42 protein-coding genes (1 of these 42 running past the window's edge) are annotated in these 44248 nt (G+C 44.6%); 15 read left to right on the top strand and 27 right to left on the bottom strand.

Annotation, left to right across the window (positions count from 1 at the left end):
- A partial coding sequence (locus D9734_RS18665; protein ID WP_130209641.1) for a flagellin occupies window positions 1–95 on the top strand: 95 nt, incomplete at its 5' end.
- A 470-nt stretch (window positions 96–565) separates the two neighbouring features.
- Entirely contained in the window at window positions 566–1231 is a 666-nt protein-coding gene (locus D9734_RS18660) for a hypothetical protein (protein WP_130209639.1), read from the top strand.
- Between the two features lie 36 nt (window positions 1232–1267).
- Here the strand turns inward: D9734_RS18660 and fliR are convergent, their stop codons facing one another.
- The 13 genes from fliR to fliF all read right to left on the bottom strand — a co-directional run bounded on the left by fliR (window position 1268) and on the right by fliF (window position 12216).
- On the bottom strand, window positions 1268–2047 hold the full coding sequence (gene fliR, locus D9734_RS18655; protein WP_130209637.1) for a flagellar biosynthetic protein FliR: 780 nt from the start codon (window positions 2045–2047) through the stop codon (window positions 1268–1270).
- Between the two features lie 2 nt (window positions 2048–2049).
- Window positions 2050–2319 carry a flagellar biosynthesis protein FliQ gene (fliQ, locus tag D9734_RS18650; protein ID WP_130209635.1) on the bottom strand — a complete coding sequence of 90 codons (270 nt, stop codon included), beginning with the start codon at window positions 2317–2319 and terminating at the stop codon, window positions 2050–2052.
- Between the two features lie 12 nt (window positions 2320–2331).
- Entirely contained in the window at window positions 2332–3045 is a 714-nt protein-coding gene (gene fliP / locus D9734_RS18645; RefSeq protein WP_130209659.1) for a flagellar type III secretion system pore protein FliP, read from the bottom strand.
- Between the two features lie 49 nt (window positions 3046–3094).
- The gene (gene fliO / locus D9734_RS18640) at window positions 3095–3514 is read right to left on the bottom strand and encodes a flagellar biosynthetic protein FliO (protein ID WP_130209633.1); all 420 of its coding nucleotides are present in this window, start codon (window positions 3512–3514) and stop codon (window positions 3095–3097) included.
- Complete coding sequence (gene fliN / locus D9734_RS18635) at window positions 3514–3900, bottom strand: flagellar motor switch protein FliN (RefSeq protein WP_130209631.1); 387 nt, start codon at window positions 3898–3900, stop codon at window positions 3514–3516. Before fliN ends, fliO begins: the two co-directional genes overlap by 1 nt.
- On the bottom strand, window positions 3887–4903 hold the full coding sequence (gene fliM / locus D9734_RS18630) for a flagellar motor switch protein FliM (RefSeq protein ID WP_130209629.1): 1017 nt from the start codon (window positions 4901–4903) through the stop codon (window positions 3887–3889). The genes fliN and fliM overlap by 14 nt, the downstream gene beginning before the upstream one ends.
- Before the next feature lie 5 nt (window positions 4904–4908).
- Window positions 4909–5445, bottom strand: a complete 537-nt coding sequence (fliL, locus tag D9734_RS18625; RefSeq protein ID WP_240725568.1) for a flagellar basal body-associated protein FliL — start codon at window positions 5443–5445, stop codon at window positions 4909–4911.
- 340 nt (window positions 5446–5785) lie between these two features.
- Window positions 5786–6994, bottom strand: a complete 1209-nt coding sequence (locus D9734_RS18620; RefSeq protein WP_165383295.1) for a flagellar hook-length control protein FliK — start codon at window positions 6992–6994, stop codon at window positions 5786–5788.
- Window positions 6995–7016: 22 nt separating this feature from the next.
- Window positions 7017–7460, bottom strand: coding sequence for a flagellar export protein FliJ (gene fliJ, locus D9734_RS18615; protein ID WP_130209625.1), 444 nt, complete (start codon window positions 7458–7460; stop codon window positions 7017–7019).
- A 2-nt stretch (window positions 7461–7462) separates the two neighbouring features.
- Entirely contained in the window at window positions 7463–8851 is a 1389-nt protein-coding gene (gene fliI, locus D9734_RS18610; protein ID WP_130209623.1) for a flagellar protein export ATPase FliI, read from the bottom strand.
- A complete protein-coding gene (locus D9734_RS18605; RefSeq protein WP_130209621.1) occupies window positions 8848–9564 on the bottom strand; it encodes a flagellar assembly protein FliH in 717 nt (238 codons plus the stop codon). The genes fliI and D9734_RS18605 overlap by 4 nt, the downstream gene beginning before the upstream one ends.
- A complete protein-coding gene (gene fliG / locus D9734_RS18600; protein ID WP_130209619.1) occupies window positions 9551–10537 on the bottom strand; it encodes a flagellar motor switch protein FliG in 987 nt (328 codons plus the stop codon). The genes D9734_RS18605 and fliG overlap by 14 nt, the downstream gene beginning before the upstream one ends.
- Entirely contained in the window at window positions 10534–12216 is a 1683-nt protein-coding gene (fliF, locus tag D9734_RS18595) for a flagellar basal-body MS-ring/collar protein FliF (protein WP_130209617.1), read from the bottom strand. The genes fliG and fliF overlap by 4 nt, the downstream gene beginning before the upstream one ends.
- Window positions 12217–12517: 301 nt before the next feature.
- On the opposite strand from fliF, the gene fliE reads away from it, so the two are divergent.
- From fliE to D9734_RS18555, 8 genes are all read left to right on the top strand, one after another.
- A complete protein-coding gene (gene fliE, locus D9734_RS18590) occupies window positions 12518–12853 on the top strand; it encodes a flagellar hook-basal body complex protein FliE (protein WP_130209615.1) in 336 nt (111 codons plus the stop codon).
- A gap of 186 nt (window positions 12854–13039) precedes the next feature.
- Window positions 13040–13879, top strand: a complete 840-nt coding sequence (locus D9734_RS18585) for a CheR family methyltransferase (protein ID WP_130209613.1) — start codon at window positions 13040–13042, stop codon at window positions 13877–13879.
- A 3-nt stretch (window positions 13880–13882) separates the two neighbouring features.
- On the top strand, window positions 13883–14920 hold the full coding sequence (locus D9734_RS18580) for a chemotaxis response regulator protein-glutamate methylesterase (RefSeq protein WP_130209611.1): 1038 nt from the start codon (window positions 13883–13885) through the stop codon (window positions 14918–14920).
- Window positions 14921–14958: 38 nt separating this feature from the next.
- Window positions 14959–15348, top strand: coding sequence for a chemotaxis response regulator CheY (cheY, locus tag D9734_RS18575; protein WP_130209609.1), 390 nt, complete (start codon window positions 14959–14961; stop codon window positions 15346–15348).
- 2 nt (window positions 15349–15350) lie between these two features.
- Window positions 15351–15992, top strand: coding sequence for a protein phosphatase CheZ (gene cheZ / locus D9734_RS18570; protein ID WP_130209607.1), 642 nt, complete (start codon window positions 15351–15353; stop codon window positions 15990–15992).
- Between the two features lie 73 nt (window positions 15993–16065).
- A complete protein-coding gene (gene flhB, locus D9734_RS18565; protein WP_130209605.1) occupies window positions 16066–17214 on the top strand; it encodes a flagellar biosynthesis protein FlhB in 1149 nt (382 codons plus the stop codon).
- Entirely contained in the window at window positions 17207–19303 is a 2097-nt protein-coding gene (gene flhA / locus D9734_RS18560) for a flagellar biosynthesis protein FlhA (RefSeq protein ID WP_130209603.1), read from the top strand. Before flhB ends, flhA begins: the two co-directional genes overlap by 8 nt.
- Window positions 19303–19719: a flagellar protein FlhE gene (locus D9734_RS18555; protein WP_130209601.1), complete on the top strand. Its 417-nt coding sequence runs from the start codon at window positions 19303–19305 to the stop codon at window positions 19717–19719. The genes flhA and D9734_RS18555 overlap by 1 nt, the downstream gene beginning before the upstream one ends.
- Window positions 19720–19781: 62 nt before the next feature.
- On the opposite strand, the gene D9734_RS18550 is transcribed toward D9734_RS18555, so the two are convergent.
- The 4 genes from D9734_RS18550 to D9734_RS18535 form a co-directional block, all read right to left on the bottom strand.
- Entirely contained in the window at window positions 19782–20318 is a 537-nt protein-coding gene (locus D9734_RS18550) for a winged helix-turn-helix domain-containing protein (protein ID WP_165382798.1), read from the bottom strand.
- Between the two features lie 486 nt (window positions 20319–20804).
- Complete coding sequence (locus D9734_RS18545) at window positions 20805–22145, bottom strand: hypothetical protein (protein ID WP_130209597.1); 1341 nt, start codon at window positions 22143–22145, stop codon at window positions 20805–20807.
- Window positions 22146–22804: 659 nt separating this feature from the next.
- A complete protein-coding gene (locus D9734_RS18540) occupies window positions 22805–22993 on the bottom strand; it encodes a hypothetical protein (RefSeq protein ID WP_130209595.1) in 189 nt (62 codons plus the stop codon).
- A 567-nt stretch (window positions 22994–23560) separates the two neighbouring features.
- Window positions 23561–24681 (bottom strand): IS3 family transposase gene (locus tag D9734_RS18535; RefSeq protein WP_130209593.1). Its coding sequence is split into 2 segments (ribosomal slippage): window positions 23561–24423 and window positions 24423–24681, totalling 1122 coding nucleotides; the frame shifts between segments, so codons are not numbered across the junction.
- Between the two features lie 136 nt (window positions 24682–24817).
- Between D9734_RS18535 and D9734_RS18530 the strand changes: the two genes are divergently transcribed.
- Together D9734_RS18530 and D9734_RS18525 are read left to right on the top strand one after the other, a co-directional pair.
- Window positions 24818–27004, top strand: a complete 2187-nt coding sequence (locus D9734_RS18530) for an inverse autotransporter beta domain-containing protein (RefSeq protein WP_130209591.1) — start codon at window positions 24818–24820, stop codon at window positions 27002–27004.
- A 78-nt stretch (window positions 27005–27082) separates the two neighbouring features.
- Window positions 27083–27796: a ZirU family protein gene (locus D9734_RS18525; protein WP_130209589.1), complete on the top strand. Its 714-nt coding sequence runs from the start codon at window positions 27083–27085 to the stop codon at window positions 27794–27796.
- A 382-nt stretch (window positions 27797–28178) separates the two neighbouring features.
- Here the strand turns inward: D9734_RS18525 and D9734_RS18520 are convergent, their stop codons facing one another.
- The 9 genes from D9734_RS18520 to D9734_RS18480 form a co-directional block, all read right to left on the bottom strand.
- Window positions 28179–29957, bottom strand: coding sequence for a hypothetical protein (locus tag D9734_RS18520; RefSeq protein WP_130209587.1), 1779 nt, complete (start codon window positions 29955–29957; stop codon window positions 28179–28181).
- A gap of 23 nt (window positions 29958–29980) precedes the next feature.
- A complete protein-coding gene (locus D9734_RS18515) occupies window positions 29981–32374 on the bottom strand; it encodes a hypothetical protein (RefSeq protein WP_130209585.1) in 2394 nt (797 codons plus the stop codon).
- A 305-nt stretch (window positions 32375–32679) separates the two neighbouring features.
- Window positions 32680–33282 (bottom strand): hypothetical protein, encoded by a 603-nt coding sequence (locus D9734_RS18510; protein ID WP_130209583.1) that lies wholly within the window; start codon window positions 33280–33282, stop codon window positions 32680–32682.
- A 310-nt stretch (window positions 33283–33592) separates the two neighbouring features.
- Window positions 33593–36196 (bottom strand): fimbria/pilus outer membrane usher protein, encoded by a 2604-nt coding sequence (locus D9734_RS18505; protein ID WP_130209581.1) that lies wholly within the window; start codon window positions 36194–36196, stop codon window positions 33593–33595.
- Between the two features lie 2 nt (window positions 36197–36198).
- Window positions 36199–36753: a hypothetical protein gene (locus tag D9734_RS18500; RefSeq protein ID WP_130209579.1), complete on the bottom strand. Its 555-nt coding sequence runs from the start codon at window positions 36751–36753 to the stop codon at window positions 36199–36201.
- Window positions 36754–36848: 95 nt separating this feature from the next.
- Window positions 36849–37577, bottom strand: coding sequence for a fimbria/pilus periplasmic chaperone (locus D9734_RS18495; protein ID WP_130209577.1), 729 nt, complete (start codon window positions 37575–37577; stop codon window positions 36849–36851).
- A gap of 12 nt (window positions 37578–37589) precedes the next feature.
- A complete protein-coding gene (locus tag D9734_RS18490; protein ID WP_130209575.1) occupies window positions 37590–38303 on the bottom strand; it encodes a molecular chaperone in 714 nt (237 codons plus the stop codon).
- A gap of 1 nt (window position 38304) precedes the next feature.
- Complete coding sequence (locus D9734_RS18485) at window positions 38305–39027, bottom strand: molecular chaperone (protein ID WP_130209573.1); 723 nt, start codon at window positions 39025–39027, stop codon at window positions 38305–38307.
- Window positions 39028–39045: 18 nt separating this feature from the next.
- Complete coding sequence (locus tag D9734_RS18480; protein ID WP_130209571.1) at window positions 39046–39663, bottom strand: fimbrial protein; 618 nt, start codon at window positions 39661–39663, stop codon at window positions 39046–39048.
- Window positions 39664–40761: 1098 nt separating this feature from the next.
- Between D9734_RS18480 and D9734_RS18475 the strand changes: the two genes are divergently transcribed.
- The 3 genes from D9734_RS18475 (at window position 40762) to D9734_RS18465 (ending at window position 43267) form a co-directional block, all read left to right on the top strand.
- Window positions 40762–41133, top strand: a complete 372-nt coding sequence (locus tag D9734_RS18475) for a winged helix-turn-helix domain-containing protein (protein WP_130209569.1) — start codon at window positions 40762–40764, stop codon at window positions 41131–41133.
- A gap of 827 nt (window positions 41134–41960) precedes the next feature.
- A complete protein-coding gene (locus D9734_RS18470; protein WP_130209567.1) occupies window positions 41961–42413 on the top strand; it encodes a hypothetical protein in 453 nt (150 codons plus the stop codon).
- A gap of 509 nt (window positions 42414–42922) precedes the next feature.
- The gene (locus D9734_RS18465) at window positions 42923–43267 is read left to right on the top strand and encodes a hypothetical protein (RefSeq protein WP_130209565.1); all 345 of its coding nucleotides are present in this window, start codon (window positions 42923–42925) and stop codon (window positions 43265–43267) included.
- A gap of 418 nt (window positions 43268–43685) precedes the next feature.
- Here D9734_RS18465 and D9734_RS18460 read toward each other — a convergent pair whose 3' ends face one another.
- Window positions 43686–44248, bottom strand: partial view of a conjugal transfer protein TraF gene (locus D9734_RS18460; RefSeq protein ID WP_205712822.1) — the final stretch only. Its footprint extends 649 nt past the window's final position; 563 of the gene's 1212 nt are visible here — the last part of the coding sequence; its start codon lies off the right edge, out of view; it ends in the stop codon at window positions 43686–43688.

The raw sequence follows: 44248 nt of genomic DNA, 5'->3' as shown, positions 1-44248 counted from the left end.
CTCTGAGCCGCGCTAACATCCTGCAGTCTGCCGGTACTTCTGTTCTGGCACAGGCCAACCAGGTTCCGCAGAACGTTCTGCAGCTTCTGCGTTAATGTGCACCCCCACGGCAGAATGATTCTGCCTCGTGCCCCCCCAACCAGCCCAGTTCTTCCTCCTGGGCTGGTTTTTTTATAATTAAACACCCACAATTTTCTTCGTCAGCGCGTAGTCGATTAATAACCAGGATTGTGATTTTTCTGATAAGAACACTGACTGCAAATAAATCAGGGGAAAATAATTATGCATGAACGCGTTGGGTGAAATATAAATCATAGTATAAACGAACGCTCAAACATTGCCGCACTCCTTTGACTCCTGACTAATAATCACCAGACCTTAGTATTAAACTATAATTATATTCCGCATCGAATTATCCTAATCAGGATTTACTTAATGTGGTGTATTATACTTACCACTAAGGATGTTAAATTTGTCAGATACCCCAAAAAGTAACCTTTTATTTTAAATGCTGACGAACAACGTCAACTAAGTAATCAGGAAAATACGCGAGGACCGCGCACTAATGGAAAGCTGTACTAATTCTACACCACCTGTATTTGTCATGGCCCTGTGTGAGTATTTCACATTTGGGATGAAGAATCTTTTCTCCAACAACCACATTAACCTGTCATTTATCCATCGAATTGAGCAGGTCACTATCGGCCTGGATGATACGCTGACCATTATGTTAGTGCTTGATATGTCAGGGACGGAATCGCTACGAATATTCAAAGAAGCCGTTGATTTTCTTATCCAGATTAACAGTCGTAAACGCGTTGGCGTGCTGGTCAGTCGTTATAACTCCTATCTGACACATTACATCTCGCGCAAGTTTGCAGGTAAGGTCACTTTTTTTAACTCCCATAACCTGCACTCCGGTCTTTTTCAGCGCAACTTCCAGACCTGGTTACGGGGTAAAACATTTCGCCCCATGCATACGATTAATCGCTACCGGGACGAACGTTATGGTTTTTCCCTGAAAGAATGGATTTGTCTGGTGCTTCCCCTTGCCGGAGAGTCAATAGCGGAAATGTCCCGATGCATGAAAATACCGGAACCGACGCTGTATCAGATCAGACGCGGCGCGCTAAAAAAATTAGGGCTGAGTTCCTACCGGCAATTCTGTGAACTGTATATCAGAGGGGAAATCCGCACGGAAAACGACAAAATTTTAAGGCAGAAATACTGACGCGTTTTTTGGGTTCACAACGGCTGCGAGGCAGGGCTATCTCATCGCGGCCATAATTTGCAGAAGATTGTCAAAAATGGTGGCCATCAGGTTTTCAAAAAGTGGGCCAAAGGAGTACATCATCAGCGATAGCGCCAGCAATCCAACGCTAAGTGAAATAGGGAAACCGATCACAAAAACAGAAAGTTGCGGCGTCAGACGGTTAATAATACCAAGTGTCAGGTTAATACAGAGCAGTAACGCCACAATAGGTAACGCCAGTATCAAACCGCTACTGAAAATAAGCCCCGCCAGTTTTACAAAAGCCAGATAAGCAGACGCATTGGGTAACGTAGCCACAACGGGCAAAATATCAAAGCTGCGGGCGATAATCTCCAGAAGGTAAAGATGTCCGTTGGCGATTAAAAAGATCAGCGTAGCCAGTAAATTCAGAAAGCGGGCGACCACAGGCATATTCTGTCCACCGGCCCGGTCATAGAAGGTGGCAAATGAAAGTCCCATCTGCAGGCCGATAAGTTCGCCAGCGTGGCGGACAGCCACAAAAATCAACTGAATGATCAACCCGGTGATAAGGCCAATAATGAGCTGCCCCGCTCCCGTCAGAAATCCCTCATACGAAACAATACGAATATTGCTGTCAGGCAATATGGGGGCTATCTGAAAGGCTATCAGTGCCGACAGTGCAATTTTGACCTTTTTGTTGATCGATTTGTCATTAAAGATCGGCGCTGACGTAAAAAGAGCCAGAATACGCAAAAACGGGAAGAAATACTGACCGATATGCAGGTAGAGATCAGCCAGAGACAGAGTGAGCATAACTAGCGAATCAGATAAGGCAGGCTGTTAAACAACCCGTGCATATAATCAAGCATAACGCTTAACATCCAGGGACCAAGAGCAATAATGACCACCACAATCAGAAGGATCTTGGGAATAAAAGACAATGTCATCTCGTTTATTTGCGTGGACGCCTGAAGAATGCTGATAACCAACCCGGCAACCAGAGACGCCAGCAATAACGGCGCGGCAATCATCAGACCGACTTTAATGGCCTGGAATCCCATCGCCATGACTTGTTCTTCTGTCATCTCTTTTCCTCGTCAGCTAAAAAAACTTTGAGCCAGTGAACCAATCAACAACTGCCAGCCGTCGACCAGAACAAACAGCATCAATTTAAAAGGTAATGAGATTGTCGCTGGCGGCACCATCATCATCCCCAGCGCCATCAAAACACTGGCGACCACAAGGTCGATAATCAAAAACGGTATAAAGATGGTAAAGCCAATCTGGAAACCTGTTTTCAGTTCACTGGTGACAAACGCCGGAACCAGCAGACTTAACGGTACATCTTCCGGTCCGGCGAAGTTTTGCTGATGAGCGATGCGGGTATACAACGCCAGATCATCCTGACGCGTTTGTTGCAACATAAATTCCCGCAGCGGCTGAATACCTTTATCGATGGCGACCTGAGCGGTGATTTTATCCTGACTTAAAGGCATCCATGCGTCGTCATAGATTTTATTAAACACGGGCGACATGACATAAAAAGTGAGGAACAGCGCCAGACCTAACAGCACCTGGTTTGGTGGTGTTGATGACGTTCCCAACGCGTTACGCAGCAATCCCAACACAATGATGATGCGTGTAAAACCGGTCATCATCAGCAAAATAGCGGGTAGAAAGGTCAGCGATGTCAGCAGGACCAGCGTCTGTACCGGTAAAGACCAGCCTTCCCCACCCGCCGGGCGAGTTAACAGAATGTCGCTATTGGCAGCGAATGCGCTATGTACAGGCAATCCGATGCCAAACACCATGACCAACAGGCCACAGATAATCGACATTACCCGCCATGATGGTTTTATTTTATTGTGACTTGCCATAACGCCCCCGCAGACTGTTTGCCAGCACTGTCTGAAAACAGTCAACCAGCGAGCTACGGGACTGCGGTTGATCAACAGCCGCAAAATTTTCTTCGACCGTTTTTTTGTCGATGGCGCTCAGACAGGAGATCTTTTCTGCCGTCACGCCAAGCAGTAACCATTGATTTCCCACTTCCACAAGAACCAGGCGTTCACGCGGCCCCAGAGACTGGCTGAATTTAATATTTAACAGCGCATTGCGGCCATTTTTTTTCCCTGAAATACCGCCAGAACGACGTAAATACCAGAGTAAAAGAAGTAACCCGAATATTATCAGGCAGAGGATACCGCCGGTATGCATCCATACCGACGACATGCTGGTTGTTGAAGCGGTGGGTAAAACTGTATGAGTACTATTGATCATTATCTGCTCAGGCGATAAATACGTTCAGATGGCGTAATAATATCGGTAATACGAATACCGAATTTATCCGACACCACAACCACTTCTCCCTGTGCAATAAGATAACCATTAATCAAAATATCCAGAGGTTCACCTGCCAGACCTTCCAGCGCAACCACAGACCCCTGGCTCAGTGCCAGAAGTTCCTTGATGGTCATACGGGTTCTGCCAAGTTCTACCGTCATTCTGACCGGAATATCCATAACCAGATTCAGGTCAGAGGCAATAGCTTTCGCCCCGTCCATCACGCCCGTCGTTCCTGCGGATTCGCGCTGTTCTTCCAGTGCGTCTGCCCAGGCCGTATCTGCGGGAGTAGAGGTAGTGCCCGCCTGTTCATTCTTGCTCATGCGAGCTCTCCTTAGAAAAAGGTGCTAATGCTGTATTAAAAAGTTCTTCTACCTGCAAGGCGTACTGATTGCTTGCACTGCCATATTTCCCGGACAGTACCCGTACGCCATCAACATAAGCTTCAGCGATTTCAGGTTTATCTAACGGCAAAACATCGTGTTGCTTCAGGCTCATAATTTGTGACAGTCGCATCTGGACGTCGGATAAATTCACCACCAGTTCCAGTTCCGTATTTCTGACCTGTGAAGCCAGCGTATTACGCCAGTTTTGATCTTCCTGCCAGGCGTTTTCCTGTGGTGGACTGGTAAGCAAAGAACGTATTGGCTCAATAACGTTGAAAGGGATGCAGATATCCATCTGGACGCACTCTGAACCCAGTTCGATATAAAACGGTGTAGTAATCACAATATCATTCGGTGACGACGTAATATTGGTGAATTTCACCTGCATTTCTGAGCGAATATATTCTGTTTTAAGACCATAAACCGTACTCCAGGCAAAGTCATAAGACTCCAGAGCAATTGACAATATACGCTGAATAATACGTTGTTCAGTGGGGGTAAACTCCCGCCCATCCGCTTTTGTTTTAAAACGTCCGTCACCGCCAAATAAATTTTCCACCAACATAAACACCATATTGGGAGAAAAGACGAACAGTGCCGTCCCGCGCAAAGGTGACAGATGAATCAAATTAAGATTGGTCATCACAGGCAAGTTACGCGCAAATTCATGATAAGGCTGTACCCGAATATTACCGGTAGTGACGTCCAGACTGCGGTGCAACACGTTGAACGCTCCGACACGAAACTGGCGGGCAAAACGTTCATTAATGAATTCCAGCGTGCTGAGTCGTTCATGAACAACGCGTCGTTGCGTCACCGGATCGTAAGGACGGATACCATCCTCAGGAGCCATGGCAGATAGAGTGTTTTCAGATGCGCCGTTACCATCGCCATTCAGAAGACTATCCACCTCATCCTGTGACAAAATATTGTCAGACATAGCGATTACCGTAAAATAAAGATGTTAAATAAAACATCGGTAACTTTAACCGTCTGTTTCCCGGATAGTGGACTTGCCAGTTCTTTTTCAACTTGATGAACCAGTTGCTGTTTACCTTCGCGTGTGCTCAACTCCTCCATCGTCTGCTGTGAAAATAGCATAACAAGGCGGCTACGAATTTCTGGCAGGAAACGTTTTAACAATTCCTGGGAGCGAGGATCTTTCAGACGCAGCGTCAATCCAACATACAGAACATGTTCTGTTCCATCGACACCAGGCTTCAGACTGACAGTAAACGTATCCAAAGGTGTATAAATAGGTATTTCAAACGTTTCCTCTATTTCTTCAATTTCCTGCTCTATTGTGCCTTTTTTAACATTGTTCTTTAAACTCTCCAGTTCTGTCCAGGTATAACCAAAACATGCGCTGGCAAAAACAAATGCCAGGACGGTCAGCGCTATGCGACCTTTGCTTTTTTTGCCACTCTGAGTGGTATCCAGATTCTTTTTTGACATCACAAAAATATACTCAGTAATTTGCACCCCGTTACACCCGGGACAGGTGCTGTATTCTATTACATAACCTGGTATTAATAATCCGGCAAAAAAATGTCGCTGCTGGCATTAAATTGATAGATAGATTTGACTTCAGACAACATTGTAAACGTTTGCCTGCATCCTTAATGAAAATGAATGTTGCAGAAATGATAAAAAAACACCACCTACGTGAGATTTATAACCAGTTGAATTTTAATATAATTAAAGATCAGGATCGATATCAACAGCCCGCAAAGAAGCAAGTTTAAACCCGGAAAAAATACCACCATAATAAAACAACAAAGCCCGGGAACCGGGCTTTCAGATAAATAACAAAATAAATTTATCAGACAAAAGTATTTATTCCGCCGGAACGACTGATCGTATGCAGAATTACGCCTGGTTCATCCGGTACGCTTTCCACACCATCATCGGATTGCATATCCTGTTCTGCTGTCTGATTTTGCGAACCGTTCTCCCACGAAGGTCTGGAGTCCGCAGCAACATTGGTTTGCCCAAGAGAGATCCCTGATTCTGCAAGGGAGTTTCGTAAATGAGGCATCGCCGTTTCAAGCGCAGCGCGAACCTGATGGTCGGCTGCGGCAAAATGAAGCTGCACCTGATCATTATTTATCCGCAGACTAATATGCAGACTACCAAGATCTTCCGGGTGCAATCTCAGCTCCGCATGATGAATCCCTTCACGAGTAAAGCAAGCCAACTGCTGACTCAAATTCTGCTGCCATTCCGTAGTCCCCACAGACGCTGTCAATACAGAGGGCTGCGCAGATGGGGATACCCCCACAGGCTCACGGATTTGAATGCTCATATCCCCAATGGTTGGGATATGAAAAGCATCCGCTGTATGACTTTCCTGATGTTGTACAGGCATCTGTTCCGTCGGTTGATTCGCCACCGCCGAATCCAGAGACGTTGCCAATTGTTCCGATGACTGAGGCAGTGTATGACCGGTATTGGTGGCCGACTCAAGATGCAAGGAATCGGGTTTTAATGGCAGCGATGAAGATGGATGAGCAACCGGTTTACCGACTTTCCCCGCAAACTCTGAATAGGCAACGGCTTTATTCAACGTTTGCGAATGGCTGGTATCGAAAGCATTATTTTGTACTTCATCCCCATTCTGTTCCGCTAAAAGTTCAGTTTCAGGCAAACTAACATCGGAACTCCCCTTTTCCGTTTGGGACGCCACATTTTCAGGCGACACCGACGTATTTTTCAGGGCGGTAACCAGTCCATTGCCTTCAAACATCGGTGACGCTGTCATTTCCTGGTTTATACCTGTTTCTGGTAATGGTGTACTTTGCGCCGGAAGCAGGTAAAACAGATTATCCATGACACCAGAGTGCTCCCCTTCAGGCGATCCTTTCCCTTTTTCTTCCTCGTTCGGTAACAGATTTACTGTCCCTTCCGACGGAAGATGAGGCTTCGGGATGGCGCCAGGAAGCAGTTTGCTGTCGAGTTCTGCGGCAAATGATGACGTGTCTGTGTCATTCTGCGTTACAGCGTGTCCATGCCCCAGATTGCCAGTATTCATAGGTAAAGAAATTACCTGCATTTTATTTTCCCCTCTGGCTGGCGCGGCGGGCAAATTCATCCATCATTTTTTGTTCCTGTCGGTTTTCTTTCAATATACGCTGGGCTTCGGCCCGGCTTTTTAATGTTTCAAATGCGTTTAACCGCTGACGATCTTTTTGCCAGTCACTGAGCGAGGCATCGACAATCTGTTGGCTGTTGTTCACCTGGTTTACCTGCTGCAAAACGACCTTTTCCAGCGCACCAATAAAACTTTGCCATGACTGGAGCGTAGACACTGACATCCCCTTATCGGCAATGGTGTTTTGCAGTTGGCGACGATATTCAGATTCGTATGTCTGTAATTGTTGTAAACGTGAGACTTCATTCTCATGCGACTGGCGCGCACGCCCCAGTCGCACCGTGGTGTCATTGAGTTTCTTTTCGGCCAGATCCCGCAAAACATCCATTGGTGCTGACGTTGCCATGATTATTCACCTGCTTCAGGGCCTCTGTTATCCGGGAATAACGCATCGAGCTGGCGACATGAAACATCATATTCCTGGCGTTCATGGATGCCCTGTTGCAGATAGCGTTCCATTTCTGGATATAAGGTGATCGCCTGATCCAGTAAAGGATCGCTGCCTCTGGCATACGCCCCTACGCTGACCAAATCCCGGTTCCGCTGCCACGAGGACAGAAGTTGTTTAAAACGCTGTACCTTTTTAAATTGCGCTGGTTGCGTAATTTCCGTCATCACACGGCTGATAGAAGCTTCAATATCAATGGCCGGATAGTGGCCTGATTCCGCCAGTCGGCGTGACAGAACAATATGTCCGTCGAGAATGGCACGAGCGGAGTCCGCAATCGGGTCCTGCTGATCGTCGCCTTCCGTCAATACGGTATAGAATGCAGTGATTGATCCACCGCCACGGATACCATTTCCGGCTCTCTCCACCAGGGCCGGTAAACGGGCGAAAACAGAAGGCGGATAGCCTTTGGTTGCTGGCGGTTCGCCAATGGCTAATGCTATCTCACGTTGCGCCATCGCATAACGCGTCAGCGAATCCATGATCAGCAACACATTTAATCCACGGTCACGGAAATCTTCCGCAATACGGGTTGCATATACCGCCCCCTGCATACGCAGTACCGGCGATACATCGGCAGGCGCAGCAATAACCACCGAACGCTGTAAGCCATCCTTTCCGAGGATATTTTCAATAAAATCTTTGACTTCACGGCCTCGTTCGCCGATGAGTCCCACAACCACCACATCAGCGGTGGTATAGCGCGCCATCATGCCTAACAGGACACTTTTCCCGACACCGGACCCCGCGAACAGCCCCATACGCTGGCCTCGTCCCACGGTCAGTAACCCATTGATCGCCCGAACGCCGACATCAAGCACATTGCGAATAGGATCGCGTTGTAACGGGTTAAACGGAGCGGTAAATAATGTTGCCCGATCACTATTACTGGGAGGAGGAAGGCCATCCAGTGGTCGCGCACTGGCATCCAGCACACGCCCCAATAATCCAGGCCCAACAGGAAGCTGCTTGCCTTGTGTTAACTTATCACCGCTATCCGGCGCCCAGACTCTGGCGCCAGGCAAGATGCCGTCCACATGTTCCAGCGGCATCAGATACAGCGTTTGTCCACTGAAACCAACAACCTCACTTTCTACACAACGAATACCATCCGGGCCGTCACGTTCAACAATGCACAGCGTTCCGATGGGTAATTTTAGTCCGGTGGCTTCCATCACCAGTCCAGTCGCGCGGATCAGCCTGCCGTACTGACGAAAAGCGGGTAACGTCGTCATCCGCGTTTCTTGCTGTTCCAGAGCACCCAGCCAGTTTTTGAGATGCGAAGTCATACACCGCCCCTGTTACGAACCAATTGACACAACGACTGCCAGCGGGTTTCCAGCGAGGCATCCAGTTCCCCTTCTTCCGTACTGATCCGACAACCGCCGGGTAGAAGATGAGGATCGGCACACAATTCCCAGTCATAGGCTGAGAGTAACGTCTCAAGCTGCTGGCGTACCTCTTCTGGTTCTTCCGCACTGATGGTCAGGCGAAATTTACCTTTCAGTAAACTATCTTCGTTGAGTAGGGTACGGATGTGATTCATCAGACTGGTATGCATTTTATCCGTAACGCCCTGCCCGCCCAACAGAGTACGCACCGCCATCAGCGCCAGTTGCACCAGGCGGGCAGGAATGACGCTGTCCATGTTTTCAACCGAGATCTGGAAACTTTCCATCACGCGGGAAAACTGTGAATTTAACAGCGATTGTTGAGCATGTATTTCCGCTAATCCTTGCTTAATGCCTTCGGCTTTTCCCTGTTGCAATCCTTCTTCGTAGCCGCGGCGGCGGCCCTCTTCTTCGCCCTTTACCAGTCCCTGCGTAAACCCTTTTTGCCCTTCCTGTTGGCGAACACGAGCAAGCTCTGCCTGCCGGTCCGGGTCAGACATTGGGTCTGCATCTGCATGATTTTCAGACTCCAGGTTTGGCCATGAGGAACTGCCCTGCCCGAGCAGATCATCAGGCCGCCAGGGTTTCCAGGTTGTCTCAGACGTAGACATCCTCACCTCCGCCAATCACCATCTCTCCGACTTCCACCAGACGACGTACCACCAACAGAATGGATTTCTGTTCTGCTTCAACCTGGGTCATACGTACCGGACCACGGGAATTGAGATCATCACGCATAATTTCAGCCTGACGTTTGGACATGTTGCTGAAGAACTTCTCACGCAGCGCCTGATCAGCGCCTTTCAACGCAACCAGCAGAGACTCGCCATCGACTTCCTGCAGCAGGCGCTGGATGCTGCGGTCGTCCATATCCACCAGATTTTCGAACAGGAACATCTCGTCAATAATTTTTTGCGCCAGTTCAGGATCAAATTCACGGAATGCAGTAAGCGCCGCTTCTTCCTGCTGAGTTTTCATCAGGTTGAGAATTTCAGCCGCCGGACGAACACCACCCATATTGTTGCGCTTCAGTGACTGACCGTGGAGCAGATTGTTCAGTACATCCGTCAGTTCTTGCAGTGCCACCGGCTGGACGCCGTTAAAGGTGGCAATACGCAACATAATGTCGTTACGTTCGCGTTCTTCGAATTTCGCCAGTACGCTTGCTGCCTGAGCGCGTTTCAGATGCACCAGAATGGTCGCAATAATCTGCGGATGCTCTTCCCGAATCAGGTCATACACCATATACGGTTCCATCAGACCCAACGTATCGATACCGTTGTTTTCACTATGGGCATCCAGCAGATTATCCAACAAGGCTTCGGCCTGGGATTCACCCAGCGCTTTCACCAGAACATTGCGTAAATACTCATCCGCATTGATGCTGATGGACGCATACTCTTCTGAATCGCGTTTGAATTCACTCAGCACCTGAGCAATCTGCTCATGGGTATAAGAGTGAATACTGACAATAGCAGTGCTTATCTGTGCCACCTCCTGAGGACTGAGATGGCGGAAGACGTCGGCGGCGCGGTCATCGCCGAGCGTTAGCATAATAATGGCGCTTCGCATGGCAGCATTCATGATGGTTTCTGCTCCTTATTCATCCACTGGCGAATAACCAGTGCAATAATCTGCGGTGCCTCATCGGCCATTTCACGCAGTTGCTGAGTAGTAAGCTCGGTATCCATGCGCTGTTGAGCCTTGGCAAGTTCGCTGTGTTCTTTTTTCTGCCGCTGCGCCGTTGCTTCGGCCTGACGTGCTTCTTTTTCCATTTCGAGCCGCTGGAGCAGCATTTCCTGATGTTTCACCCAGAATGGCCATACGGCTTTACGCCACAGCATCCAGGCAACCAGAGCGACTAAAAGATAACGCAGTACGCTAAGAACTAACTGAATGACATCCTGCTGTTGCCACAGTGGAAGAGCGACATCTTTGTCTGACTGGCTAAATGGTGTGTTAACCACATTTACCGAATCCCCACGGGAAGCGGTATAGCCCATTGCCTCTTTAACCAGATCGTTGATTTGCTTCATCTGCGCTGGCGTCAGAGCCGCCGGTTCTCCGGCTTTTCCTGGCAGATAATTGATAACAACCGCGACCGACAAACGTTCCACATTACCCGTGTTGCGGGTGATATGTTTTAGCGTTCTGTCCAGCTCGTAATTGGTAATGTCGTCATGGTTCTGACTGTAAGGTTGTAGGTTTTGGCTTACCGTCTGAGGCGCCGGGCGTGTCGCGCTATCTTTGGCGCCGCGTGCTGGCGTTGAGGTGGTAATCGGTGCGGTGGCGGCCGTAGGCGGTAGATTACTTAACGCGCCAGGTACTCCTCCAACGCTGCTTTTCCCGCCCTGCTCATCATGAACAACGTGGCGGCTGCGGATAGACATCTTGTCTGGCGACGTGTTGGGGGCATATTCCTCAACAGTTTGCTCATTCTGGGTGAAATCCACTTGCGCCGTAACTTGCGTACGAACGTTGGCGCTGCCTACAACGGGTGTCAGAATTGCCTGAATACGGTTTTGATAGTCATCTTCAACTTCGCGGATATATTTAAGCTGTGTTGTCTGGGTATTGTGAGTGTCACTGCCGGAAAGCAAATGGCCAGACTGATCCACAATGGTGACATGAGCGGCATCAAGGCCAGAAACCGCGCTGGCTATCATGTAACTGATGGCGTTGACTTGGCCTTCATCCAGTGTTCTGCCATTTTGTAAAGTAAGAGTCACTGAAGCAGTAGGCGCTTTTTGTTCGCGGACAAACAGTGACGGTTTCGGTATTGCCAGATGAATACGGGCGCTCTGTACCGGACCTAACGTCTCAATAGTACGAGCCAGTTCACCTTCAAGCGCACGCTGGAAGTTAACCTGCTCGTTAAACTGGCTAATACCAAATTTTTCCTGGTCGAGCAGTTCAAACCCTACAGAGCCACCTTTCGGCAATCCCTGCTGTGCGAGTTTAAGACGGACCTCATAAACCTGGTCTTCCGGGATCATGATGGCGCCGTTATGGTCAGCAAAGCGATAAGGAACCTGCATCTGGCTAAGCTGAGTGACAATCGCTCCACCGTCCTGTTCGCTAATATTACTGTAGAGAACTCGATAAACTGGCCCTTGCATCCAGAATAGCAAGGCGACAACAATTGAAATTGCTGCCGCCGCTGTGATCATAAAAATAATTCTGGGATTTGCCCGAATTCGTTCCAGTAGTGCCTTAAAATCAAAGGGACTATTTTTTTTATTACCCTGGGTTGTGGCATTCATGCCATATTCCTGTAAAGTTAAATGGTACGACTTCAACGCAGGTGTCATATTGCAGATGCAGATGAACAAACTGGTGATGAGTATTATTCGCGACAATTTTTCATTTCAGAAAATTTGCCAGATAAGAATTATCGCCTGAAACAGCCCTAAACCTAATCTGCAATAAGAACAGGTTTATGCTGACTTTTCCCACAATGCTGCTGAACTTCCGCCATGATAAAGTACGCCTAAATTAAACAGAGCTGATAAGACATCAGTATCAACTATCTGTTGTTAAGTGTCAGTAAGGTGAAATAACAATATGTCCCTAAATACAATCAATGGGGTAGTAAATCAGATCCAGCGTCAGGCAGGCCAGGTTTCTGCAATGCAGAATCAGCTTGCTCTGACAGAATCAAATGACACAGAAAATAAAACGCAATTTTCTGATGTGTTATTTAACAGCCTCAATAATATCAGCCAGCTCCAGAATCAGGCCAAACAAGGCTCTGAAGACTATCTGGCAGGCGTGCCGGGAGTTGGCTTAAATGATGTTATGGTTTCGATGCAGAAGTCATCTGTAGCACTTAACCTTGGTGTTCAGGTACGCAATAAAATGGTTAGCGCGTATCAGGACATCATGAATATGGGTGTCTGATTGTCGATTTTTCGTTTTAGTCACTCCGTTAATCCTGATTGTTATTTTCTGTTTTCCCGTATCACCTGATCACCGCCTGGCTGTGTTTATGAGCGGGTGATACGTATTGAAACCCCAATCATGTGTTGAAAATAACTCTCTATCCCCCGCTAAATGCGGAAACACTGAGAAATAAAATTCCGCAATATGGCTAATCACTCTGAATTCCCTGCGCAAACTCTGAACACTCTCACGGATAAAGATTTAGCACGTGTCAGCGAGCTAATTTACCGCCGTGCAGGTATTGTCCTGAATGGTCAAAAAAAAGATATGGTCTATAATCGTTTATCCCGCCGAATCACTCAGCTAGGGATAAACAGCTTCAGTGAGTATATGGCACTGCTTGAAAGCAGCTCTGATGCGCCGGAATGGCAGACATTTGTCAACTCGCTGACCACTAACCTGACCTCTTTTTTTCGTGAAGCGTACCATTTCCCTATTCTTGCAGAACATGCGCGGAGTCGGCGCGGTATGTATAACGTATGGTGCGCTGCCGCATCCACAGGCGAAGAACCACTGTCAATTGCGATGACGCTGGAAGAAACGCTGGGTCGTAGTATTACGGGGCCTCGCATACTGGCAACGGATATTGATACCGATGTTCTGCGTCATGCCAAAAAAGGAATTTATCAATTATCCGATTTGGCTAGTCTGAATGAAAAACAGAAAAAAGACTGGTTTCTGCGTGGAACAGGAAATCACGGTGATAAAGTAAAGGTAAAAAGGGAACTGTTGGCATCGATTCATTACCAACAGCTGAATCTCGTGGCCCCGCAGTGGGATATTCCTGCACCGTTTGATGCTATTTTCTGTCGCAATGTGATGATTTATTTTGACAGAAATACGCAGGATATTCTTATGCGCCGTTTTGCAGAAATACTGAAACCAGGTGGAATACTTTTTGCGGGTCATTCAGAACATTTTAATACTGCAAATAGTCATTTTCGCCTGCGCGGCCAATCTGTTTACTGCCTGGCAAAGGGGTAACAAATGAAAAAGATAAAAGTGTTGTGCGTGGACGATTCGGCGTTAATTCGCAATATCATGACGCGAATTGTTAATCAACAACCGGATATGGAAATGGTCGCCACGGCGCATGATCCCATCATGGCCCGTGATTTGATTAAACAACATAACCCGGATGTACTGACGCTGGACGTTGAAATGCCGCGCATGGATGGTCTGGATTTTCTTGAACGTTTAATGCGTCTGCGTCCAATGCCGGTATTAATGCTTTCTTCACTGACCAGCAAAGGCTCTGATATCACTATTGCAGCACTGGAACTGGGCGCCGTAGATTTTATTACTAAACCTCAGCAAGGACTTCAGGAAGGGATGGAAAAATACAGCGATATGATCGCTGACAAAATTCGTATCGCGGCAAGCGTGCGGAGTTTCCAGAAAAGAACAGTTCCTCCCGTTATTCGCGCCCCGCTTATTGGCAGTGAAAAAATTATTGCCATTGGCGCCTCTACCGGTGGTACGGAAGCATTAAGCCATGTCCTCTTGCCAATGCCGCCGACATGTCCGGGAATCGTCATCGCACAACATATGCCACCAGGGTTTACCCGTTCTTTTGCCCAGCGTCTGGATAAATCCTGCCTGCTGTCCGTAAAGGAAGCAGAGCATGATGACCGCGTACTACCCGGTCATGCTTATATCGCGCCAGGCGGCAGACATATGGAGTTAATACGTAGCGGGGCTAACTACCATATCAAACTTAGCGATACGCCGCCTGTTAACCGCCATCGTCCGTCGGTAGATACGCTGTTTGAATCCGTTGCCCGAGTCGCAGGACGAAATGCCGTCGGTGTGATCCTGACGGGTATGGGTAACGATGGTGCGAAAGGTCTGCTGGCGATGCGTAACGCAGGCGCCCGAACCCTCGCCCAGAGCGAACGTTCATGTGTGGTATTCGGTATGCCCCGTGAAGCAGTGGCTTTAGAGGCGGTAACAGAAGTCGCCGACCTCGATGATATGAGCCAACAAATTCTCAATAACATAACCGGGCAGTCTCGCCGTATTTAACAGCCTATTTCGTACTTAGAAATTTTTCAGGATATACCATGACAGATAAGAATTTACGTTTCCTCGTTGTTGATGACTTTGCCACCATGCGTCGCATTGTCCGCAATCTCCTTAAAGATCTCGGCTTCAACAATGTTGACGAAGCGGAGGATGGTCATGACGCGCTGACGCGTCTGAAAAAAGAACCATTCGATTTTGTCATTAGTGACTGGAACATGCCGAACATGGACGGTTTGCAGCTGTTGAATGAAATTCGCCAGGATAGTGCGCTTAAAGCGCTGCCTGTGCTGATGGTTACCGCAGAAGCGAAGAAGGAAAACATTATTGCCGCAGCGCAGGCCGGTGCCAGCGGTTATGTGGTTAAGCCTTTTACCGCAGCCACTCTTGAAGAAAAGCTGAACAAAATCTTTGAGAAGCTCGGGGGATAATCATGACCGCGTCTGCGCAACTGCCACCAAAGAATCACGATCCAGACGTCTTTACCCGTATTGGTAATATCACACGGATGCTAAGGGATAGTCTGGTCAGTCTTGGCCTTGAGCGAACCATCATGGATGCGGCTGAAGCGATCCCTGATGCCCGCGAACGTCTGAATTATGTGGCAAAGAAAACATCGCAGGCTGCGGAGCGTGTGCTGAACAGTGTGGAAGAAACAAGACCGATGCAGGACGCTATCTCCAGCGGAGCTGAACAGTTAACACAACGCTGGGATGCCTGGTTTGATGCGCCTGTTGAACTGCCGGAAGCCCGTGAACTGGTAAAAGATACCCGGCATTATCTGAAACAGGCGACCAGTCTGGCCGGTAAAACCAATAATCAACTCATGGAAATCATGATGGCGCAGGACTTTCAGGATCTGACCGGTCAGGTTATCCAGCGCATGATGACCATTATTGAAGTTGTCGAAAAAGAGTTGATTCGGGTACTCGTAGATAACATTCCTGAAGAGACTGTACCGACGAAAGAAGTCGCTAATTCATTAATTAATGGTCCACAAATCGATCAGACCCAGGCAGGTGTAATGACATCCCAGGGCCAGGTTGATGACCTTCTCCAGAGTCTCGGCTTTTAATCTATGTAATGTCATTTTCCTCTGATAACCAGAACTAACGCGGTTAGCAGAGGAACCAGACCCAGGCAGGTGTATGTCAGAAGAAAGCGATCAGGAAAAAACAGAAGAGCCCACAGCTCACCGAAAAGAAGAAGCGCGGAAAAAAGGGCAGATTCCTCGTTCCAGAGAACTCACCTCCCTGCTGATTCTGTTAGCAGGCTGGTCGCTGATGACGGGTAGCGGAGAAAACCTTGCCCGCACGTTATTACAGTTATTGCATTCCGGGTTAACCCTCAACAGACATCAAATTGAGGACCCGTTAAGCATGATTCACCAGCTTTACGACATGCTGGTAATGATGATTCAGGCATTGATGCCCTTTCTGCTTGGGCTGTTTGTAGTGGGGATTGCCTCGCCATTACTGATTGGTGGGCTTCACCTGGGCGGTGGCCTGAAAGTAGATTTAAAACGCTTAAATCCACTTTCAGGAATGAAACGGATGGTTTCAGGGCAAATGGTCGCTGAATTATTAAAAGGATGTCTGAAAGTTACTTTAGTAGGAACAGGCTGTACTTTGTATCTTACTAATAATAAAGAGCATTTCATCCAGTTAGTGAGTGCTCCACTGCCTGAAGCGATTGGCCGCGCGATGGACCTGATTCTGCACTGCCTGATGATGGTACTGCTGTGCATTATCCCGATGGTTGGCTATGACATTTTTAACCAGATCTTCAGCAACCTGAAAAAGCTGCGTATGACCCGCCAGGAAATACGCGATGAATTTAAGCAGCAGGAAGGCGATCCGCACATCAAGAACAGAATCAAGCAGATGCAGCGCGCTATCGCCAGAAGCCGCATGATGTCCGATGTGCCTGAGGCGGATGTGATTGTCAACAACCCAACGCACTACTCCGTCGCCCTGTCCTACAAAGAAAACAGTATGAGCGCACCAATCGTGCTGGCCAAAGGCGCAGGGGAAGTCGCGCTGCGCATCAGAGAGCTGGGGAAAGAACATAAGATCCCGATGCTGGAAGCGCCACCGCTGGCGCGTGCGCTTTACCGACACAGCGAGATTGGCAGACCGATCCCAACAGAACTTTATAGCGCGGTGGCAGAAGTGCTCGCGTGGGTCTACAGCCTGCGTCGCTGGCGCCACACCGGCGAAACCAAACCCGTACCACCCCGGAACCTTCCTGTACCGGAAAAACTGGATTTTAACCACGAGATGAATACCGATGTCTGATATCGCCACTAAATTACGTTTACCACAGTTGAAAGATACCCAGTGGCGAATACTGGCCGGCCCGGTGCTGATCATGATGATCCTCGCCATGATGGTCCTGCCGCTCCCGGCGTTTCTTCTGGACACCCTGTTTACGTTCAATATCGTCCTTTCATTGATGATCCTGCTCGTATCCATGTTCACCAAAAACACGCTGGAGTTCTCGGCATTCCCGACGGTCCTCCTGTTTGCCACCCTGCTTCGACTGGCGCTGAACATTGCTTCGACGCGTATCATCCTGATGGAAGGCCACACCGGCGCTGCAGCGGCGGGTCGCGTCGTGGAGGCGTTTGGTCATTTTCTGGTAGGCGGTAACTTTGCTATCGGCATCGTGGTGTTCGCGATTCTGATCATCATTAACTTTATGGTTATCACCAAAGGTGCCGGACGTATTGCCGAAGTGGGCGCTCGCTTCGTTCTCGACGGGATGCCAGGTAAGCAGATGGCCATTGACGCCGACCTTAACGCCGGTCTGATCGGTGAAGCCGAAGCCAAGCGCCGTCGTAACGAAGTGACCCAGGAATCCGACTTTTACGGCTCAATGGATGGTGCCAGTAAATTCGTGCGCGGCGATGCCATCGCGGGCCTGATGATTATGGCCATTAACATCATCGGCGGCCTCGCTATCGGTGTTCTGCAACACGGCATGGCGATCGGACAAGCAGGTGAAACGTATACCCTGTTAACCATTGGCGACGGTCTGGTTTCCCAGATCCCTGCCCTGATAATCTCCACCGCTGCCGGTGTTATTGTGACGCGCGTAGCGACCGAACAGGATGTCGGGGAGCAAATGGTGGGTCAGTTGTTCCACAATCCTCAGGTAATGCTGCTGGCGGCTGGCGTAATCGGTCTGCTTGGGTTGATCCCTGGTATGCCTAATCTGGTATTTCTGCTCTTTACCGCTGCACTGCTGGGGTTAGCCTGGTGGTTACGCGGTCGCCAGGAGAATAATCAGTCGGCCAGCAAAGAAGATAAAACGCGTGACGAAATCCACGCTGAAGCCGCTCACGCTACAGCCGAAGCCTCCTGGGCAGACGTACAGATTGAAGACGTACTGGGGCTGGAAGTGGGCTACCGTTTAATTCCGCTGGTTGATAGCGATCAAAACGGTCAGCTACTGACGCGTATCCGTGGCCTGCGTAAAAACTTTGCGCATGAAATGGGTTTTCTCCCGCCGTCTGTACACATCTGTGACAATCTGAGCCTTGAACCAGGCAGTTATCGTATCCTGCTGAAAGGCGTGGAAATTGGTCATGGCACGATTCACCCTGAACGCTGGATGGCAATTAACCCAGGCTGCGCCGAAGGTGATCTGGACGGAACACCGTGTAAAGACCCGGCATTTGGTTTCCCGGCATGGTGGATTGATGAAGTACAGCGTGAGCAGGCCCAGGTACAGGGCTATACCGTAGTAGACCCGGCCTCCGTCGTAGCAACGCACCTGAATCATCTGATTACCCAGCACACTGGCGAACTGTTTGGCCGCAATGAAGCCCAACTGCTGCTCGATCGCCTTGAAAAAGATATGCCGCGCCTGGTAGATGGTTTAATTCCTGGCGTGATCTCTTTAACGCTGTTCCATAAAGTGCTGCAAAATCTCCTGGTGGAACAAGTTTCTATCCGTGATATGCGCACAATTATCGATACGATGGCTGAATTTGCGCCAACAATCACCGACCCTGATGATTTAACCGCTCAAATCCGTAGCCGCCTCGGTCGGGCAATTACCCAACATTGGTTCCGTAATAATAAAGATATCGACGTGATTGGCCTCGACAGCAACCTTGAGAAGATTCTCCTGCAGGCAATCCAGAACAACAGCATCATTGAACCGGGTATTGCAGACAGCCTGATCCGCCAGACAGAACAGGCTATCCTTGAGCAAAACTCGCGTAATATTCCGCCGGTACTGCTTGTCGCGCCACCGCTCAGAACCATGCTTTCCCGTTTTCTGCGCCGGATTTACCCACAGCTGGTAGTGTTGTCTACGCAGGAGATTGCACATGACCGAATGTTACATATGTCGACCTGCATCGGCGGACAAAAATAATGAAAGCCATTAATACAGCATTTCTGCTGCTGGCGCTCCATTCGTCATTATGCCTGGCTTCCGCAGGAAGCTGGAGCCAGCAGAGCAGCGGTGGCACGCTGACTACAGGCGAAGAATTACTGGTTGGGCGTGTTCTTCACGCCCCCACCGTCGTACCACGTAACGCGCCCGTGAAATATATTACGTGGAAAATAAATCTTCTTACTCCACCGCCACAGGGACTGGAAATCAATTTATGCAGTACGACCTGGTGTCAGCCCCTGCCCGCTCTCGCCGGCCATTTAACACCAGTTCGTCATTTATCGGCAGGCGGCGTTTTTCACTTTATTTATAACGTGCGCTATAAAGGGCAGTTAATACCCTCCATGACGGTGGTGAGAAATCAATTAACAATAGGCTACGGCTCACAATCGTGAGGACTGGCTTTAACATGGCAAGTACCCACCGTCCAGTGCGTCGATGGGTATGAGAAGTCGAATTATTCTCTTAGCGGAAAATCACTATTAAGCGCAGAGATTAACTCTTTCAGAAAATCACATTGGCTACAGTTGCGGTTTGTTTTCGATGCTGCGTAATAGACCGCATCTGACGCCGCAAATTCATAACCGGCTAACGTGCGTTTTTCTGCCATTAACTGTACAGCGTGACAGGGTGTCTGATATCCACTGTTTTTTGTATGGGCATCTGATACTGTGGCGTTAACGTCTATGACGAATCTGTATCCTTTGCCGTAAACAGTTTCAATAAAGATATTTTCTTTATTCTGCCCAAGTGCATTACGAATACGGTAAATGCTTCGCGTCAGCGACTCGTCGCTAACCGCAGAAGACCAGACATCATTAATAATTTTATGTTTACTGACCACGCGTTTTGCATTCGCTAATAAAACCTTAAGCACGCCAGCTTCTTTAGGCGGCAGATAAACTTCTTCCGCTCCGCAACATAAAAAACCGTCGTTTGTAAAAGAGAAATCACCAAACTGGAAAGTAGTATAACGTTCCTGTGTATTAATCATATTCACCATAGCTCCCTTATGTGAATCACTGTGGCGAGAGATATCCCCACCGTTAGCTCTGTTCTGCGCTTTCACAACCGGGCTAAAATAGTGAACAGTAGTTCTTCGTGTGCCGGTTAGTGAATGCTGTTACACCTCACTTGCATCACTGAACTTTATGACAGGATTATCCAATTTTGATGTGATATTATTTTAAATCGCGAATTTAAGATGCAACTTGTTGTTTTAAAATGATTATTTATTTTTCGCGTAGCAACATATTACAGTTTAAGAAGTGAATTATGGATTCAAGAGATACGGTAGACGGCATTCTGCTTTCGCTACAGCATATGACATTAATGATAACGACTGAAATACGTGAGAGGGAAAAGAAGGGTCTGCAACACGATTCGGTTTAGTATTAACCGGAATGTTGATTTCATACTGACAGATTTTATTGAAAGAAGTGACCGCATGTGCGGTCACTAAAAAATAGAATAATAAATATTAACGGCATAAAACATCAGTTGGCGAAGGCACACTACCTGTTTGTTTCAATGGGGAGTCTGCGTATACCCCTTGTATTATATGAACCCAGCTATAGCGCCCAGTACCACCATATCGATAAGCACCGTCGAGCGTATTTGGCAAATAGGAAATCCCTGCCCAAAGCGCCCCTTCATGCAGTCCATCATAATCCCAATTAAACAGATCATTTCTTGCCAGCCCGTCGTTAGAACCTAACGCTTTTGCTTCCGCCGAATTTATACAAACATTTTCAATACCAGCATATGGTGATACGATTACATTAGAAAATTTAACATAGCTCATAAAACGAAATGATTGAGACATTTGTACAATGCCCGTCATAGTATCAGTAAATTTCATTGAGCCTTCCATACCGACACCTGGTTTATCAGTAATCTGAATTTCCGTATTTGTTGCATCTAATACGATTTTTTGTTCGCCGGCAGGGGTCACACCTTCAACTTTCCAACGATGACTATCCAGTTTTTTCCCATTTGCGCTTGCGAAACCCACGGTACTGTTAATCGGTAAATAAGCACCATGTGTAATAAGCCCAGACCAGTCTCTGGCTTTATTGCTTATTTTATCGTACAGCTCGACTATCGGTGTAACCTTGACTTTTATCCTGGGTAAGACCTCAACATTATTAACGGTTATCACAGATTCAGCCTCTTTATCCTCCGCAGCATCAACGACTTTATCCGGGTGCACAATAACGGTCGTTTGACCGCTACTATCCGTGGTCCCTGAGGTTGTTTTTGCAGAATATCCCGGCTTAATATCAACAATCGCATTACTGACAGGTTCGCCGAGGCTATTGATCAACGTCACGCTGCATTTAATATCGGTATCGGCCAGCCCAACACAATCTGGCAATGATGACTTTGTACTGCTGATTACGCTGTAGGTATCAACAGAACCTGAGGCAATCGCATCCCCCTCAAAGGGAATGGTATTATTACTGTCTGTTCGCGCTGTGACTTGCGCGCGTAGTACATGACCTTTATTTGTTGAAGAGGGTGTGTATTGGGTCGTGGTCTGTCCTGGAATATCCTCCCACTGCCCTGGGGACGTTTCCACCTGCCACTGATACGTCGTCCCTGATGGAGAAGTATCTTCAGTATCACCATCAGGATCGCTGAATTTAGGTTCCAGCGTTAATGTATCCCCTAGGGTAAGTTCAGGGGCAGCCACGGGTTTATGCCCAGTTATCACCAGTGTTTGATCTTTTGCCGTTGTCGCATAAACGGGTATTGAGGTCGTCAGAACTGTCCCGGCAAGCGTCGACAACACAAATAATTGCCGTGTATTAATATTCATTCGATACTCTTTTCATTGCACTACAGAAGAAGCTAGTGGCTCTGTTATTGCCCGGGATTCAGACTGAGAGAAAGATTGAACCAAGCTACAATAGAACTTTAGATAGCGCTGCTGCAACGTAGAAAAGGTATATGACATCTTTTGTAGCATAACAGTTTCAGATTATCCCGCGGGGCTCTTGATACTTTACCAGGCCTGATCAGGCACAAAATAAGTTACTACATTGTACAACAAGTGAGAATAAAGTTAATGCTGTGATATGAGTACATAAAGAAAGGCTAATCACGGTTTAGAGATTATCAGCAACAGTTCATGTATTCACATTACCAGGCATAAGAACAGCTCTTCAGTAATGACAGGAGTAATAGAATCCGGAGAGTGCAGAAAGTGAAAAGAAAATAATTTTAACAACCAGGACATTTATTAACGCAATAAAATTTCTACTGATAAAACAAGTTTTTATAAAATGGATATGTCAGCTTTCTTGGTTTAAATACCAGAAATAACCATTGAATACAATACTATGCAGATATCAATTTCAGACATAAAAGCTAAAAATGTACCACATGAAGCATTATCGCAATTATGTCTGTTCCATCGCCAGAAAGCGTATGATATGACAAATTCAGACATTTTGACTAACAAAAGGTGGAGTAACTCTATTTCATAACAGGATTTTTAAAATGAATATCTATGTCTGAAATTTCACCTATGTTTATTAAAATGTGCTTATCATCGTTACTCCTGATAGTCACTCTGGTCTGGACTCTCGTTTCGGCTCCGGCATGAAACGAGACGATTTGCTGAATCTCTTTCATCATATTCTCTAGTGCTTCATAATCGTTCATAGCATCACCTCACAGATTACTTATATTGTTTAATAAATTATCGGCAAAAAGAAGATTTGGATAAGTCGGAAGGTCGAGGCATACCTAACCGTGTAGACGTGTATCCACGGGATGGTTTAACTCTATAGCACAGGATTAATGCTGGCGCAGCAGACAATGTCTAAAGATTTAACGCACTTATCGATTACCAGGACAAATACACTTTTTCAAAATCATTGCAAATACTTTGCCTTTCATTTCAAAAAAATAAATCATAATTTTTATATCCCCTTCAACAGGGTCCAGTGGCTGTATGCTGATTTATAACTCGCTACAGTGCTAACAATCATCCTACTTGTTCATTAACCAAAATTACATCAATACAGGAATCACCCTCTCTTCATGGCGCTTATTCATAATTTAACTTAATGAATGCTGATTATAAGATAGTACATGCTTTTGCTTCATCAACATTTTTTCCTAAAGCAAAATTATTTTTAACATAAAAATGCCTTCATCTATAGAATATGTACAATACCAACAAAATAATTAGCCACGGTGACCTGCCCCCAGTATTAGATACAACCATCAGTTAGTAATGTCGGTTTGTTTACCTTCACATTTCCCATTCCGCCACCGTGCTGCAAACTCTGATGGCGTCTGATAATTCAGTGCTGAATGTGGACGACACTCGTTATAATCCTGCCGCCAGTCATTAATGATTTTCCTGGCGTGAACGATATCGCTGAACCAGTGCTCATTCAGACATTCATCGCGAAATCGTCCGTTAAAGCTCTCAATAAATCCGTTCTGCGTTGGCTTGCCCGGCTGGATTAAGCGTAACTCAACACCATGCTCAAAGGCCCATTGATCCAGTGCGCGGCAGGTGAACTCCGGCCCCTGGTCAGTTCTTATTGTCGCCGGATAGCCTCGAAACAGTGCAATGCTGTCCAGAATACGCGTGACCTGAACGCCTGAAATCCCGAATGCGATGGTGATTGTCAGGCACTCCTTCGTGAAGTCGTCCACACAGGTCAGGCACTTGATCCTGCGACCGGTGGCGAGCGCGTCCATGACAAAATCCATCGACCAGGTCAGGTTGGGCGCCGCCGGGCGGAGCAGCGGCAGACGTTCTGTTGCCAGCCCTTTACGACGTCGTCTGCGTTTTACGCCCAGCCCGCTCAGATGATAAAGGCGGTACACGCGCTTGTGATTAACATGAAGGCCTTCACGGCGCAGTAACTGCCAGACGCGACGGTAGCCAAAACGCCTGCGCTCCAGTGCCAGCTCAGTGATGCGCCCTGATAAATGCGCATCAGCCGCCGGACGCTGAGCCTCATAGCGGCAGGTCGACAGGGACAAACCTGTAAGCCTGCAGGCACGACGTTGCGACAGACCGGTCGCATCACACATAAACTCAACGGCTTCCCGCTTCTGGTCTGTCGTCAGTACTTTCGCCCCAGAGCCACCTGAAGTGCCTCCTTATCCAGCATGGCTTCAGCAAGCAGCTTCTTGAGTCTTGCGTTCTCTTCCTCAAGCGACTTCAGGCGCTTAACCTCGGACACCTCCATACCGCCATACTTCTTACGCCAGGTATAAAAGGTGGCATCGGAAATGGCGTGCTTACGGCAGAGCTCACGGGCAGAAACCCCTGCTTCAGCTTCGCGGAGGATACTGATGATCTGTTCGTCGGAAAAACGCTTCTTCATGGGGATGTCCTCATGTGGCTTATGAAGACATTACTAACATCGCGGTGTATTAATCAACGGGGAGCAGGTCAACGGTTTTGTTCTTAAAAGTATAACGGTCGTGATCGGTTCGATTTGCCAGGTTATATCGCCTGCTATGGCCAGTGCGGATGCCGCTTTGCTCGCCGAGCAAAAAGCCACGCCTTATGAAACGCAACGAGATAGCTCACGTACGGATACAGAAGCGGAAGATCGTGATCAGGAAAATGCTCAATTAACTCAGTTAGCCGCTTTCGCGTCTCAGGCTGGAGGAGTGCTTTCTGGTCATACGGATAGCAACATGGCAAAAGCGATGGCCAAAGGCTTTGTGCTGGGTAAGGCAAATCAAAGCGCCGCTGAATGGCTGCAACATTACGGAACAGCACAAATAGAAATCAACGCCGACGATAACTTATCGCTAAAAGATTCCTCTTTTATATTGCTTCATCCGTGGTACGACGTGCCGAACAATCTGCTGTTTTCTCAAAGCGGCGTCCACCGTGTGGACGGGCGGGGCATTGTGAACCAAGGCATTGGTTATCGCCACTTCAACCAGCAAACGATGTATGGCCTCAATACCTTTATCGATTACGATTTATCTGGTGATCATGCCCGGGCGGGGATTGGCGCCGAATACTGGCGTAATTTTGTTAAATTTTCCGCTAATGGCTACATCGGGCTAACCGGATGGAAAGCATCTCCGAATGTTGAAGATTATGAAGAACGGCCTGCCAATGGTTGGGATTTACGTCTGGAAGGATACCTTCCCGCTCTCCCGCAACTGGGGACAAGGCTAACGTATGAGCAGTATTTCGGTCGGGAGGTCGCGCTGTTTGGTAAAGAAAACCGGCAGAAAAACCCCCGGGTTCTTACTGTCGGCGTGAATTTCACTCCATTTCCGTTGCTGACATTAAGCGCGGAACATCGCACTGGCGAGAGTGGAAAACATGACACTCAGCTAAAAGCGGATGTGAACTGGCGCATCGGCACCCCACTCCGTCAGCAATTAAATACGGATGCCGTAGAAGGCATTCGTACCCTGAATGGCAGCCGCTATGACCTTGTTAATCGTAATAACGACATCGTTCTTGAGTATCGCAAACAAACCGTTATCAAATTACACCTCCCGGGGCGAGTAACAGGAAAATCAAAACAGGTCATTCCGTTGTTGCCTGATGTGCAGGCAAAACATGGTTTGAAAGATATTGAATGGGATGACGCATCATTTTTAGCCGCGGGCGGTAAGTTGATCGGTCAGGGAGCCCACTGGCAGATGGTGTTGCCGGAATGGAAAGATGGCGCGATCAATGCATGGGGAATCTCCGCTATTGCGCATGATACCCGTGGTAATGCATCGCAACCCGCCGAAATGCAGGTTGTTCTTACGCCACCGATAATAAGTAAGAAATATTCCAGTCTTAGCATCGCCGTGGCGCATCTGCTGGCAGATACAAAAACACAAACCACGTTGACAATTGCTCTACTGGATAATGAGAAAAAACCGATAAGCGGCAAAGCAGAGCAGATAATTCTCAATGGTGCATTTACTCCAATCAACTCGCTGGTAGACGGTATGGCTTTGGCGAAAGGAACCGTCACTTTAAAGCCTCAGGCTCCGGTATTGCCGCAACTGGGAAAACTCAAAGAGTCTGGTAATGGAATTTACACAACAACGGTAACTGCCGGTGAAAGTGCTGGAAAATTTACTATTACTGCAAGCCTGGAAGATACAACGCTGGCATCTGCTGACATCATTTTTACAGATACATCAGCCGCACTTGAGCAAAGTACGCTTACTGCTGACAAGATAACGTTTTCTGTCGGAAGCACGGAAAAGTCGACTCTGGCCCTTACCTTGCAAGACAGCAAGGGCCAGCCAATTAGCAACGAAAAAGAACGCATAACATTCTTTATTGCTGACAGTACTGTAGATACATCGAAATATTCCTTCGATACCGTTCAGGAAAGCAACCCTGGACACTACACCACAACATTTAGTGGTCTTCTGGAAAATCCAAAGTTACCTGTTGGCGTCAAAATTAATGGCAAAGATACCGGCAAACGCCTGATCTTTAATCTGACAACAGTTTCTGTCGCAACGGTTACTGGTGTGCCTGTAGTGGGAAATACGCTGACAGCAACAATGCCTTGTAGCACAGACTGCAATGCGTTGACTTACCAATGGCAGAGAGAAGATCAAGCAGGTAGTAATAATTATGTCGATATTCCGGGTGCCACAGAGATGACATATGTTCCTTCCACCGCCGATCAAAAGCGAAAAGTGCGGGTACAAATTATCAAATGACTTATTACTGAGCCAGAAAGTCATCGTTATCCCATATCTGTATTGTGTATTTGTTAATAAATAGTAAGACAAGAGAATATGAAACTAAGCTTAAAAAAAAAGACTGCCGCCAGCATTACAATGGGCTTCTTACTCAGTATGAGTGTTAATGCCGTCGCAGCAATAATCACCTCTTCCGCAACGATGTCCATTACAGGACATGAGCCAACCCTGACTGCAGGTGAGATTACTTTTGAGGATAAAAATGCAAATGGCATTCTTGACCACGGCGATGTCGTAAAAATCGATCCCGCTCATGACTTTGCATTTGCCGATGTTGATGGAGATAAACCCGATACAACGACTCCCCGACTCTATAGCTGGAAGATTGGTTCTACTGAAGTGGCGGTGACCGAAACTTACACTATTCAGGACAAAGATTTAGGACAGACAATTACACTATTTGTTACTCCACAAACTGACAAAAATATTACTGAGCCATTCCAGGGCAAACCTGTTCAGGCTACGGTAAACGGAACAGCGGGTGGACTACCGATTTCTGGAAGCGACGATGTCATTAAAGTGGTAATTAGCGGCGGTACCGGTGTTTCTGGCGCACCTATCGTTAATGACACTCTGACAGCTACACCAACCTGTACAAAAGCGTGCGGTGTATTGAACTACCAGTGGCAGGTCGAGGACTCCGTCAATAGCGGTAAATATATCGATATAACAGGGGCAACAAACAGTACTTGGAAAGTCACTGAAGAGACTCAGAAACGAAAAGTTCAGGTGGTTGTATCCAATCCTTGATACTTCTGTTTTTCTTCCCAAATAAAGGGAATAAAGAACAGTAGTAATGTGCTATTTTTAATAGTCAGAAAACCGCCACACTAATTATAACGGCGGTTTTCTGAAAAACTTAAACTAATCCCCTATGTAGATAAAAATAACAATCAACAAACAGACCTGTAAATCAACAGCCTATTTTTTTGTTATATTTATCGCCTGTACGGTGCATGCAGAATTACCACATTTATCCCAGTGAGGATGCACAACATAAGCACACCCTGCCAATGAAGATAATATGCCACCTATGATTAATAATTTATAATTTGACATATTAATACCAAAATATTATTGCAATAGAATATAAACATGGATGCCAGCGTTATTGCTGGTATCCATGTTTGACTTACATTACTGTATCGATATTAAGAATTAGCGTAGAAGACACAGCTTCAGCGTTCCCTTCAGTCTCATACCAGATAATTAACTTACTACTGGTTGTACCAAAAGGATCGCTGTTGCAATTACAAAGGTCTTCATACATAACCTCGACCTGGAGGTAACCTAGTGTAACATCTGCTGGCATAATTTCGTAGGAGTGAAGCAACCGACTGGGTAAATTTGAATAAACATAATTATCATCATCGTAATACGATAATTCAATTTTAGTATTAATAACATCTCCCGCAGTAAGGTTTCCAGCAACCGGAATACGATAGTACATATGTTCACCAGGCAGGCCATTCCCAATACGATGCTTATTAATGATCCCTCCTGATACCATTTCCGTTCCACTAACATCAATAAAGGTTGGTGATTTTAACGTTCCTTTTTTCGGCGGCGTCACTGGAATTGCCTTCGTGACAATAAGTCTTTTATGTTCAGAAATCCCTACGTTGCCGCTATGTTCAGCAACAATGTATGAAATCCTGTTTTTGGCTTTATTTACGTTATCCTGTACCATTAACTCTGTAGTATCGAATTCAAAGGGATAAATCGTTTTCTGCGGTTTTGAAGGAACCTCATAACGCCCCAAAAAAGTTCGATCACCAATAACAGCTGTTCCCATAAGATCAACATAAGTTGGCTCATTAAACACAAGAATGGTATCGTTTATAAAACCGCCATAATCAGGTTTAGATTCGGCATCTTCCAGAGATTTGAAATGCAAATTCACTTTCTGTTGATCTTCATCAAGAATATCACCGTCAGTATTTTCAAAGTACATTGAATATCCCATGTACTCTGGCGTAATGCCTTCAATAAACAGACCTTTAGAGTCAGAAGTATCAATATCCGGGGAACCTGAACTTACTGTCATTACCAGGAAACCGGCATCTTTAGCACAGGGGTAAATACGGAACTTTGCCACGCCAGTTTTCGATGCTGAATCATTTTTAAGGTTAATAACAAAACCATCAAGTTTACTCGAGGTTAAATTACTAACATAATGATATTGCATGTCAGGATATGCTTTGCCCCCCCCCTGATTAGTATCAGACATCATAAAAAATACGTTTTCGAATACCGCCTGCGCCATACTTACAGGTCGCAGATACAGTTGGATATCCTGATGTGTTTCATCGCCAGGATATTTCGTCAAATTACGTTTATACGTTATCGTACCAGTAATATAGGTGACACCAGACAGATTTGAATAACTATCATTAAGAGTTTCCGGGGCATTCAAATCAATAATCTGAGTGTCATCAAAAGAGATAGTAATCTCATCATCGAGATCAGTATTTGACTCCAGTACATAATATTGGCAGTGACATGTTACTGGCGCAGCTGCTCCCAGGGCTTGTACAGTCAATGTCAAGTCGATCGCTTTATCGCCCAGAGCAATATTGTTAGGTACATTGAACGAATACTTGTACATATAAACTTTGCTACCGTCAGTATCCGTAAATTCTCCCTCACCTTGTGGTTTTGGTAAAATATTTTTACTCGCCACATCCATTTTTATTGCGCTAGGATCCATGGCAATTTCCGCGTTCTGGTATTTATAATAAAATTCCAGATAAATAATCTGCCCTCGCACTATCCCTTTCTGAGAAGGGAAGCTGCATGTTAATACCCCTGGAGTGAGGGCGTTAACATGAGAAGTCACCGGATGAGCATCTCTGAGATATTTCTCAGATTTAAACTTCTCTATAGATTTAATTTTTCGCATATTTAACATGACATCACCTTTAACTTTATTAATTACATTGTTATATCAATGAATACTTCGCGCAGATAAGAGAATTCCTGCTTATTCTGGCAATAGTATTCCACTCTCAGCGTGCTCTGATCCACGCCCTGCGGCGGCATATCGCAGCCCGCCAGATCGTCTATGGAAATAACATCCGTCAGATAGCCCCGATTTATATCGGCATCTGTTACGGTATGGGGCTGATTTAATTTTAACAGCGGATTACTGTTTTCCATTTCCTGCGTCTGCTTATTCCACGCGTGCAGATATGCCGTGGCCATTATCTGATCGCCCGCCACCAGGTGTTTTTGCCCGCCGGATAACGGAATACGATATTCCAGCCCCTGATAGCCGATTTCATTGCGCCCGAGCAGCACATCATCTTCATCAATAACCGCGCCGTCTTTACAGACAAATTCCGGTGCACGATAGGTCCGCTTCACCCCGTCCGGTGCGGCAGGCTGGTCCTGCGGAATTTCAAATTTGATTTCCTGCAGACGGAGATAATTCACCCCTTTGTGCAGATAGGCATTTTCGACAAGACAGGCATGGATGTAATAAGTCTTTCCGGCCTCGAAATTAGATTCGGTAAAATACAGGGCGATATCGGGTGCGCCACCACTGGCTTTAAGCGGGATCTGCGTTTTTCCCAGTAACGTCAGTGGCGTGTAGTGGTTCTTTTTCTGTATCTCTTTTCCGGCAAACAGATACACCGCGCCGCCGAGCAGGTCGTGCTCCTTCACCGCCTCCCAGTTAGAAAGCAGCGGAAATGTCGCCAGGCCATAGCTGTCATCACCGGGGCGCGCCTGAGGGTTCTGCCCTTCTGCCACGCTGACAGCTGGCGCCGTCGCAGCCTCCCAGGCACTGTTGATAAAAAAGTTCGCGGTGTTGACCATCGTCCCGACGCCATAAATCCCGGCGCTGAACGCGGTAAGCAGCGTGCGGTTTTCCCGGGGCTGCACGTTAATGACAGCGCTCCCCAAGTCGTCCAGCATGACGTAAAAATAATCCCCACTGGTTCTGTCTGCCGCACAGGGGACAATTTCACTGAACGAGGCGTCGCTGATGATGGCATCTTCAGTAATGCGGGTCACGAGGGGATAAAAACAGGCCTGGGTGTTTCTGAGTCCCGGCACGGTCAGTCGCCAGGTCATGGTGGGACGAGAAGATAATGGTCGCGTGCTGTCATTGCTGTAATCAATTAATGCAGACGTATCGGCGACAAAAGTGACGTCAACATCAATATCGGCATCCCAGGCTACATTCCAGGTCACGGTTTCAGAGGCAAGCGGAATGCCGCTATTGTCCAGGCAGCAGGAAACCGTCCACGACAATTGGTCACCTTTCTTCAGGCTGTCATTCACAGTCAGTAAGCAGCCGCCATATAAGGTATTGCCGTCCTGCCACCAGGAGATATCAGGAGGATAAAAATTCCCCCGGTTTAATTTAAATGGACATTCGGTTCCGGAAAAACTTTCACCGGTTTTCAGTTGATACTGGAAAGTGGCATAAACCGTCTGCCCGGGAAAGATATTACTGTTATTTTGCGGGCTGATTATAATTTCGGATTTGGGTTGAGAATTAGCCTCCCGACAACGTAACGGTGCAGATAAAAAACCAGATGTATTAGCTCCATAAGCCCAGACAGCTCGATTATTAATTTCACTCTCAGTAAATGGCATTTTAGCTCGATTATTTTCATCTACCGAAACCCCGACCAGATCTTTTGCCTCATGTATGTAAATAGCATCTTCACGAAACCCAAAATACACTTTTTTACTTAACTGTGGGTATTCAAGATCATAAACTGATGGATAGTAAATTACTGTATCAGTGATATCTCTATAGTTACCTGTGGAATTAGTTACCACTGGATAATCATACAGCGGTGAAAGATTTAGTGGTTCGAAAGTGTCATCAATATTCATTACGGCTCGAATATCAACATCATCAACAATAAAAACCAATTCAACGACTGCATAAGTATATGGTCCAACTGTATTTCGTTTAGTTTGGCTGTTCCCTTTTTTTATCAGACAAGGGAGCAAGCCAGCGAGATACTCACCATTGCTGTCAATGTTTACATTAGTCCAGACACTAACCTCAGGATTACTTTGCTTCAAATCTCCAGAGTAGTTTATTACTGGTTCAAAACCGTTATAATCAGAGACTGTATGAAATGTAATAGCATCTACACATAGCTTTATTTGTTTTCCAGAAACAGGATTACCATATTTATCAGTTACCTTCAAAAGATAATAAATATGATATTTTTCGATATCCCCAAGATACCCAAGGTCAGCACTGTCGAAGTATAAGCCTCCTCTATAAACACCTTTACGCATGCTTAATGTGACTGTTAACCCATCATGCGTGGTTTTTTTTTCATATACTGTTGAAGTCATATCAAAACCTTGATCCTTTGCTCTCTGATTAGATTCAACAAGATTAATAAAAATCAAAATAAATAAAAAACCATAAAACAGTTATAATAAACAGTAATAAGTATTACAGGCTATCGTTTAAATTAATCATTAAAATATAATTGAAAACACCCACATATAAACTGGTTAGAAATGGTGCTTTAAAGGGGAATAATTTTGATTGGAATAATGGCAGTAAAATAATATAAAACATAGTATCAGCCGTGCATATGCATAATGCTATGGATTTAATCCTGAAGAGAGTGTTGATATAAAAAAACTAAATTCTAATAATAATATATATCCACATATGCTTTAGCCGAAATATCTCTGGGGTTTCCGCTGTTATCTCTGATTTTCCATAACGTGGTATAGTTTTTTGTATTCGTCGTCTGACCATTTTTAAACTGCATAACATCATTCATAGTAAAACCGGTTTGCGGATCATCGCCGGGATCGGCAACACTGCCAGGATAAGGAACATATTCACCCAGTAACGAACAATCAGTAGAACAATTAAATTTACTAAATCGCACAGAATAGCCCAGTTCAGTATCCATCGAAGGGGTTGCCCCAGAACAATTAACCCCAACATCAATGCTCATCTGTTTTGACTCACTATTCGGTTTTATAATCCCCATATCTATAGTGTTTTGAGGAGTAATAAGATAACAGTAAACAGAACCAGTATCTTGTGGTACGGTCTTATTATTGATTGCGACATAACCATCCAATTCCCATGCGTCTGGCTGGCCCTGATAATCACTAAATAACCCGGCAACGTATAATCCAGGCTTCACTATTTGGTTGGAATTATTAAAAAATATCTGACATAAAATTTGTCCTGCTCCTGCATTAAACAAATATCCCAAAGGGTAATAAGAGCTCATATCTGTTCCTGTAGGGGACAACACTTTTCCCAATGGTGAAGGAGGCGTGTTCAGAAGTCCGTTACAGCTCACGGAAATATCGACAGTAATGGAACTCCCAATGGACAGTGCAAATTTTCGATTATTTTGTGTTTGGTAACTACAGCGAACACCAAGCGCAACAGGAAAAACAGCACCTTGTGTATGACTTATGCCAGTAATTTCGCATTGCGCCTGGCTGCCATCAGAGACAGATGTTGCTAAGAATGATGCTGCGTGGGAACAAGAACAGACCATAAGGAACAGCAGGAACATAAATCTGAACATAAGTTTATCTCGAGGAAAGGGGGTGTTGATGACAAGTCAGGGTTAATTCATCTAAATAACGGTCGGAATCGTGCGGTAGTTTGAAAGATGTACTGCACTGTTTATTTATTTCACTACCCCATATAACGTGTAAGTATCCTTCATCAGTTAATCCGGATAAGTAAACTTCACCATTTTCACCAACAATTCCCGCATTCCCTTTATTATGATCCGTCGCTAGACTTACTATCGCACCAAAAGGGACAACACCTCGCTGATAATGCAACGTTATAATGGCCTGCCTTCCGGTGCGTACGGGATATTCTGCAACAACAACAGCACCTTTTGTCGGCACAACGCGTCTTCCGGTTTCCGTTAACATAACGTGGCTATCCAGACCATCAGGATCGAGATTAATAGCGTTATAGCGATAATTAGTGAGTGATGGAACCACGGCATAACCTCGCCAATCAGTATTTTCGTGAGTATTAACGATATGAACCCCGGAAGCGCCGGGGGCGCGGATCAGAGCAATACTATCCCCTAAAACAGGTGCCAGCGTCACTCCCCAAGGATGGATGACAACGCCGCCAGTAGCACTGGCGCTCGCCGTCTTCTGATGATGACTCCAGTCATAGGCAAATTGCGCATTACCCGTACTTCCGTCATACCCCATGTTTAACATTGTCATCGCATCCTGGCCTTGTGACGATGACTGTCCAAACTCATAATTCCAGTTGTCATTTAACATTCCGGAAAGGCTGGCCATTTGACTAAAATCCCCCCGAGGGTCGCGAATTGCCTGATAACTGAGATCACCATAACGGGAATTTGAATTGGATGAGAAGGTATCCAGCGGTACTGAAAGGTTAAAAGAAACCTCACAATTCTTTTTCTGCCCTGGCATGGTGAGCTGATTTTTATTAACGGAGATGTTTAACGACAGAGAAACCGAACTAACAGACAATCCATATCCAAAACTAAAACGGTTATCAGTTTCACTTGAATTCCAGTAATCCTCATGAATTGCGCTAAGATTCAAATTTCCCCAATGACTAAAATTTTGTCGCAAAATGATTTGTTGTAAATTCCGGCGACGCCTTCTGTTTCTGTATAATGCACCTAATACCTGACTCCCCATTAAAGAAGTTATAACAGGTAAAGTCTGACTATCCATGAAGGACATATAACCACGCGACGCATAACGAAAATCGTAGATATCAATAGTTGTACCCGTAGTAAGAAGATTTTTTGAGTACTTAAGTCGCCATGCATTACCCGATACCGTAGAACTATGAGGTTGGCTTGCATGAGACCAGGTATTATCAATCGATACAGCGCCCAATTCTCCCAGTGAAACGCCAGCACCTGCCGTCATGGCTACATAATTTCGAGAAAGCAAAAAGCCACCATAGCCAGTAGTGTTTGCAGGTAAACCATAAATAAGAGTTCCCTGTTCGAATGCTGGTTTAACATCCTTATGATAAGAGTTAAATATAGCTTTCCCCATCTCAAACTCATATTCAGCATGGCCATTTCGCTGCATGACGGGGAGTCCGGTATAGGGTTGAACCCACTGCTGGGTATTACCATTTGCTTCCCGGACAATTACCGTCAACTCACCGCTATTCATTGTCTGTGGGATATCTGTTAGCCGGAAATCTCCAGCAGCAACGGATGTCTGATAGATGAGATTATGATTCTGATAAATACTAACCTGCGCACGCGAGCTGGCAATACCAGAAATAACAGGAGCAAAACCACGTTGATTGTCAGGTTTCATGTCATCACTGGATCTCAACTTAAGACCTGTAAAATTAATACTGTCCAGTATGTCATTTTGTGTCCAGGTTTCTCCCAGAGTAAGTTCACTCTTTAATTGTTTTAGATCTCTCGCAATATATCGGTTAGAGAATGTCGGTGAATTTGCCTGTTGCGACCATGTAATGGAACTGCGTAACCGCCATGGTCCCCAATTTGCACCACCTTGTGATGAAAGAAAAAAAGAACGCATTCTTGCATGTCTGTTGGAGAAATCAGCATCACTTTGCATACCACTGAACATATAGTTAAACATCAGAGCGGGTATGCCGTCATCCCATTTGTCAACTGCAGGAAGCTGAGAGGATTCAGATGATTTCATTACTATTTGAGGAATCTCAACATTAAGTTTTAGTTTCTGCTGTTCAAAACGAAGCGTTGCGCCAGGAATAACACGTGACAAATCATCAATATATTCACCGTTTTTTAAAGCTGCAAGTGCGTCATTACTATTAGTATTAACGCCCCAACGACTAAGTTGTTCGCGGTTTAACTGCGCAGTCAGTTTTTCTCCGTGGGGAGATACCTTAAACTTAACCATTTCTGAAGATATCCATACAGTATTAACAATAACATCAACCAGATATGTTCCTTCAGCAAGTGATGATTCCTTTTCAAACTGACTAAGGTCTATTTTTTCTATGCTGCCCTGCTGGTCTGTCACCAGTAGATCAGGATCGAAATAATCTTCAGCATGACACGATTTCTGGGAAAAAAATGGCCCAACAATCATTAATATTAATGATAATCTGAGAAGGTTTGTTTCGACTCTGGATAAGAGCAGATCAATAAGTTTCTTATGATTCATGATTAGATGAAGAATAATGTGATATCTAATGCAGCGTGAAATTGACCATTTCCGGAATCACCATCAGGCGGAACACAAATGCCTGTGAATAGTTTTGCCTTGCTATCATTCAATGAGTGGAGTTCACCTGAAGGAGCTGGCGTTACTGGCCAGGGAAGTAAATTTGCAGTAAGATTATTATAATTAATCACATTACCCTGGTTACAATGTGCAATGTTGGGTGCCGTAAATTGATCGGTAAAATTAAAAACAGCGGATAACTTAACATTTTTCGAATCTGCTGCACGGAAAGTGCGATCAGTATCTGCCACCTGCCCGCTAAAACCAACCATCACATTCTTTCCCGCATCAATGAGGCCTGTGCAGTTATTCAGAGTTAGTTCGAGAATATCAAGCGGATAGACATTATTTGGACCTACAGCAGCCAGTACCGATTTATTTATCGTCGTTTCAACCTCTGTTTTATCCAGAGAGATATCGCATGTTGTGGCTTCAACAACTGCATGAAAGTTTAAATATGCATATTCCTCTAAAGGAGCAGATGTCGGAGTTGGCATCGTAATTGCCTGCGTAACAACAGGGGCAAAAAAAATCAGAATGCTACAAAAAATATAGGGGAATTTTCTTATCAAAACATTCATATCACAACTCGCTATAAATCCATTTGATATAAATCAGATGGCACACCAGAGTCATCCCGAAAACGCCATGAAACCTGATGCACGCCAGGTGAGCAATGTTGAACAGAAGTATTTATTTCCAATTTACCATAAGGTGGTACGGGTCTAATAAGTAGAGACTTTTTTATCTTATACTTATCAATAAATAGCTGCGTCACTTCCCTGTAATAACCCGAACGATTTAAAATATTTAATTCACCATTATTGCAAGAAAAATAAATATCTTTTTCCTTAATTGAATCAAACATCGGGCGCCAGTAGACCCTGATGTTATAAGCAGTGACTAAGCGTAACTTAACCGAATTATACATTTTAATTTCAGATGGTATTAGTCTTAGCGTCAAATAGTATAAACTTTCTCTGCTTGATGGTAAGAGAATCGCGCGTGACGGCACTGCAAGTAAAGACACTAAGGTATCATCACCGGCACGTAGTTCGTGGACAGGAGGAGAAACTATAAAGGGTGAGACTTGATTATCATTAGCTGCCATACCCGTTTTAGGATCGTAACTTTGAATTACTGCCTGTAATAAATAATGCTCGGCTGTATGGTTAACCACCCTGAGCACGATTTTATTTAAATGTGAAGAGAAGACCAGTTTAGTTTTATTAATGAAAATACCCTGTGTAGTCTCATCGCACAACCCTTTGTTTGTTATTACTATTATAAGAAACACAACTATCTTGCGCAGAAAGGGCATAGATATCCTTTGTTATAATAAATTGTACGTCATCATTCTGGTTTCACCGCCCTGACCATTGATGAGAGTCCATTTAATTTCATCCCCTGACGATGTTATTACCTTATCAAGTGTAATTTTACTAAAAGGGGTTATTGTTCTCTGTTTACCATCTAATGCTATTTCTGTTCCATTGACAAAAACTCTGCTAAGCGTCATAAAATACGGACTGGTATTGCTGATCGTCAACGCATGTTCTTTTTTCGTAAATGATAATAATGAAACAGACTTCTCCCACGATACATTAAGGTCAGCGGGACGTGAAAGAAGTTTAATAATTAAACTCAGTGATACCGATAGCTGCTGTTTGACTTTGTTCAGTTCAAAAAATTTTTTATCAATTGCAGGTATGCTCTTGAAAACAATGTATTGTAATGTTTCTTGATTATGTTGCCATACCGGTTGCCGACGAATTATCTGTACTGTTTGCGACTGACCTGATGGCAATTTGAAAATCGGTGGCAAAATGTAAAAATTTTCCGAGGGTGTTAGTTTCTCTGTACTGCCGAGAGAATGAACAATTCCGCTCTGCACAAGCCAGGTATATTTACTGGTATTGCTAATCACTATCTCTGTGCTGTGCAATGTAGAGCTCATAATGACCCTGGTATGATCAATACTTAACCCATCAGCATGACTTTTTACAGGTAAACATAAGATAATGAACAAAAAGTACAGGGTGCGCATATTAATGAACTTTTCCCTGATGCATTTCTGCCATACCAAGATCGTTGAGAGTGACCCATGACACCTGTCGGTTGTTCCCAATTTTTGTGGACGTTAGGTCTATAGACTCAAAGGGAGAGAGCATCCCCATATTTTTCAGAGTAATAGTAGCTATACTATTATGACCAAAAAAGAGGTCATGAAGCGAAATGTAATACGGACTATTATTCATAATTTTGACGCCCGTAGCAGTACGATTAAATACAATTTCTTTGGCTGCTTCATCAGCCCCCTCTTCCGTCAATCCAACTGGACGGTAAAACATTTTTATTTGTGAGGATAAAGAAAATATAATTCCAGCCTGAGTTTCAGGTAGTATCACATCTTGTAATGGTTCTGATGTGATAATACCACGAGAGATAAAATAAAAAACTGACTCTCTATCACGGGGAAGTTTGTCAACATTTTCCAACGCAATCATTTTGACTATTGATTCATTTCTTGGCGAAACTTTTTCAATTCCAGGAAGTACTTTAAAGTACTGACTATCCGGTTTACCGGCACTAACTCTGGTAATATAACTTTGCATCAACCAGGTATTGTCAGTATTATTTCTCAAACTTACCGAAACTGATGTCTTTCCTGCTGGATAAATTATCCTTAACGCATTAATTCCAATCCCATCTGCCCATGCAGATGGCAATAAAAAAAGAAACAACAAACTCAGTGAAAATTTAATCAACATAACCCTTTTACCGTATGCTTATTGGTAAATCATCATAAAATCCACAGGCACTTTAATATGCTGAGCAGACGCAGTATTCGCATTTATCGCCTGTAATGATGCGGTCAACGTTGTTTGTTTTCCATCAATTGAACTTATCACATCGCCTTTAGACACGTTGGCCAACTGAATATAATCATTGTTTTTAATTTCTGTCATAGTGGATGTATTGGCCGCAAAATCATACACACGACCTTTGAGAACCACGCCAACATCGTTTATCCCGGTATTACTCCATAATGTTGGCTCACCAGGAATACCCATTCCTGGACTAAATAATACTTCAGCATAAACCCCTCCATCACCCGGAACAGTTCCTTGTGAACTACCGGACTCGGTACAATTAGAGGCCCTTAAGTCAAAAGATTTTGTTCCCACATCTGTTTTTGACTTTGCAAAATCATTTTTTGAGAACGTACCTAATACTATGCTTTCATTTGATACACTAATATCGCATGTTGTTTCCGAAATTTCTGCATAGACATCAATATGAGCTGGTTTGCCAATTGCTATAGCGTTATTCCATACTCCCATTGTAACTATAGCCGTCAGAATACTTAGCGAATACCAATATTTCACAATAATTACCTTACTCATTATTTACAACAATAGCTAAATTCCCTTGTCATTCCTGAATCCAGTTACAAAACTAAAACTCACTTTCAGGAAAATATATCGCTAACAATCAAAAAATCTCGTAATTGAGTATATACAGCTCTGTAAATCAGAAATAGTATCAGAAACAAGATAAAAAAAGAAAAAAAGAAGATATATTTCAAAACAATAATTACGCCTTTTAGCTAAATTCCTGGATTAAAATTGTTCACTAAAAAAAATAAAACACTATACCTGTACTCATTGAAGCTATTTGATTTTATCCTTTCTGAGGATCATGCTACGCAACATGAAGTTTTCATCATCCATCAACAATAAGTCGGGCCAGGAACACCGGTACATCAGGAGGTGTGGTAAATGAGCTGGCGATGGTATTGACGACTTCTGAACGATGAAGCTCCATTATGATTGCCAGAGCTCAGCGCCAGCATAAACCACCGTAGATTGGTCACCTTATCCACGAGTTGATGAATAAAGGCTGTAAACGGTAGTTCTGCGGTAGACTGGTTATGGTCGTGGACGAAATCTGAAGCATCGATAACAGCTAATCATTTGTTGGTATGCACCCATCTATGTGTTTCATATCCCTCACTTAATCAATGAGATAAAAAAGATCAGCCTGATATTGTCAATATCAGGCTCATGTATCATCACTGTACAGTCTTCATATGAATCCGATACGGTAAATATGAAAATTAATGAATGGGCATACTTGCAACAACCTGCATTTCGTCAGTGTACAAGGATTCAGGGATTCGATGTCGCCCCCCCCCTTCCTGATATAGCGACGCTGATGGCATCCCGAATTATTACTTATTTTAAGATAGTGAATAAATCACCTTAGGTTCTTTGTGTATAGTTCATTTCGTTAAGTAATTTTATCTTGCTTATTAAACTTTTGATTTACATAAGTGCCTGCCAAAATTCACATAAGAAATCACCAGGGACATAAAAAACAATTATGACAGTATCAGAATTCTGTTATCAGGTGGTTATTAATCATTATGTTTTAACCAGTTTCACGTATTGATAATAGATTAATGTTTATATGGTAATACATATTTGGCAAGGAGATATAATATGAACCCTGAATTGAATTTTGATGATGAAACCGGTGTGCTTATGTTTGGAAAAAAATCGACCAGATTAAGCCCAAAAGAAGCGGCGTTGTTTTCGTTGCTGCTGCATAAGCAGCAGTCAGATAGTATTCTACCACGAAATGAGCTTGCTCAATCTGTTTGGGGAGAACGATGGGAGGTGATCAGTAATAATAATATTCAGCAGCTTATTCTTCAGCTTCGTAGAAAAATTGATGCTGTCGGTGGACCAGTGATAATTGAAAACATTTACAAACGAGGTTATAAAATGACCATTCATGCACAAGGAGCTGGAAATACGATAAGACGTAATTTAATCACTCGATTTGTTTCACTAATATTAAATTTTATTTGAGTTCACGCTACACACACTATACCTATAATTATTTATGTAGCCTAATAGTTTAATTCCTTATTAGTGACATTAAAATAATTAAATTTCAATATTATGCAATGCTTTAGCTATTGTTCCTCTGTGCATCCAGATGGCAGGGGAATATTTTTTATTAACACTGCAATATAGCAACCACAGTATCATTTCTGACAAAACGCTTACAGGTCATATAATTAACATGCAAATCATTTATTAACTAATTTGACAAAACTATAATTGAAGAAACAAGCTACCATTGGCATAAACGTTCTTCTTCATTTTTATTTATAAATCACTGAAATGTTATTTTTTAACTAATAATCAAGAATAATTGTAGTTACTCTCTATATTCCACAATCTTTTGATTATCGGCGTTATTGTTTTTTTAAATTTTTACTCAGCTAATTTGTCAACAGGAAATGTAGCACTATTGAGCCTTTCATTTGCTTTAATAACCAGGTTGTATCACAACCTTACCTTTGAATGTTAACAAGTTCAGGTCAATGACGAGGCTCACCTTGCATGATTCCTCAGCTCCCCTCGTTATCTTTGGCTACGTCCAGAGTTACATGGTAAATTTTAAACATGTTCCTTTATATGGTTTGGTACCCGATCATAATGTGCACTTTCAATAAGTTATAACCAAAACCACATTCTTCAGTAACTTGTTATTCTTAATTGATACAATCAAATGACAGGTGATGCCAGATTTCATAATTATCATCAAGATTTTATTTTTTTTCGTGTGAAAATGAATGTATCTGATAGATCAATAACCCTGGATTTTATTGTTTTTAATGGATAATTATATGATAACAAAGATGACAACCAGGTTACTTTTTGCCGGCACACTAATTCTTCCCGCTTTTGCTTTTTCTTCAGTTCTTACGGCACAGCAAAAAAATTATCTTGAAGAAATTATGGCGGCACAAATCAGTAATGAACAAGATAGAACAGTGATCAAAAATGAGTGGACCGAAGCACATCAGGTAGCAGAATTCCTGTGCCTCCCCGTTGCAATGACTGTTATACAAAAACATGAATCTCTCGTCGAGAAAGTCACACTCAGTGACGGGGAACAAAATAGTTTAATATTACATACTCCTATCAGACTAACTGGCAATGGCCAATACCTTATTTACGGGTCGAAATGGATCCCATTTTATTTCCGCTGTGATCTATCTTCTATCACTGGCAAAGTGACCCGCTTTGTAATTGATCATCATACTCCATATCCTCATAGAAATGCCGTTTTACAATAGCCCCCCCGCCAACTTCACATTTATCATAGATAAATCATTCCTGTTACCAGGCAGGAATGAGTATTATTGCTGTTCACTCTCTGATGATATATACCTTTTTTTGTTACAGTAACTTCAGGTTACCCGCCCCCACGATTTCCGCCGTATATGCCACTGTTGTTCCTCTTATTTTTCTATGTCCATTTCATACTCAGCCATAACTGAGTTTACGATCTGAACTATCGTAGCCTGGTTTTCGTCATCATTTCGCAGCCAGGATGATAAACAGCAGTCTTATGCCAGTTAGCATCTAAGCGCCAGAGGATTATGACACGTTTAACCACCTTCAATGATCACAGACATAAGTAATCAACTGTATTGAATATCTGATACAAATCTTCTATTTTTATATTATTTTTATTACACTGGTCAATAATAAGTATTTCGCTTCGACAATACTGTTCAGTTAGACAAACGTAGTGTGTGTGATATAAGAAGTAGATACTCAAGCAGAACATAAGGAACATGATATGAAAAAAATACACGTCCTACTACTAGTCTCATTCATATTATCAGGATGCACAACAGAATGGCAACGCACTCGCTCTGATGCCCAGGATCTTTCAACTGCACAATATGAATGCGGAACATTGGCTGAAGAGAAATATCCCGTTAAGAATAGAGTAGCGGAAAGAACAGTTTATGAAGCACACGTCGAAAAATGTCGCAACAACAGGCACTGCAAAAAAAAGTATGATAGCTCACCAACCTTACGAAGTTATGTGATTGATGTCAATGAACATACTCGTTATGAGTGGATAGAACTTTGTATGCAACAAAGGGGATGGATATCCAAAGTTAAAGTGCTTATGTAAGGTAAGTGATAAGAATAATTATCAGGCAATGGCCCTATATACACAATTTTTAATCCTGTTAATAATGATTCTTGTGTGAGGTAATTCCTGCTACAACCGTCCTACTCATTGTTCGATTTTCCCACCATGTATCATGGTGGGTATTTTTTATCTCAAAAGAAAATATCATCTAAATATGATTACGCTCGATTATCTTTATCGTTAGAATTTTAGTCAGTGCGCATTTTGTATTCTTCAATATATCCCTGTTCATTACCGATACATTATTGTATTGCTATATAGTTCCCCCCTACTGACATCATACATCGACAGCTGCCACAAAAACTACGGGCATACGCTTCACTATATTTGTCACAGCGCCGCTATATGCCCGTACTAAAACAGTAATATGTTACTGTAAGCCGGATTCTGTTTTCTGTCAGAAAGTCTCGCTTAATTGAGCCACAGCACCATATGTCCGATCAGTGCCCACCAGGCCTGCCAGATCCAGATGTACCATATTAAAAGGTGAAATGCCGATACCGGCAGTAAAGGCGCTACCCTCTGAAGAAGCGATGTTCTGACGATAGCCCGCACGTAGTTGCACCCAATTCCAGGCGTTAACTTCAGCCCCCATAGCCGCAAACTGGCGCTTTGTATCATGGGTAAAACCACTGGCCGGCGTCAGATCTACATCCAATGCAGTCGTCACGATTCCGTTATGCCATGAGCCCCCGGCAGTTACCTGTGGGCGAATCCTGAAGGTTTCTTTCAGCCCGTTAACTTCTTTCGTATCAATACTACGGGGAACAATATTTTGCCCAGCCAGACCCAGCATCCAGTGTTCATTCAGCTCAGTAGCAAAACCAATGTCGGCATTAATACCGGGAGTATTATTACGGTATTCATGGCTACGGAAATCGTGGCTGTCGTAATTCTGTACCGTGGTATTGTAATTAAACAGATCCACACGCTGATATTTCGGAGTTACGCCAAGAGAAT

Source organism: Escherichia sp. E14S1 (assembly GCF_004211995.1).
In the GTDB taxonomy this organism is placed as follows: Bacteria; Pseudomonadota; Gammaproteobacteria; order Enterobacterales; family Enterobacteriaceae; genus Escherichia.
Note: the sequence above shows the minus strand (reverse complement) of the source record. Positions and strands in the feature narration are given on the sequence as shown.

Excerpts from the sequence above, each read along its gene's own strand:
- D9734_RS18470 (WP_130209567.1), top strand. The coding sequence starts at position 41,961 with ATGATAACAAAGATGACAACCAGGTTACTTTTTGCCGGCACACTAATT.
- fliQ (WP_130209635.1), bottom strand. The coding sequence starts at position 2,319 with ATGACAGAAGAACAAGTCATGGCGATGGGATTCCAGGCCATTAAAGTC.
- D9734_RS18510 (WP_130209583.1), bottom strand. The coding sequence starts at position 33,282 with ATGAGCTCTTATTACCCTTTGGGATATTTGTTTAATGCAGGAGCAGGA.
- D9734_RS18505 (WP_130209581.1), bottom strand. The coding sequence starts at position 36,196 with ATGAATCATAAGAAACTTATTGATCTGCTCTTATCCAGAGTCGAAACA.
- fliF (WP_130209617.1), bottom strand. The coding sequence starts at position 12,216 with ATGAATGCCACAACCCAGGGTAATAAAAAAAATAGTCCCTTTGATTTT.
- D9734_RS18555 (WP_130209601.1), top strand. The coding sequence starts at position 19,303 with ATGAAAGCCATTAATACAGCATTTCTGCTGCTGGCGCTCCATTCGTCA.
- D9734_RS18660 (WP_130209639.1), top strand. The coding sequence starts at position 566 with ATGGAAAGCTGTACTAATTCTACACCACCTGTATTTGTCATGGCCCTG.
- fliM (WP_130209629.1), bottom strand. The coding sequence starts at position 4,903 with ATGTCTGACAATATTTTGTCACAGGATGAGGTGGATAGTCTTCTGAAT.
- D9734_RS18545 (WP_130209597.1), bottom strand. The coding sequence starts at position 22,145 with ATGAATATTAATACACGGCAATTATTTGTGTTGTCGACGCTTGCCGGG.
- cheZ (WP_130209607.1), top strand. The coding sequence starts at position 15,351 with ATGACCGCGTCTGCGCAACTGCCACCAAAGAATCACGATCCAGACGTC.
- D9734_RS18525 (WP_130209589.1), top strand. The coding sequence starts at position 27,083 with ATGAAACTAAGCTTAAAAAAAAAGACTGCCGCCAGCATTACAATGGGC.
- fliR (WP_130209637.1), bottom strand. The coding sequence starts at position 2,047 with ATGCTCACTCTGTCTCTGGCTGATCTCTACCTGCATATCGGTCAGTAT.
- cheY (WP_130209609.1), top strand. The coding sequence starts at position 14,959 with ATGACAGATAAGAATTTACGTTTCCTCGTTGTTGATGACTTTGCCACC.
- D9734_RS18485 (WP_130209573.1), bottom strand. The coding sequence starts at position 39,027 with ATGTTGATTAAATTTTCACTGAGTTTGTTGTTTCTTTTTTTATTGCCA.
- flhA (WP_130209603.1), top strand. The coding sequence starts at position 17,207 with ATGTCTGATATCGCCACTAAATTACGTTTACCACAGTTGAAAGATACC.
- D9734_RS18515 (WP_130209585.1), bottom strand. The coding sequence starts at position 32,374 with ATGACTTCAACAGTATATGAAAAAAAAACCACGCATGATGGGTTAACA.
- D9734_RS18605 (WP_130209621.1), bottom strand. The coding sequence starts at position 9,564 with ATGTCTACGTCTGAGACAACCTGGAAACCCTGGCGGCCTGATGATCTG.
- fliI (WP_130209623.1), bottom strand. The coding sequence starts at position 8,851 with ATGACTTCGCATCTCAAAAACTGGCTGGGTGCTCTGGAACAGCAAGAA.
- D9734_RS18480 (WP_130209571.1), bottom strand. The coding sequence starts at position 39,663 with ATGAGTAAGGTAATTATTGTGAAATATTGGTATTCGCTAAGTATTCTG.
- D9734_RS18500 (WP_130209579.1), bottom strand. The coding sequence starts at position 36,753 with ATGCCAACTCCGACATCTGCTCCTTTAGAGGAATATGCATATTTAAAC.
- fliO (WP_130209633.1), bottom strand. The coding sequence starts at position 3,514 with ATGATCAATAGTACTCATACAGTTTTACCCACCGCTTCAACAACCAGC.
- fliE (WP_130209615.1), top strand. The coding sequence starts at position 12,518 with ATGTCCCTAAATACAATCAATGGGGTAGTAAATCAGATCCAGCGTCAG.
- D9734_RS18550 (WP_165382798.1), bottom strand. The coding sequence starts at position 20,318 with ATGATTAATACACAGGAACGTTATACTACTTTCCAGTTTGGTGATTTC.
- fliP (WP_130209659.1), bottom strand. The coding sequence starts at position 3,045 with ATGGTGTTTGGCATCGGATTGCCTGTACATAGCGCATTCGCTGCCAAT.
- D9734_RS18520 (WP_130209587.1), bottom strand. The coding sequence starts at position 29,957 with ATGTTAAATATGCGAAAAATTAAATCTATAGAGAAGTTTAAATCTGAG.
- D9734_RS18540 (WP_130209595.1), bottom strand. The coding sequence starts at position 22,993 with ATGAACGATTATGAAGCACTAGAGAATATGATGAAAGAGATTCAGCAA.
- D9734_RS18495 (WP_130209577.1), bottom strand. The coding sequence starts at position 37,577 with ATGCCCTTTCTGCGCAAGATAGTTGTGTTTCTTATAATAGTAATAACA.
- flhB (WP_130209605.1), top strand. The coding sequence starts at position 16,066 with ATGTCAGAAGAAAGCGATCAGGAAAAAACAGAAGAGCCCACAGCTCAC.
- D9734_RS18620 (WP_165383295.1), bottom strand. The coding sequence starts at position 6,994 with ATGAATACTGGCAATCTGGGGCATGGACACGCTGTAACGCAGAATGAC.
- D9734_RS18490 (WP_130209575.1), bottom strand. The coding sequence starts at position 38,303 with ATGCGCACCCTGTACTTTTTGTTCATTATCTTATGTTTACCTGTAAAA.
- fliN (WP_130209631.1), bottom strand. The coding sequence starts at position 3,900 with ATGAGCAAGAATGAACAGGCGGGCACTACCTCTACTCCCGCAGATACG.
- fliG (WP_130209619.1), bottom strand. The coding sequence starts at position 10,537 with ATGAATGCTGCCATGCGAAGCGCCATTATTATGCTAACGCTCGGCGAT.
- D9734_RS18585 (WP_130209613.1), top strand. The coding sequence starts at position 13,040 with ATGGCTAATCACTCTGAATTCCCTGCGCAAACTCTGAACACTCTCACG.
- D9734_RS18475 (WP_130209569.1), top strand. The coding sequence starts at position 40,762 with ATGAACCCTGAATTGAATTTTGATGATGAAACCGGTGTGCTTATGTTT.
- D9734_RS18580 (WP_130209611.1), top strand. The coding sequence starts at position 13,883 with ATGAAAAAGATAAAAGTGTTGTGCGTGGACGATTCGGCGTTAATTCGC.
- D9734_RS18530 (WP_130209591.1), top strand. The coding sequence starts at position 24,818 with ATGGCCAGTGCGGATGCCGCTTTGCTCGCCGAGCAAAAAGCCACGCCT.
- fliJ (WP_130209625.1), bottom strand. The coding sequence starts at position 7,460 with ATGGCAACGTCAGCACCAATGGATGTTTTGCGGGATCTGGCCGAAAAG.
- D9734_RS18465 (WP_130209565.1), top strand. The coding sequence starts at position 42,923 with ATGAAAAAAATACACGTCCTACTACTAGTCTCATTCATATTATCAGGA.